General features: G+C 59.3%; 45 protein-coding genes (1 of these 45 only partly in view). 10 read left to right on the top strand and 35 right to left on the bottom strand.

Annotation, left to right across the window (positions count from 1 at the left end; genetic code table 11):
- Positions 1 to 405: 405 nt before the first annotated feature.
- The 19 genes from gatB to ACEG18_RS03810 all read right to left on the bottom strand — a co-directional run bounded on the left by gatB (position 406) and on the right by ACEG18_RS03810 (position 28,834).
- Complete coding sequence (gene gatB / locus ACEG18_RS03720) at positions 406 to 2,082, bottom strand: Asp-tRNA(Asn)/Glu-tRNA(Gln) amidotransferase subunit GatB (protein ID WP_117637992.1); 1,677 nt, start codon at positions 2,080 to 2,082, stop codon at positions 406 to 408.
- A complete protein-coding gene (gene gatA, locus ACEG18_RS03725; protein WP_372541286.1) occupies positions 2,082 to 3,596 on the bottom strand; it encodes an Asp-tRNA(Asn)/Glu-tRNA(Gln) amidotransferase subunit GatA in 1,515 nt (504 codons plus the stop codon). The genes gatB and gatA overlap by 1 nt, the downstream gene beginning before the upstream one ends.
- Positions 3,596 to 3,907 (bottom strand): Asp-tRNA(Asn)/Glu-tRNA(Gln) amidotransferase subunit GatC, encoded by a 312-nt coding sequence (gene gatC, locus ACEG18_RS03730; protein WP_055250987.1) that lies wholly within the window; start codon positions 3,905 to 3,907, stop codon positions 3,596 to 3,598. The genes gatA and gatC overlap by 1 nt, the downstream gene beginning before the upstream one ends.
- Before the next feature lie 366 nt (positions 3,908 to 4,273).
- Positions 4,274 to 5,191, bottom strand: a complete 918-nt coding sequence (locus ACEG18_RS03735) for a class C sortase (protein ID WP_372541287.1) — start codon at positions 5,189 to 5,191, stop codon at positions 4,274 to 4,276.
- Positions 5,192 to 5,758: 567 nt separating this feature from the next.
- Entirely contained in the window at positions 5,759 to 7,513 is a 1,755-nt protein-coding gene (locus ACEG18_RS03740; protein WP_372541288.1) for an isopeptide-forming domain-containing fimbrial protein, read from the bottom strand.
- Positions 7,514 to 7,627: 114 nt separating this feature from the next.
- Positions 7,628 to 9,298: a SpaA isopeptide-forming pilin-related protein gene (locus ACEG18_RS03745; protein WP_372541290.1), complete on the bottom strand. Its 1,671-nt coding sequence runs from the start codon at positions 9,296 to 9,298 to the stop codon at positions 7,628 to 7,630.
- The gene (locus ACEG18_RS03750) at positions 9,291 to 12,335 is read right to left on the bottom strand and encodes a Spy0128 family protein (protein WP_372541292.1); all 3,045 of its coding nucleotides are present in this window, start codon (positions 12,333 to 12,335) and stop codon (positions 9,291 to 9,293) included. Before ACEG18_RS03750 ends, ACEG18_RS03745 begins: the two co-directional genes overlap by 8 nt.
- Positions 12,336 to 12,438: 103 nt before the next feature.
- Positions 12,439 to 12,633 (bottom strand): hypothetical protein, encoded by a 195-nt coding sequence (locus tag ACEG18_RS03755; RefSeq protein WP_372541293.1) that lies wholly within the window; start codon positions 12,631 to 12,633, stop codon positions 12,439 to 12,441.
- Positions 12,634 to 13,137: 504 nt separating this feature from the next.
- A complete protein-coding gene (locus ACEG18_RS03760) occupies positions 13,138 to 13,959 on the bottom strand; it encodes an HAD family hydrolase (RefSeq protein WP_372541294.1) in 822 nt (273 codons plus the stop codon).
- Positions 13,960 to 14,183: 224 nt separating this feature from the next.
- The gene (locus tag ACEG18_RS03765; protein WP_372541295.1) at positions 14,184 to 15,464 is read right to left on the bottom strand and encodes an MFS transporter; all 1,281 of its coding nucleotides are present in this window, start codon (positions 15,462 to 15,464) and stop codon (positions 14,184 to 14,186) included.
- A 236-nt stretch (positions 15,465 to 15,700) separates the two neighbouring features.
- Entirely contained in the window at positions 15,701 to 17,149 is a 1,449-nt protein-coding gene (locus ACEG18_RS03770) for a glycoside hydrolase family 1 protein (protein ID WP_372541296.1), read from the bottom strand.
- Between the two features lie 647 nt (positions 17,150 to 17,796).
- A complete protein-coding gene (locus ACEG18_RS03775; RefSeq protein WP_372541297.1) occupies positions 17,797 to 19,236 on the bottom strand; it encodes a PTS transporter subunit EIIC in 1,440 nt (479 codons plus the stop codon).
- A gap of 118 nt (positions 19,237 to 19,354) precedes the next feature.
- A complete protein-coding gene (locus ACEG18_RS03780; protein WP_117773146.1) occupies positions 19,355 to 20,200 on the bottom strand; it encodes a PRD domain-containing protein in 846 nt (281 codons plus the stop codon).
- A 312-nt stretch (positions 20,201 to 20,512) separates the two neighbouring features.
- Entirely contained in the window at positions 20,513 to 21,097 is a 585-nt protein-coding gene (locus ACEG18_RS03785) for a histidine phosphatase family protein (protein ID WP_195404016.1), read from the bottom strand.
- A gap of 171 nt (positions 21,098 to 21,268) precedes the next feature.
- Positions 21,269 to 22,567, bottom strand: a complete 1,299-nt coding sequence (gene mobB / locus ACEG18_RS03790) for a molybdopterin-guanine dinucleotide biosynthesis protein B (protein ID WP_372541298.1) — start codon at positions 22,565 to 22,567, stop codon at positions 21,269 to 21,271.
- Positions 22,568 to 22,571: 4 nt separating this feature from the next.
- Entirely contained in the window at positions 22,572 to 23,627 is a 1,056-nt protein-coding gene (gene moaA, locus ACEG18_RS03795) for a GTP 3',8-cyclase MoaA (RefSeq protein ID WP_372541299.1), read from the bottom strand.
- Positions 23,628 to 23,859: 232 nt separating this feature from the next.
- Positions 23,860 to 24,897, bottom strand: coding sequence for a putative endonuclease domain-containing protein (locus ACEG18_RS03800; RefSeq protein ID WP_372541301.1), 1,038 nt, complete (start codon positions 24,895 to 24,897; stop codon positions 23,860 to 23,862).
- Positions 24,898 to 25,113: 216 nt separating this feature from the next.
- Positions 25,114 to 27,012, bottom strand: coding sequence for an ABC transporter ATP-binding protein (locus tag ACEG18_RS03805; RefSeq protein ID WP_372541303.1), 1,899 nt, complete (start codon positions 27,010 to 27,012; stop codon positions 25,114 to 25,116).
- The gene (locus tag ACEG18_RS03810) at positions 27,005 to 28,834 is read right to left on the bottom strand and encodes an ABC transporter ATP-binding protein (RefSeq protein ID WP_372541304.1); all 1,830 of its coding nucleotides are present in this window, start codon (positions 28,832 to 28,834) and stop codon (positions 27,005 to 27,007) included. The genes ACEG18_RS03805 and ACEG18_RS03810 overlap by 8 nt, the downstream gene beginning before the upstream one ends.
- 261 nt (positions 28,835 to 29,095) lie before the next feature.
- On the opposite strand from ACEG18_RS03810, the gene ACEG18_RS03815 reads away from it, so the two are divergent.
- Both ACEG18_RS03815 and ACEG18_RS03820 read left to right on the top strand, forming a co-directional pair.
- Positions 29,096 to 30,442, top strand: a complete 1,347-nt coding sequence (locus ACEG18_RS03815; RefSeq protein ID WP_372541305.1) for an MATE family efflux transporter — start codon at positions 29,096 to 29,098, stop codon at positions 30,440 to 30,442.
- A 64-nt stretch (positions 30,443 to 30,506) separates the two neighbouring features.
- Positions 30,507 to 31,346, top strand: coding sequence for a MerR family transcriptional regulator (locus ACEG18_RS03820; protein WP_372541597.1), 840 nt, complete (start codon positions 30,507 to 30,509; stop codon positions 31,344 to 31,346).
- 58 nt (positions 31,347 to 31,404) lie between these two features.
- On the opposite strand, the gene ligA is transcribed toward ACEG18_RS03820, so the two are convergent.
- A complete protein-coding gene (ligA, locus tag ACEG18_RS03825) occupies positions 31,405 to 33,633 on the bottom strand; it encodes an NAD-dependent DNA ligase LigA (RefSeq protein WP_372541307.1) in 2,229 nt (742 codons plus the stop codon).
- A gap of 429 nt (positions 33,634 to 34,062) precedes the next feature.
- Between ligA and ACEG18_RS03830 the strand changes: the two genes are divergently transcribed.
- From ACEG18_RS03830 to ACEG18_RS03845, 4 genes are read left to right on the top strand one after another with little or no spacing between them, the layout of a single operon-like run.
- Positions 34,063 to 34,464: a hypothetical protein gene (locus tag ACEG18_RS03830; RefSeq protein WP_372541309.1), complete on the top strand. Its 402-nt coding sequence runs from the start codon at positions 34,063 to 34,065 to the stop codon at positions 34,462 to 34,464.
- 54 nt (positions 34,465 to 34,518) lie between these two features.
- Positions 34,519 to 34,887: a hypothetical protein gene (locus ACEG18_RS03835; protein ID WP_161115505.1), complete on the top strand. Its 369-nt coding sequence runs from the start codon at positions 34,519 to 34,521 to the stop codon at positions 34,885 to 34,887.
- Positions 34,880 to 35,452: a hypothetical protein gene (locus ACEG18_RS03840; protein ID WP_372541311.1), complete on the top strand. Its 573-nt coding sequence runs from the start codon at positions 34,880 to 34,882 to the stop codon at positions 35,450 to 35,452. Before ACEG18_RS03835 ends, ACEG18_RS03840 begins: the two co-directional genes overlap by 8 nt.
- 12 nt (positions 35,453 to 35,464) lie before the next feature.
- On the top strand, positions 35,465 to 35,716 hold the full coding sequence (locus ACEG18_RS03845) for a helix-turn-helix domain-containing protein (RefSeq protein WP_161115503.1): 252 nt from the start codon (positions 35,465 to 35,467) through the stop codon (positions 35,714 to 35,716).
- Positions 35,717 to 35,823: 107 nt separating this feature from the next.
- On the opposite strand, the gene ACEG18_RS03850 is transcribed toward ACEG18_RS03845, so the two are convergent.
- From ACEG18_RS03850 to ACEG18_RS03890, 9 genes are all read right to left on the bottom strand, one after another.
- Positions 35,824 to 37,278 (bottom strand): S1C family serine protease, encoded by a 1,455-nt coding sequence (locus ACEG18_RS03850; RefSeq protein WP_372541313.1) that lies wholly within the window; start codon positions 37,276 to 37,278, stop codon positions 35,824 to 35,826.
- A gap of 172 nt (positions 37,279 to 37,450) precedes the next feature.
- A complete protein-coding gene (locus tag ACEG18_RS03855; RefSeq protein WP_217749795.1) occupies positions 37,451 to 38,035 on the bottom strand; it encodes a hypothetical protein in 585 nt (194 codons plus the stop codon).
- A gap of 3 nt (positions 38,036 to 38,038) precedes the next feature.
- Positions 38,039 to 38,410: a hypothetical protein gene (locus ACEG18_RS03860; protein ID WP_195192604.1), complete on the bottom strand. Its 372-nt coding sequence runs from the start codon at positions 38,408 to 38,410 to the stop codon at positions 38,039 to 38,041.
- Positions 38,400 to 39,527: a hypothetical protein gene (locus ACEG18_RS03865; protein ID WP_372541315.1), complete on the bottom strand. Its 1,128-nt coding sequence runs from the start codon at positions 39,525 to 39,527 to the stop codon at positions 38,400 to 38,402. Before ACEG18_RS03865 ends, ACEG18_RS03860 begins: the two co-directional genes overlap by 11 nt.
- A gap of 182 nt (positions 39,528 to 39,709) precedes the next feature.
- A complete protein-coding gene (locus ACEG18_RS03870) occupies positions 39,710 to 40,372 on the bottom strand; it encodes a response regulator transcription factor (RefSeq protein WP_006234733.1) in 663 nt (220 codons plus the stop codon).
- A 50-nt stretch (positions 40,373 to 40,422) separates the two neighbouring features.
- Positions 40,423 to 41,760 (bottom strand): glutamine synthetase family protein, encoded by a 1,338-nt coding sequence (locus ACEG18_RS03875; protein WP_372541316.1) that lies wholly within the window; start codon positions 41,758 to 41,760, stop codon positions 40,423 to 40,425.
- A 126-nt stretch (positions 41,761 to 41,886) separates the two neighbouring features.
- Positions 41,887 to 42,381, bottom strand: coding sequence for a type II toxin-antitoxin system RelB/DinJ family antitoxin (locus ACEG18_RS03880; protein WP_372541318.1), 495 nt, complete (start codon positions 42,379 to 42,381; stop codon positions 41,887 to 41,889).
- Between the two features lie 42 nt (positions 42,382 to 42,423).
- On the bottom strand, positions 42,424 to 43,446 hold the full coding sequence (locus tag ACEG18_RS03885; RefSeq protein WP_372541320.1) for a LacI family DNA-binding transcriptional regulator: 1,023 nt from the start codon (positions 43,444 to 43,446) through the stop codon (positions 42,424 to 42,426).
- A gap of 125 nt (positions 43,447 to 43,571) precedes the next feature.
- Entirely contained in the window at positions 43,572 to 44,264 is a 693-nt protein-coding gene (locus ACEG18_RS03890) for a GntR family transcriptional regulator (RefSeq protein WP_372541321.1), read from the bottom strand.
- Positions 44,265 to 44,830: 566 nt separating this feature from the next.
- Here ACEG18_RS03890 and ACEG18_RS03895 point away from each other — a divergent pair.
- Both ACEG18_RS03895 and ACEG18_RS03900 read left to right on the top strand, forming a co-directional pair.
- A complete protein-coding gene (locus tag ACEG18_RS03895; RefSeq protein ID WP_372541323.1) occupies positions 44,831 to 45,922 on the top strand; it encodes an ATP-binding protein in 1,092 nt (363 codons plus the stop codon).
- A 298-nt stretch (positions 45,923 to 46,220) separates the two neighbouring features.
- Positions 46,221 to 46,421, top strand: coding sequence for an FCD domain-containing protein (locus ACEG18_RS03900; protein ID WP_254179304.1), 201 nt, complete (start codon positions 46,221 to 46,223; stop codon positions 46,419 to 46,421).
- A 99-nt stretch (positions 46,422 to 46,520) separates the two neighbouring features.
- Here the strand turns inward: ACEG18_RS03900 and ACEG18_RS03905 are convergent, their stop codons facing one another.
- From ACEG18_RS03905 to kdpA, 4 genes are all read right to left on the bottom strand, one after another.
- Positions 46,521 to 48,470 carry an NAD(P)/FAD-dependent oxidoreductase gene (locus ACEG18_RS03905; protein ID WP_217107556.1) on the bottom strand — a complete coding sequence of 650 codons (1,950 nt, stop codon included), beginning with the start codon at positions 48,468 to 48,470 and terminating at the stop codon, positions 46,521 to 46,523.
- A gap of 247 nt (positions 48,471 to 48,717) precedes the next feature.
- Positions 48,718 to 49,308, bottom strand: coding sequence for a potassium-transporting ATPase subunit KdpC (kdpC, locus tag ACEG18_RS03910; protein WP_368135845.1), 591 nt, complete (start codon positions 49,306 to 49,308; stop codon positions 48,718 to 48,720).
- A 12-nt stretch (positions 49,309 to 49,320) separates the two neighbouring features.
- Complete coding sequence (kdpB, locus tag ACEG18_RS03915) at positions 49,321 to 51,381, bottom strand: potassium-transporting ATPase subunit KdpB (protein ID WP_372541325.1); 2,061 nt, start codon at positions 51,379 to 51,381, stop codon at positions 49,321 to 49,323.
- A gap of 16 nt (positions 51,382 to 51,397) precedes the next feature.
- Positions 51,398 to 53,221 (bottom strand): potassium-transporting ATPase subunit KdpA, encoded by a 1,824-nt coding sequence (kdpA, locus tag ACEG18_RS03920; RefSeq protein WP_372541327.1) that lies wholly within the window; start codon positions 53,219 to 53,221, stop codon positions 51,398 to 51,400.
- Positions 53,222 to 53,555: 334 nt separating this feature from the next.
- On the opposite strand from kdpA, the gene ACEG18_RS03925 reads away from it, so the two are divergent.
- A complete protein-coding gene (locus tag ACEG18_RS03925; RefSeq protein WP_372541329.1) occupies positions 53,556 to 56,291 on the top strand; it encodes an ATP-binding protein in 2,736 nt (911 codons plus the stop codon).
- Positions 56,284 to 56,988 (top strand): response regulator, encoded by a 705-nt coding sequence (locus tag ACEG18_RS03930; RefSeq protein ID WP_372541330.1) that lies wholly within the window; start codon positions 56,284 to 56,286, stop codon positions 56,986 to 56,988. The genes ACEG18_RS03925 and ACEG18_RS03930 overlap by 8 nt, the downstream gene beginning before the upstream one ends.
- Positions 56,989 to 57,280: 292 nt before the next feature.
- Here the strand turns inward: ACEG18_RS03930 and ACEG18_RS03935 are convergent, their stop codons facing one another.
- Both ACEG18_RS03935 and feoB read right to left on the bottom strand, forming a co-directional pair.
- On the bottom strand, positions 57,281 to 57,481 hold the full coding sequence (locus ACEG18_RS03935; RefSeq protein WP_035136858.1) for a hypothetical protein: 201 nt from the start codon (positions 57,479 to 57,481) through the stop codon (positions 57,281 to 57,283).
- Positions 57,482 to 57,656: 175 nt separating this feature from the next.
- Positions 57,657 to 57,671: the final stretch of a ferrous iron transporter B gene (gene feoB, locus ACEG18_RS03940; protein ID WP_372541331.1), read on the bottom strand. The gene runs 2,313 nt beyond the window's last position; the window shows 15 of its 2,328 coding nt (coding positions 2,314-2,328); its start codon lies off the right edge, out of view; the stop codon is at positions 57,657 to 57,659.

A 57,671-nucleotide genomic window follows, 5' to 3' on the forward strand; every position in this document is an offset into this window, starting at 1 on the left:
TTTTGGAAATCTTGAGGCACGATATGACCAAAGGACCGTCCCTGCGCCACATCCACAAAAAAATGAGGGCGCCAACAGCGCCCTCATTCACCAAATTCCATTCAGCCCACCTGACCCGAACGGCCGAGTCGTTGAAGAACCCGGGAGCCCCGGCAGGGCGGGTGCTTGCTCAAAATGAGTTCCCTTCAAAACAATGGGCGCGCCAACGGCGCGCCCATTCACTCTATTCCATTCAGCCCGCCTGACCCGAACGGCCGAGTCGTCACGGAACCGAGGGGCCGGGCGCAGGGCCTTGCCTCTCAATGAGTTCCGCACGAACAGGAGGCGCCAGTGGCGCCTCCGTCGTGAGTCAGGACTGTCCGAAATTGAGAGGCAAGGCCCTGCGCCCGGCCCCTCGGTTCCCGCCTACGAGAGCGACGTTCTCAGCAACTCGTTGAAGAGCTTCGGGTTGCCCTTGCCGCGGCTCGCCTTCATGCACTGACCCACCAAAAAGCCGATGACCTTCTGGTTGCCGTCACGATACTGTTGCGCCTGATCGGCACAGTTAGCCAGCACCTCGTCCACGATCGGCTGCAACGCGCCGGCATCGCTCACCTGACGCATACCGCGCTCGTCGACAATCTTATTGGGATCGTCACCGGTCTGGGCCATAGCCTCAAAGACCTCATGCGCCTGGTTGGAGCTGATGGCATCGGTCGCCAGCAGCTTGGCGAGAGCCGCCACCTGAGCCGGCGCAATGCCGGACTCGGCGAGCGACACACCCGCGCCCTTAAGGTAGGCGATCATCTCGTTCACCAGCAGGTTTGCGACCGTCTGGGCCTCCTTGCCAGCCATACCGGCAGCGGCCGCCTCAAAGAACTCGGCAAACTCGGGGTCGCCGGCAATCTGCTCGGCATCGGCCGTCTTAATGCCAAAGTCGGCCTCAAAACGGGCGCGCTTGGCATCGGGCAGCTCGGGGATCTCGCCACGGCAGCGGTCGATGAACTCGTCGTCCAGGTCGAACGGCGCCAGATCGGGATCGGGGAACAGACGATAGTCGTCGGCCGTCTCCTTTACACGCATGACCACGGTGCGCTTGCGGCTGGGCTCCCAATGGCGGGTCTCCTGGTAGATAATGCCGCCCTCCTCGAGCACCTCGGCCTGGCGGCAAATCTCGTAGGCAAGGCCGTCATGCAGGCTCTTAAACGAGTTGAGGTTCTTGAGCTCGGTCTTGGTGCCCAGCTTGGTCTCGCCGCGGCGGCGCAGCGAAACGTTGCCGTCGCAGCGCATGGAACCCTTCTCCATGGAGCAGTCCGAAATGCCCAGTGTCACAAAAATGCGACGGAGCTTCTCCATAAACAGGCGAGCCTCCTCGGGCGTGCGCAGGTCGGGCTCGGTGACGAGCTCAATCAGCGGCGTGCCGCAGCGGTTGTAGTCGACGAGCGACTCGGCCGCGGCGGTAATGCGGCCCTCGGCGCCACCCACGTGGACCATCTTGGCGGCATCCTCCTCCATGTGGATGCGCAGGATGCGAATGGGCACCGTGTAGGAACCGTCCTCGCGACGCTCGGGCATCTGCAGGTTGGACGCATCGTAGCTGGCCAGATGGCCGGCACGCTGGTTGCCCTCGCGCATGGTCGACGTCATGGACGTGGACAGGCCCTCGGCGTTGGCCGAGGCGCTCGCCAGGCTCTGGGCCTCGGCCTCGCCAAACGCGCAGTCGGGGCGCTCGGCGGCACCGCGGCCGGTCACGTCCAGGTCCAGATGGCCGTACATGGCAAAAGCGACCGGACCCTGCGTGGTCTGGAAGTTCTTGGCCATATCGGGATAGAAGTAGTGCTTGCGGTAGAACATCGAGTGGCGCTGGATCTCGCAGTTGGTGGCGAGACCGGCCTTGACGATGCTCTCGATGGCGCGCTTGTTGGGCACCGGCAGGGCGCCGGGCAGTCCCAGGCACACCGGGCACACGTTGGCGTTGGGCTCGTCATCGTGGCTGAGCTTGCAGTTGCAGAACATCTTGGTATCGAGTGCGGTGAGCTCGGTATGGATCTCCAGGCCGATCACGGCCTCCCAATCCTGCAGAACCTCGGAAAGCTCCTTCATTACAGCTCGCCTCCCTTCCCGGCAAAATCGGGCGCGACGGAAAGCGCGGGCGCACCCGTGGCAGCATCGGCAAAGCCGCGCTCCAAGGCGCGGGCAAACGTGAGCAGCTGACGGTCCTTAAAGGCAGGTCCCACCAGCTGGGCAGAAACGGGCAGCTTGGTGTCCTCGCCCAGGCCCAGCGGCACCGAGATACCGCCGTTGCCGCAAATGTTGAGCGAGATGGTGTACAGGTCGGAGAGGTACATCTGCGTGGGGTCGCTGATCTCGCCAAACTTAAAGGCCGTGCGCGGCGAGGCGGGCATGAGGATGGTGTCCACCTTGGCATACGCGGCGTCGTAGTCCTGCGTGATGAGCGTGCGGGCCTTTTGCGCAGCGTAGTAGTACTTGTCGTACACGCCCGAGCTCAGCAGGTAGGCGCCGAGCATCTGGCGGCGCTTGGCCTCGGCGCCAAAGCCGTGGGCGCGCGACAGCGAGCTCTGGTCGGACAGGTTGGCGCAGCCCTCCTCCTGGTAGCCGTAGCGAATGCCGTCGAAGCGAGCCAGGTTGGAGAACGCCTCGGCCGGGCCGATGACGTAGTAGGCGGCGATAGCGGCGTCCAGGTGCGGCAGGTCGACCTCGACCAGCTCGGCGCCCTGGTTCTGCAGCTCCTGGGCGGCGCGCTGAACAGCGGCCTTGACCTCGGGCGTCAGACCCTCGGCCTCCATAAACGCGGGGATGATACCCACGCGCTTGCCCTCGATGCTGTCGTTGAGATGCTCGGTAAAGTCGACGGCGCAATCCTGGCTGGTGCAGTCGTACGGATCGTGGCCCGCGCCGGTAAGCGCGTTCATGGCCAGCGCGACATCCTCGACCGTGCGGCCAAAGGGGCCCACCTGGTCGAGCGACGAGCCAAAAGCAACCACGCCGTAACGGCTCACGGCGCCATACGTGGGCTTAAAGCCCACCACGCCGCACAGCGACGCCGGCTGGCGAATGGAGCCGCCGGTGTCCGAGCCCAGCGAGAGCGCGACTTCGCCCGCGGCGACGGCGGCAGCAGAACCGCCCGAAGAGCCGCCGGGCACGCGCTCGGTATCCCAGGGGTTGTTGGTACGGTGGAACGCCGAGCTCTCGGTAGAGCTACCAAAGGCGAACTCGTCCATGTTGACCTTACCCATGGGCAGGCAGCCGGCGTCGAGCATGCGCTGGACGCAGGTGGCGGTGTAGACGCTCTGGTAGTCCCCGAGCATACGGGACGCACAGGTGGTGCGCGTGCCCACGAGGTTCATGTTGTCCTTGATGGCCAGCGGCACGCCCGCAAGCGGGGGCAGCGGCTTGCCTGCGGCACGGTCGGCATCCACGCGCGCAGCGGCCTCGAGCGCAAGCTCGGGCGCCACCTGCAGGAATGCCTGGACCCCGCCCTCGCGCGCCTCGATGGCGGCAAGGGAGGCCTGGGCCACCTCGGTAGCGGTAAAGTCGCCGGCGGCAACGCCCGCGGCGATCTGGGCGGCGGTAAGGGAATCGAAGCTCTGCGCCATTACTCGCTCTCCCCCTCTCCCAAAATGGACGGCACGCGGAAGTAGCGGTCGCGCGCGCTGCCGGCGTTTTCAAGCGCGACGTCGAGCGGCAGGTCGCGCTCGGGCTCGCGCAGGTCGTCGCCCATCACGTTGGACAGGCTTCCGATAGGATGGAACGTGGGCTCCACGTCGGGCAAGTCATATTGCAAGACGGGCTCGAGCATCTGGACGGCGTCGTTCATGTAGGACGTCATCTGGGTGAGCTCGTCATCGGTCAGTGCGATCTTTGCGTACTCGGCGATGCCGCGCACGTCTTTCTCGCTGAGTGCCATAGGCGCTCCCTTCCGCATAACAGTTAAACCGCTCTAGTATACAAGGCAACGCCGCTTGGAGCAGGTGCTTTACCCAAATGCAGCGAAAACGTAACGTGGGCGGCGGCTGGCAGGCAGCGGGCTGGCGGTTCTGCAGCGAAACCGCACCGTCCATAGCGAAAATCCTCTCGTCCACAACGAGAACCGTACTGCCCACAACGAAAACCGTCGCGCCCGCAGCGAAAACCGCGCCGCCCGCAACGAAGACCATCACAACATTCGACGCTTTTCGCCAAAATCGAGATTTTCATCGAATGTTGTGATGGTTCGGGAGTCCCGGCCACCACAAAGGTGCCTGTCCCCATTGTGGTGGTTCTGAAGAATGTCTTATGCCGAGGCCTTGGCCTTGCGGCGCTTGCGGACCGCGTGGATCACGATGTCCAGCAGCAACAGCACAATGGCTACGACCACGATGAGCACGGCAAACTCGCGCTTGCCCCAGTGGCGGCCGGCCAGCGACTTTTGCTTGTCGACGTCCTTCTTGTTGTACTTGGTGCGCACGCAATGCACCAGCAGGCGATGGTCGTTCACGCCGTAGGGCGTGCAGGTGACGAGCGTCACCTTGTCGGCGCCGGGCTCGATGGTCAGCGACTCCATCTCCTCGGGCAGCACCACCTCGGAGTCCACCATCTTGTAGGCGAGCGTCTTGTTCATGGTGTGCAGCAGCACCAGGTCGCCGGGCTCCAGCGAGTGGATGTCGTCGAACATGCTCAGGTTGCGCATGCCCGAGTGCGCGGTGAGCACGCAATGCGTCGAGGTGCCGCCCACCGGCAGGCTCGTGCCCTCCAGGTGGCCGACGCCCGCCATAAGGACTTCTTCGCTCGTGCCGTGGTAGATGGGCATGCTCACGTCGATGGAGGGGATCTCGACCCAGCTCATCATGGGGTCGCGGTCAAAGATGAGCTGCTGGGCGTAGGGCTCAATCTGGTCGGCCGGAAGCTCGGTGGCCTCGCCCGCCAGCTGCTCGTTAAAGGAGCGCGCCTGGAGCAGGATGCGCTCGCGCCCCTCGGCAGACAGCGCGTCCACGGTGCTGGACACCGTGCTGATCTGGTTGAACACGCCCGAGGCCTCGAGCCGGTCCAGGATCCACGGCCAGGTCATAAGGCCCACGCCAATAAGGATGATGACGATGGTGATGAGCCGGTCGGCCCAGCGCGGCAGTCGCTTGCGGCGGCGCTTAGGTTTTGGTTGAGGTTTGGGCTGAGGGCTTGAGCCACCGTTGGCCGCGGCGTTATTGCTCTTCATATGTTTGGCGCCCTGCACCATCGCCGGTCACTCCTCTACAACTCAAGTTGTCTAAACAAATAATAGCCGAATTGCGAGCTTTCGCGCCGGACAACGCAGCTAGACAGCATTGTGCGGCGCGAGCATAGGCCAGCATTTGCGTTTTCAAAATGTCCCGAATCGGCTGGGCGATTCGGGATACAATGTCAATAGAAAACGACGCACCCCGCGTAAGTGTACGAGAGCGCGGGCGGCCTAGTTTTCAGCTTTTGTTAAATGCCCGGGATCCGACCCCCGGGCATTCTTATTTGCGCTTGTTGCGGCGCAAATGCCTTCTACCGTCCGCACCGCGCGTGCGCCTACGGACCTTAAACCGAACCTCATACGAGTCAAGAAACGCGATGACGAACGTGCCCGCATCGGACGATGGAGGCTGGCTGCGTTATCCCAAAAAAAACGGGGCAGACTCCAGCGCGGAGTCTGCCCCGAAAAGAGAATGGCAAAGCAAGAACGCCGATGGACGAGAAAAGTGTCCGCAAGTCTCATGGCCATCACATCCCACCTGCCAAAGGGATGGGTGAGCGAGCGTTACTCCTGCTCGGACTCCTCAGCCTGCTTACGGCTGCGGATGAGGTGCGCCACGCCGATGCACAGCACCGCGCCACCAGCGATCCAAGTGAACGTCACGCCGTTAAGGCCGGTCAGCGGGAGGCCGGAGCCCTTCTTGTTCTTGATGGTGACAGGAATGGTCGCGTCATTTGTAGTACTGGGAGTAACCATTTCGGTATTGCTGGGCGTTACATCGAGTCCCGTCAGATTGCCATCCTTGTCGTATGTCGGATCCACCGTAATGGTAAACGGAGCAAGGGTGTTGTAACCAGCAGGAGTATTGCATTCGGTAATCTCATACGTTCCTGCAACAAGACCAGGGATATAAATCTTGCCAGTGCCCTTGCTGGTCGTGAATTTTCCGGCCTTTTCCTCTTTGTCGGTAATGCCGCCAGTTTGGGTCAGCCACTTTTTAGTCTCAAGCGGAGTATTTCCCTCTTTGGTCATTTTAACTTGGAAGGTAGCTTCAAGTTTTTGGCCCTCGTTATCCTTTTCGACCTTGGTCACATCCAGGCGGAAGACATGGTCAGTAACTCGCTTCGACGTGGAGGTGCCAGTACTGTCAACCATGGGGTTATTAGAATAGACAAGCTTAACCTCATTGGTGTTACCGGCGGCAGTATATTCAGCCTTCTCAGTCAGCGTTGCTTTGTATTCCACAACGACCTCGGAATTCTCATTGAGTTTAACACCCTTGGCCTCCGCAGCAGCCTTGAGGTTAACGAAGGAAATCGTCAGATCATGGCCCGTAGATTTCCCGGAATCGTCCCAGGTTTCCGTAAGACTTGCCGTATAGCCATTTGCGGACTGAGAATCATCTACAAGAGGGATGGTAATATCGCCAATAGTAACTTTAACGGTACTCAAGTCGGCGTCCAGTCCAACAGAGAGATGGTCCTGGAACTTATACTTGTACTCATCATACGAGGCAATATTGCTCGCAACAGTACCGGTCAACTTATAGTCGATTACCTGGCCAATCCAGGCGTCGCCCACGTTCTTCCAGCTGCCTTTCCCGGCAGTAGCATCGAGAACCTGTTTATTGACCGTAGGGATACTGGTCTTCTCGGTAACCTCTACATCGCCGGCGCCCACGACGGCATAAATCGGCGAAGTGGCAGTATTCTTGCTGTCGGTCTTCGACTCATCCGAAGGCAAAGTGCCCGCGTCAGTCAGAAACAGGTAATAACCGGATTTATCGAAAGAAACCTTGGTGTCCGCCGCAAACGAACCATCCGTAATGCCCGTCGGATTGGTCGGATTGGTCGGAGTGACTTCCTTCGCAACCAGTCCAGCAAGCGTATTGAGCAAATCGGTGTCTTTGAGAACCGTCGTGTTTGTGGTCCCGGTAATGTTGGCAGTCAGCCAATTGGCAACATCCTGCGGGCTGGCATCGGTTTTCAGATTGTCTGCTTCATTTTTATTATAGTCGTTGATGGCCTTAATAATGGCTTTTTGCGTCGTCTCCCCAACGCCAGTTGCCCACTTAACATTCGAAACGACCTTGTCAGTCTTGCCAGTCTTGCCGCTCTCATCCACGACATCGGCCTCGAAAATCTGGTAGGCCTTGTACTTCACGTTGCCATTATCGTTCTTCTTTTTGATCGTGATGCTATTGGTCGTAGCAGTCGTACCCTCAGCAAACGCCATCGTCACCGGGGCCATGACGCCGCCGAAGCTCAGCGCTGCTGTGAGGCCGGCGGTTACTGCCAGGCGCGCGATGTTCTTGCTCATGCTCATCTTCTTTTCCTCTGCTTTCTGCTCGAATTCCATTTGATCTAAATCTGTCTGTCTGTGTCTTAGCATTTACTTCGCTACGTCTCGCCCCGCTCTCTGTGGGGCTGCCAGCTACTCTTTATGGCTGCCACCTCCCCGCTTGACCAGGAGCGCGACCACGATGAGCGCGGCTCCGGCGACCGCTGCGGCGGCCGCGGCGTACATTGCCATATCGCCAGTCGAGGGCATAAAGCCTCCGGTGGTAATGATAGGGGGTGTGCCGGTGGGCGTGTTGATGAGCGACGCCTCCAGGCTGCCCGTCGACCCGTCCGCGCTGTCGGCGCGCAGGGGCGACTCAGCCGTGATGGTGAGTTTGGGCTTGGCGGCGGCCACCTGGTCGACGTCCAGACCCTCGGCCTTGACCGTCACGGAGCGCGCGCCCTCAAAGGTTTTGTAGCCCTTGGGCGCCTTGAGCTCGCGGACCTCCAGCTTGCCCGAGTCCACGCCCGAGACGGTCACGCGGCCGTCCTCGCCCGTGGCGACGGTGGCCTTGCCCTCCGCATCCCACGTGCCGTCGGCCGCTAGCGTGCGGCCGCGGTCGTCGGCGATGCTCAGGACCGCCCCGGCAAGCGGCTTGTCGCCGTCGCTGCCGCGCTTGGTGAGCGCGAGATCCCAGGTGTAGGCGCACGCGTCATCGCTCGGCGTGCGGGTGAAGCCGGCGTCGCCGGACTGATCGGCAAAGGGAGAGCGGGGGTAGCGCAGGTAGACCTCGTTGGGGTTGCCCTTCGCGATGCCGTGGTTGCACGCGCTGTTGAGCGGCGCGTTGTACACGGCGACCACGCGGGCGCCCGCGGTGAAGGCGTCGGCCCCGCCGAGCGCGGCGATCAGGTCGCCGGTGCGCACGGTGAAGGTCTTGCCGTCGGCCGCTACCCTGGTGGCGCACTGGGCCGTGATGTCGGTCCAGCCCTTCGCGGGTTTGGTGCCGGCGCGGCCGTCCTTGCCGGTCGGGACGGCGTCGAAGCCGCCGTCCGCGCCCGCCGCCACGTACACGCGCACGCTCGCGGCCACCTTGGAGGGGTCGAGCCCCGCGCTCATGGTGTCGACGAACCGCACCGTATAGGTGTCGTAGGCGGCAAGGCCCGCCGGGACCGTGGCGGAGAGGCGCCAGTACAGGTCGTCGGCGACCGTGGCGTCGGCGGCCTTCTGCCAGGCGGCGGTGCTGTCCTCCAGCACGTGCTTGGCGACCTTGGGGGTCGCGGCCTTGGGCTTGACGGTGACGGCGCTGCCGCCCACCAGGGCCATGATCGGCGCGGTGCCGGCCTCGTTCTGGGAGATGGCGTCGTCGTCGGCGACGATGAGCCAGTAGCCGCAGGGCAGCTCGGCCGTCGTGCCTGCGTTAAGGGCCACAGACACGGCGCCAGAGCTCTGGAGGGAACGAGCAAGCTGTGCGCTCAGCGCGCTCGTAAGGTGGGAATCGGAGTTGAGCCACTCGGCAGCTTCCTGCGCGGTGGTCTGGGAATTGGGCATGCCGGCGCTGTGCAGCACAGGCAGCGCGGCGTCGCGCGCGTCGTCGCTTGCCCAGGCGAGATCGGTGGCGATCTTGGCGTCGCTGTCGCCGTCGACGACGTTGGCGCTAAAGATCTGAGAGGCGTCGTAGCTGCTCGCCACGGTGCCGCTCACCGTGATGGAACCGGTCGAGGTCGGCGCGGCCTGCGCGGATGCGGGGAACACAACCGCGCAGGTGCCAATCAAGAGGGCAAGCAGCGCAAACAAGATCGGGAAGGAGCAAACTTTCTTATTCACGACGCTCGCCTCCCTTCGCATTCGCCTTGCGACGAATGTGCATCCAGGCCGCAGCAGCGCAAAGCACCGCCGCGCCGGCAAGGTACGTCAGAGTGACGCCCGACATACCAGAAAGGGGCAAAGAGGTGGAGTAGGTGTTGGTAAAGGTGGGGTTAGAGGTGTCGGTGAGGTTCTGTTCTTTGGCATCGGGGTCTGGTTTCCACTCGCCATCGGAGCCAACGGTTCCCTTCATGTAGGTCACCGCACAGTCGATCCTTCCTTTGGTGTTATCCGTTGCCACAACCTTGAACCTATAGACCGACTGATCAAACTTGTAATGCGGATAGGTCGAGCTTTCGCCCTCCTCGCGCACGTAGTACGTGAAGGTCTTAGATCCATTTTCAAGGTCCTTGAGCTCATAGTCCTTTGTCGCGAATTTGACCGGCGCAGTCTCGTTGTCGTTTTCGTCGGTTGTAGCTTTCGACGGATCGACTATTACCGTTTCCGGATTGGTGAAGCTCTCGTCGTTCGCAAGGTCAAACTTAAACTTCTTCATCTCGCCGCCATCGACCTTCTTGGTCACCTGAGGCGTCCAAGAGCCCTCGGCTGTGTATGCATTAGTAAAGGTCTTATCGTTCGTGAGATTAACGGACACATTACTGCCATCGTGCGGGTTGACCTCCATCGAGCCCCCGTTGGTGAGATTAGTGACCTTTACTTTATCAACCGAGTAGTAGGTGTAAGTAATGTCCAGCACCTCCTGTGTCTGGTCCACCTTTGTTTCAAACTCAATCTTGTAGATAGTCTTGTCGTAAGTCACACCAGAAACGGGCTTGTCACCGGGATCCTCAACTAGGTAGTAGACAACCGGGCCATCGGAGTAGACCCTGCCCAAATCAAAGGCAAAGCTACCGTCAGCGTTGTTCGTGACCCCATCGCCAATTTTTGAGCAGCCATTGAGCTGCAGTTTGAGTTTGCCGTCCTTGTCCTCGTCAAAGCTCGGGACTGTAAGTGAAATCTCACCATTATCTTTAGTAATCTTGTTCTGCTTGAGCAGCTGGAACTTGAACTCTTCTTTCTTAAGCTTGCGACCCGTCAGTGCCTTAGTGCCGTTGAGCTTCATCTTGGGGTACACGTTCACCTGCGTGGTGGAGCCAGCGATTACGTAGCCGTTGGTCATGATGCCGCCACCGTGAATGTTGGATCTGTTGCCCGTGATGAAGAGGGACGCAGCCGCGGTAGCAGCATCCATATCTTCCTTAATCGGGTCAGATTTAAGGCCAATCATGTACTTAGCTTGGGCGCCCTCGTACTTGCCGATAGACGTTGGTGTTTTGTCGATCGTGCCCGACCAGTTAGCAGCTCCGCCACCAAGCATTTGTCCAGTTACGGCAGCGATATACGGCAGCGATTCAGGGTTAGCACCATCGCGAATAAGAAAAAGATCCTGGTGACCGGCTATTTTAAAGTCTTCAGTTATTTCGCCGCCCTTATCATTATCCTTATTGAAATCCCAGTCCTCGCTCTTCCCGTTAGAGCCACCCGATCGGTTATAACTACCGTCAGGTTTACCGTCAGAATTACTGAAAATCGCGATGCCATTGGTATCGGTAATGGCAGTCTTACCAGTCGGGCAAGCGGCAAACCCGCCGCCAAAGCCATTGGCATGATTCTTGGTAATCAGCGCGTTATATATCTCGAGCCTTGCCGGCTGAACGTTGTTGTCGCTGCTGCCCTGGACGAATACGCCACCGCCGCCCCAGTCGTTGGTTGCATTGGTTGTGTTGTTGGTAATATATGCCTTCGCGCCAAGAGGAACGTTGAACTCGCCAGTGGTAGGCGCAGCGATACGGATACCGCCACCCTCCGAGTTTTGCGCCACATTGCTGGCGATGGTTCCACCAGAAAACGTAAACCCGGAAAGAGGTTTATTCCAAGCGCCAGCATAAACGCCGCCGCCAGCCTCGGCAGAGTAGTTGCCCGTGATGTAGCCGCCGCTAATAACCAGACCGCCTTTTTTCTGTCCTTCAGTGGAGCTAAAGGCAGCAATGCCGCCACCACCGTGACAACCGAAACCGAGATGCCCCCAGTCATTCTCAGTGTCCTGGTAGAACTGATATTTGTTATTGGTGATGTGACCATTCGTAATGGTCACCATAGAGTCCACAGCACAAATTCCCGCGCCATAACCTCTTTGATAACTATTTGTACCGTTGCCGGAGATAATACCGCCAACCATGTTTACCGTAGAATTCATGGCATAAACGCCGCCGCCACTGGGGGCATAGTTACCAGCGATTACGCCGCCAGAGATCACCAGGGTTGAGCCATCGACATGAATTCCAGCACCAGCACCATCTCTGCCCATAGAAGCACCACAAACGTATCCGCCACTCATGGTGACGTTAGAGCCGTTCTCGGCATAAATCAGGTGGCGAACATTTGCGTCCTGAGCCGTGGTCAGTACGCCGCTCTGAAGGTTAAACGTACCACCCGCATAGACGTCGATGAGCTTCATTGTGGAGCCAGTAGTGGTGCCCACGATGGCGCCATTGATGTCAACCTCGTGCCTGAAAAGGGTCTCGGTAGTAGCAGTGTCACTCGAAGTCGACTCAGTCACGTAGTATGTGAGCTTACTGGGCGTTGTGCCGTCGTAATCGAGCTTAGCAAGGTTGCCGTTTTTGTCGCCACCCTGCTCGAACTTGTTATCAGCCGCCTGCTGCAGATCCTCAATCGTGAGCGTCGCGCCCGCAGGCACATTGAACATGGACATGTTGTTGCGACCTGGTTCGGTGCCATTATGCTTAATCTTGTGACCATTTAAATCTAAGGTCACCTCACCTGCGCCCAACGTAATGTCACTTGCATACTCGACATCGGCATTCAGGCGAAACTTGCCGGTTTTTTTATCTTTTTGAAGGTAATCGTAGAGGTCCTGCGCTGTATTAATCTGCGTATATCCGTCCGCGTCTTCCACAGCTAGAGCAATATCGCCCTCATCATTAGCACTGTCATCCGCAGGCTGTACAGCATCCTCAACCCCTGCGTCATCGGACAACAGGCTCGCCGCACCAGCGTCGCCAGAGACTTCGTCATTCTTGACGTCGTTGTTATCCTGCCTTTCGGTATCCCCGTTGTTGGTGTTGTCTACATCAGTAGACTCACTTGAGGAACCCCCCCCCCATCACAGTTTCCTCGGTAGGAGCTGCCTGACCATCGTTGGCAATGGCCTGCGAGATCGGAGGCATGACGAGCGACAGTACCAGGCTCAAAACGGAGGCTCCGCACAAAACGCCTGCCAGCACACGGCGCGTCGTTTTATTACTCTGCTTAGATTTGTCCGAATTCGCTTTCATCGATGTCTCCTCCCCAAGAGACCGCGATCTTGCTCTTTCACCATCAAACGTATCTGCGCAATCTGTAATTGCGCTCGTTTAGTAATGCAATTATAACGATTGTTTAAACATCTGAGCAACAAAACCGACATTTTTGTAGCGAGTTCTCAATTCTCTTGACATTTGCTCAGATTTACCTTCGTTTATTCGCTATCTATTTTTTGTTTCTGCTGGTAATTTAGTTGCGTATTATTTTTTAATGGCATTAGATTTATTTGCACAACATTTTGCTCAAGAGCAAACATCCTGTGAACGGTCGAAAATCGACCGTGAGCGGTAGGTCATTAACCGGAAGGAATATCCTACCAAACTGATGAGAATATCTTTAACCCATCGGTAGTTAGAAGCGTGATGTTCAGACAACTATATTTGAATTTTCGCGCAGATTTTAGGCATCATTTCGCCCAAATCGCCTGAGGCCGCCACAAAGGTGCCTATTCCCTTTGTGGTGGCTCTCCCCCGGCGCTACAGCAGATGTTCCTCGATAAAGATCGCGATGCCGTCTTTGTCGTTGCTGGCGGTTACAAAATCGGCGGCGGCACGGGTGGCGTCGCTGCCGTTTGCCATGGCCACGCCCACGCCGGCGTCGGCCACCATGCAGGTGTCGTTATCGGCATCGCCAAACACGCAGATGTTCTGGAGCTCCATGTCGTTGAGCTCCGCCACACGCACAAGGCCGCGCGTCTTGGACACGCGCGGATCCATAAACTCGTAGAGCCGCTGCGTGGTTTGCAGAGCCGCCGCCTTAACAGTGTTATCGGCAAACGTCGACGCCCGCTCAATCACCCGCGGCATCACCTCGGGCGCCATGGTAAACATCACCTTGGGCTGCGGCTCGCGCAAAAACTCGGCAAAATCGACCACCTTGTAAGGTACGCCGTCGACGCGCGACAGGTGCTCGACGTACGCGTTGCTCTCGGGCACGTAGAACACGCCGTCTCGGGGGCAGACGGGCGTTGCCGGAAGGTCCGCCATGTGCTTGCAGATGCGCGCGATGGTCTCGCCCGGCAGCGGATAGCTCAGCTCGTTGATGTCGTGCGCGCGGTCGATGACCTCGGCGCCGCCGCAGCCCACGAGCACGTCCACCAGGCCTTCGATGCCCCAGAGCTCGTACATGGCCTCGGTCGCGTGGGCGTCGCGCCCGGTGCACAGGCCAAAGAGCACGCCGCGCTCGCGCAGGGCGCGAATCGCCGCCACGGTGCGCGGGGACACCGTGTGCCGGCTCGTGAGCAGCGTGCCGTCGATATCACAGAACACGGCTTTGATGTGGCTGAAGGTGGTGTCCATGGGGGCCTTTCTGGGTCGTGCGGCGGTGTGGAGTGTATTCGTGAACGGCGTACATGGTATACCAAGGCACAGGCGCGGCCCGTCAAAGCAAAAACCGCCACAAAGGCGCCTGGCCCCTTTGTGGTGGCCGGACTCGCAGAATGGCCTAGCCCGGAGCGCAAGCCATCACAACATTCGACGTTTTTCGGCAAAATCGCGATTTTCATCGAATGTTGTGATGGTTTTTACTGCTTTGCGGCACGATCCAAATGCCGGCGTCCAAACAGCAGCAACGCCGCAGGGACCGCCGTCACGACCATGCCCGCCCCTACGAGTGTCCGTTGTACGCCAAATGTTGCCGCCAGCCACGGGGCAATCGCCAGCGGCGCCACGCCGGCGAACATATTGCCAAAGCCCATGACCGAGTTCACGCGACCGAGCTGCTCGAGCGGGGCCGTCGTTTGCACGATCGTGTTGTGGAGCGGGTTGACGACGCCCCAAGCTATGCCCAGGGCGATCTGGCCGACGAGGGCCACGCCCACGTACGGCGTCCCCACATAGAGCAGACTTCCTAGGCCCACGGACATGAGCGCCACGAGCAGCGTCTTAAGGTTGACCAGGTGCGGCGGCAAGCGGAGCGCGACCACGGCGCCCAGCACCGCGCCCACACCGCTGGCCGACGAGAGCCAGCCCATCCACTCAACGCCGACATGCAGGACATCGCGATAGAAAAACGACTCGAGCGGATCGAAGGCTCCATAGCCAAAGTTCGAGAGAAAAATGATGCAGAAAAGTAGCGCGAGGACGCTGTTGGTGAAGACTGTCTTGATGCTGGCTGCGAAGGTGGCGCGGGCGGACGTGCTGGGGCTGGAGCTTTGTCCCGCACGCTCCCCTTCCTCTGCCGAATCGGCATCCGCATCCCCGGCGACATGGCTGGTTTGCGGCCTAAAGCCCCAGCCAGCGATGAGTGCCAGCACGGTAAAGAGCATCATGAGCACGAACACCGCGCGCGACGACGCAGCCGCCGCGACAAAGCCACCCAACGTGGGCCCGACGATGATACTCACGTTTGAGAACATGGCAATGGCGGAGTTGATGTCTTTGAGCTCGACAGGATTGTCGGTGAGGTAGGCCGGATAGGACGTGGCAATGGGCTGGGCGAATCCCATCGTAAAGCCCAGAAACACCGCGCCGAGCAGGACGATGCCGGTCGCGCTGCCAAAGGCGATGATTGCCGTGCCAGTTGCGAGCGTGCCGACGATGCTCAGCAAGAAATGGCGGCGCGGACCCCAGGCGTCAAGCGCCGCGCCACCCGCAAAGGATCCCAGGATCACAAATACATTCATAAACAGGACGGCCAGCGATGTCGCGACGACCGAAGCGCCGTCCGCATAGGTGAGCGTTCCGATGACGCCGATAAAGTAGCTGGTCTGAAAACCGGTGTAGATGAGAAAGCGCATCGCCACCAGGCGCTTAGCCTGCGCGGACAGCGAAGGTTGAGATTTTGAGAGAAGAGATGCGAGCATGGAGACTCCTTGTTTCATACGAATACGGGCGGTGGGCATTCGCCACCGTCTGTCAAATCAATCTATCCGCATGAAACATTAAGGACGCATCGAGCCCCTTCTCTCCGTTTTTCGCCCGTCATGAACTACTCGGTAGATTGTAAGGCATGTCCCAACCATCTACCAAAGCAAAAACCACCACAAAGGTGCCTGGCCCCTTTGTGGTGGTTGCGACGTTTACGCTGGTTGAGACTTGGCTAGGCCAAATCGGCGCCGTTGGTGGCGATGACCTTCTTGTACCAGAAGAAGCTGTCCTTGCGGCTGCGGGCGAGCGTGCCGTTGCCGTCGTTGTCCTTGTCGACGTAGATGAAGCCGTAGCGCTTCTTCATCTCGCCGGTCGAGGCACTCACCAAATCGATGCAGCCCCACATGGTGTAGCCCATCAGGTCCACGCCGTCCTCGATGGCAATCTCCATCTGCTTGATATGCTCGCGCAGGTAATCGATGCGGTAGCCGTCGTGAATCGCACCGTCCGCCTCGACCTCGTCCACCGCGCCCAGGCCGTTCTCGACGATCATCAGCGGCACCTGGTAGCGGTCGTAGACCTCCTCCAGGTAGTAACGCAGACCCTCGGGGTCGATCGCCCAACCCCAATCGCTCTTCTTGAGGTACTCGTTGCCGGCGCCACCAAAGATGTTGCCCTGCTCCAGCAGCACCGGGCCGGCCGTGGCCGTGGCGCTCATGTAGTAGCTAAAGCTGTAGAAGTCGACCTTGCCGGCGCCCAGCGTGGCGGCGTCCTCGGGCGAGACCTCCACGTGCACGCCCTCGCGGCGCCACACGCTGGGCGCCCACGAGGGATACGCACCGCGCACCTGCACGTCGCCGCAGTAGAAGTTCATCTCGCGCTGCTGCTTTTGCGCCGCCAGGACGTCAGCCGGATTACACGTGTGCGGATAGCAGGCATTGCCGGCAATCATGCAGCCGATCTTGTTCTGGGGATCGATCTGATGGCCCATGGTGACGCACTTGGCGCTCGCCAAGAACTGATGGTGCAGGGCGTCGAAGCGCGCCTGCGGATCGTCCCAATCGCAGTTGCCAAAGGCCATGGGCGTGTCAGTTGCCTCGGGCACCATGCCGCCACCCATCACGCCGCCAAAGCCGCCCATGAGCAGGCAATTGATTTCGTTAAAGGTGAGCCAGTAGCGCACCAGGCCCTTGTACTCGGTCATGACGGTGCGGGCGTAGTTGAGGTAGAAATCGATGAGCTTGGGGTTCTTCCAGCCGCCGTAGTTTTTGGACAGGCCATAGGGCAGCTCGTAGTGGCTGAGGGTGACCATGGGCTCGATGCCCTGCTCCTGGCAGGCCTGGAACACGCGGCGGTAGAACTCGATGCCGGCCTGGTTGGGCTCGGCCTCGTCGCCGCTGGGGAAGATGCGGCTCCAGTTGATGGACATGCGGTAGCACTTAAAGCCCATCTCGCCAAAGAGCTTGATGTCGTCGAGGTAGTGATGGTACATATCCACGGCCTCGTGGCTGGGATAGTGGTACTGGGGCAGAATGCCGTCGGTAATGTGGCGCGGCTCGGAGACCGTGCCGCCGGTCATGATGTCGGGAACGCCGAGGCCCTTGCCGTCCTCGTTGTATCCGCCTTCGCACTGATTGGCGGCAGTGGCGCCGCCCCACAGAAATCCATCGGGAAAAGCCATGTTGGCTCCTTTCGTACGTGTTGGGATGTTGCGTGGATGCCGAAGCGGCGTCCACAAGGTAATTTGCGCCCCGATCGGGGTTCGCGTTGAGTCGGCCGCCACGAAACCGGCCCATCTACTACGTTTAGTCGTGAACCCCCGACCACGCCGCAATTGTCAAAAATAAAACCGCAGGTAGACGGCTTGACAGTTTTCGGAAAACCGCCGTGTGTTTAGCCCCTGCCACCTAAACGTAGTAGATAGGCCGGTTTCGTGGCGAGGCGTGTTGCGGGACGCGCGCGGACCGGCCGATCGAAACTATGCCGGCTTAAGATATGCGGACGGAGCTGACGGAGACGACGTTTGCCCAGATAAAACCGACCAAAATAAACCTGTCCCTTATTGGCAGGTTCAAAACCATGCCGGTTTACGGGGCAGAACCAGTGCCCCTTGAGCATGCCAGAAACGGCAAGGACAAAACCGCAGGTAGGAGGCTTGTCAGTTTACGGAAAACGGGGTATGGTCAGCACTCACCGTTTCAGCCCCGTAATCCGGCATGGTTTTGATTTTGGGCAGTCGCTCGGACGAGCGCATGGCATCTAGCCCCTTTGAAAAAAGCCGGCGGGGCGCTCCCCCGCCGGCTTGGTACCGAGTCTTTGTCGTTTGGGTTACTTGGCAGCCTCGGGCTTGTAGGTGACAAACTCGATCGCGAAGCCCACGGCAGCACCCACGAAAGAGGCAACGATAGCCCAGATCATGTGGTTGATGCCGTTAACACCGGAGGGGTCGATGAAGGACAGCCAGTTGAAGACGCCCAGACCACCGGACATGTACACCACGGCGCCGGAGAGACCAATGATGAGGCCGCCCACAGCAGAACCGATGCTGGCGTTGATGAAGGCTTTCTTATCGGGCAGGGCGACACCGTAGATAGCGGGCTCGGTGACACCAAAGAAGAAGGCGGAGATCATGGCCGGCAGCGCGATGCCGCGGAACTTCTCGTCCTTGTTCTTGAGATACATGGCAAAGAGCACGGCGCCCAGCGAGAAGGAGTGGGCGATAACGGAGCCCAGGATGTAGTCATGGCCCAGAGTGGACAGGTTGACCAGCGCGATAGGCACAAGCGACCAGTGGAAGCCAAAGATGACCAGGCACATCCAGAAGGCACCGACGAGGGTGCAGCCCAGGAGGGAGCCGATCATGGGCAGGCCAAACAGCAGTGCGAAGAACTCACCGAGCAGGTTGGTGATGAGCGTGGCGATGGGGCCAATGACCAGGTAGCCAAGGGTGACGGTAACGGTGACGACGATCAGCGGGGTGAAGAACATCTTCATAGAAGCGGGCATCCACTTCTTAACCCAGTGCTCGAGGGTGGAGCCAAACCAGACCATGAGAAGGATGGGGATAACGGAGCTGGTGTAACCCGAGGCAGGCATGATGAGCGGCAGGCCCAGGAACGTGGTGTACCAAGAGAAGGTGCCGGCAAAGCCGAGCTCGACGGAGCCGACAACCTCGCCCGAGGTCAGGGCAACCATGGTGGGATACACCAGGGCAAAGGCGATGGCCATGCCGTTGAACTCGCTCATCTTGAACTTCTTGGCCGCGGTGTAGCCAAGCACCACGGGCAGGAAGTAGAACATGCCGTCGGCGACGGTGTAGAGCAGCGTGTAGGCGCCGTCGTTGGCAAAGCTCGGGACCAGGAAGGTAGCGAGCGCCAGCAGGCCCTTCATGATACCGGCAGCGGCGAAGGTGCCGAGCATAGGGGCGAAGATGCCCGAGATGAGGTCGATGATCACATCGGTAACGCCCTTGGGAGCGGCATCGTCGTCATCGGCGTCGACGGCGCCGCCGTCGCTAAAACCGCCGGCCTTGAGAACGGCGTCGTAGACGTCCTCGACAATGTTGCCCACAACAACCTGGTACTGGCCGTTGGCGTGCATGACCTTGATGACGTTGGGCAGCTCGGAGATTGCCTCGTCATTGGCCTTCGACTCGTCCTTGAGCTTAAAACGAACGCGGGTAATGCAGTGTGCGACGCATTTGACGTTGGACTTGCCGCCAACCAGCTCTACGATCTGGGAAGCAAGATCGTCGTATTTACCTGCCATGATCTGTCCTCTCTTTTCCAAATTTCGACAAAAATATCCCCTACCGCGAGCCGGTACCTTGCCCGCAGCTAGAAACCAAAAAGAATTGTTGCGATTGCCGCCAGGCTGGCGGCCTTACTCACTCGGTCTGCGAAGCCGATCGCAGACGGTTGATATGCATCATCAGATACAAAAGCTCCTCGTCCGAGCAGCTCTGCTTAAACTCTTTCTCGAACACGCGGTTGATGGCATATGCGCACTGGTAGGCCTCGGGAAAATCGCGGGCGGCCTGCATGAACAGCGAGGAATTCTCGGTCTGCGTGCACTTACCCTTGCAGAGGCGGCGGACCAAAAAGCGCAGGTGCGCAAGAAAGCGAATGTAGCAATACGACGCCGTGTCGAGCGAGCAGCCAAGCTGCTTTTCCACGGAATGGGTCACCTCGTCGAGCACGCGGGTGCTCTTCATGATGAAGTCCATGTCCTTGGCGCGGCCCATGCCGTCGACCTCGGCGTTAACGATGTGGAGCGCGATGCTCGTGGCCTCGTTCTGACCCAGCTTGGCGCCGGTGTGCTTTTGCACGATGGCGAGCGCGGCCTGGCCGATCTCGAGCTCGCGCGGGTAGATGAAGGCCACCTCGTGCTCGAGCGGGTTGGGAGCGCTGAGCTGGTCGTCGTCGCGCTGAACGGCAAACTGCAGGTGATCTGCCAGGATAAAGGGCAGGCCACCGGATAGCTTGCAGCCAAGCTGCTGCGACGCGAAGCAGGCAATGTCGCTCGCGGCGAGCAGGACGTCGTCGGGAAGCGTACCGACCATATCCTGCAGGCTCTCGGGAACGTTATAGAATTTGCGCTGGATGAGAGACTCATCGGCAAGCTCGTAGGGCATCTCGTGGAAACCGATGCCCTTGCCAAAGACAACAACCTCTCGGCCGTCATCGCTGGCGGCAAGAGCAACGTTATTGTTGATCTTCTTTAAAATGAGCATGAAAAAACTCCTCGGACATCGGCGTTAGATGACGGGGCGATATTCCTCGTCTTCTATTATGCGCAAGTGATGCCTCCCGAGGAGTAACAAACTTGTGAGCACGTGGGCGATTGTAGGATGAAACTTGCATGCAGCGTAAGCCCACCGGCACGAAAGTCCGCCGAACGGTAGGAAATCGCCCGCGAACGGTACCTGCCAAAAAGGGACAGGTTTATTTTGGCAGGTTTTATCTGGGCAAATGCCGAGGGCAAGGCCAAAACCACCACAAAGGTGCCTGGCCCCTTTGTGGTGGTTTCGACTGATGCCCCGATGTTACTCGCGCGGAGTGCCGTAGGGGTTGTACAAATCTGCGAGAGCAAATGTGCTGGTGGCGGGATTAAAGTCAAGCTCGAGCACGCAGCAGTTGCCGATGCGGTTCTTCATCTTGAGCGGCTCCACGCCCACGCCGCGCATGACCTGAGCCGCCGCGGCGCCATGGCTCACACACAACACGCTCTCATGCCCAGGGCGCTGCATGAGCTCGGTGATGGTCGCCATCATGCGTTCGCGAAACTCGTCTTCGCCCTCGCCGTCATACTGCTTGTAAAAATCGCCGTACGGCAGGCGCGGATTCAAATCCTCGCTCGCGCCCTCAAACTTACCAAAGTTCCACTCCTTAAGGCCCTTGACGCGCTCGTAAGGCTGACCGGGAAACGCAAGCTCAAGCGTGTCGCACGCACGCTCGGATGTAGAGCTGTACGCATGGTCAAACGTAAGGCCACGCCCTCGCAGGGTCGCACCGACAGTTTTAGCCTGCTCGATTCCCAGCTCGGTAAGCGGCGAGTCACACCAGCCCTGCTTGCGACGAAGCAGGTTAAAGAGCGTTTGACCGTGACGCATAAAGTACAGTTTTGGCATGAGACCTCCGTAATCGCAATCGTTTGTCAGCGATTATTGCACCTTGAGCCAACTTTAAGTCAAAGCCTTTTTTGCAAAAACCACCACAAAGGTGCCTGGCCCCTTTGTGGTGGAAATGACGTTTGCCCAGATAAAACCTGCCAAAATAAACCTGTCCCTTTTTGGCAGGTTTTAGGCCAGATGATCTTGGATCAGATCGCAGATGGCTCGGGCGTCGTTGATGTTGATGGCTCGGGTCGCAAAGCCGGCGTCGAAGGCCTGACGCGCCAGGGCTTCGTTGCAGGCAAGGGCCAGCGTGTGACCGTCGACCAGGTCGAGTGAGCTCTTGCCACGCAGACGGTCGACACCGGAGCGCGCGACCACGATGTTGTCGAAGCCCTCGGTCTTGTAGCCCTCAATGATCACCACGTCGACATCGTTGTAGCGCGACAGCAGCTCGCGCGCGGGCATCTCGTCCTCCTCGCGCGTGTCGGCGTACTCCGCCCAGCGCGTGGCGCAGATGAGGCCCACGTGCTTGGATCCGGCCTGGTGATGGCGCCAGGTGTCCTTAGCGGGCACGTCGATATCGAAGCCGTGGTGTCCGTGATGCTTGAGCGAACCCACGCGCAGGCCACGGCGGGTGAGCTCGGCGATGACCTTCTCGACGAGCGTGGTCTTGCCCGAGTTTTGGTAGCCGATAAACGCGATCGCAGGGACGGCCGGTGTCGGAGCTGCGGGTGCGACGGCGACGGGTGCGCTCGCGGGCGCGGCACCGTCAGCGGCCACGGCCTCAACAGCAGCGGCCTGACGCTCTGCGCGGTCCCATATGCCCGAGCGGCCGCCCTCCTTGTGCAGCAGGCGCACGTCGACGATCTCCATGCCGCGATCGACGGCCTTGCACATGTCATAGATCGTAAGGCACGCGGCACTCGCGCCGGTCAACGCCTCCATCTCGATACCCGTCTTGCCCGTTACGCCGGCCGTAACCAGCACGTGAAAGCCAACCTGCCCGTCTGCGCGCGCCGGCGCCCAGCCCTCGGGCACGTCCTCGGCCGGCGTCCCCGCCGCAGCGATGGGCGCAATGTCGCACTTGCTCTTGGTAATGAGCAACGGATGGCACATGGGGATGATGTCGCTCGTGCGTTTGATGGCCATGATGCCCGCCACGCGCGCGCAGGCAAGCACGTCGCCCTTCTTGGCACGGTCCTGCAGCACCATAGCCTGCGTCTCGGGATGCATGAGGATGGTGCCCTCGGCGATGGCGATGCGATGGGTCTCGGCCTTGTCGGACACGTCGACCATGCGTACCTCGCCCTTGGCGTCCACGTGTGTCAGCTCGTCGCGGCGGGCGTCACGGGCGGGCTCGGCGACAGCGCTGGCAGTCGGCTGCGCGCCTGCAACGGCATCGCTGGCCGCAGCCGTGACTTTATGGGCAGACATCGCGGCCCTGCGAGCGGCCTTGGTGGCATCGGCGTACCTGCTCTTGGCCATATGATCATCCTCCGATTTGGGACATAAATCGTTGCGTGCCCTCAATTATCGCGTGTTCCTGCGGTTTGTGGGCCACGGCATCGCGCCAAATCGAAAGTACCTGCATATCATCACCATGGCGCAGCGCCTCACGCACCGAATACTCGGCATCGCTGAACAGGCACGGACGCACGTTGCCGTCTGCCGTCAGGCGCAGACGGTTGCAATTCGCACAAAAATGGTTGGACATGGCGCTAATGAAGCCGACCGTTCCCGCCGCGCCCGGAAAGTGCCAATAGCGCGCAGGACCCGCGCCGGCAGGAGCGTCGTTGATGTCGAGCGGCTCGAGCTCGCCCAGTCCCGCCGCGGCGGCCCCGGCATTGATGCGCGCCCGCAGCTCGTCGCTCGGCACGGTGTCGCTCGCATCCCACAGCTCGGGATTGAGCGCAGGCGCATGCGGGTCCACAGCGCAATGCGAGCTCGTGCGCTCGTCGCCAATGGGCATGTATTCGATAAAGCGCAGGTGGATGGGGCGGTCGACGGTCAGCCGCGCGAGAGCCGCCACATCCTGGTTGAGCCGGCGCACCACAACGCAGTTGACCTTAACGGGCTCAAAGCCCCAAGCCAGCGCCGCGTCGATGCCGGCCATGGTCTGCTCGAGTCGACCCAGGCGCGTTATCTTTCCAAACAGCGTAGGGTCGAGCGTGTCGAGCGAGATGTTGACGCGGTTAAGCCCCGCGTCTTTGAGCTGCGGCGCCAACTTGGGCAGCAGGGCGCCATTGGTGGTAAGCGAGATGTCCTCGATCTGCGGAATCGCGCGGATATCACGAATGAGCGGAATGATACGGCGGCTGACCAGCGGCTCGCCACCCGTCAGGCGCACGCTGCGAATGCCCTCCCCCGCTACCAGACGCACAAAGCGGGCGATTTCCTCGGCGCTGAGCAGCTCGTCGTGTGCACGGGGCGCCACGCCGTCGGCCGGCATGCAGTAAATGCAGCGGAAATTGCACTTGTCAGTAACGGCAATGCGCAGGTAGTTGATGTCGCGGCCAAAGCCGTCATGTTGCACGTGCCCGTCCACGCAGCCCTCCCCTCACGCGGCGTTTTATTCTTCGGAAAACATAATACCCCACGAGAGAATCATGCCGACACCCGTACGACAGGACAGGTCGCTTCGAGCAAGACCGGCTTCCCAAGCCCATCCTCAACGCAAACCATCGCAACATTCGATGCTTTTCCCGTTTTTGGCAAAAACGTCGAATGTTGTGATGGTCTGCCTGCCCACGGCACCCCGCAGAAGGGCCGTAACGCCCCTAAAGGCCGCCGTCCCAGTGCCGAATCACGAATTCTCGCAGGTCGTTTTGACGTTTCTGGAACGCTTCGCTTCGGTCGCACTTAAGGCCCATAGCGAGCGCGATGGCGTTCATCGCCCGGTGCAATTGCAGCTGATGGGCAAACTGAGTCCCGGTGAGGACGATCATCCTAAAGCCCAGCGCGCTCAGCACGGTCATACGCTCCGCATCCGACGCGCTGCGCTGCTTATCAAGATGATCCGAGCCGTTGTATTCAATCCCCGTACCGCTCGCAGGCGCATATACGTCGATCTCGAAATACCCGGCCTTTGCGAGATACTTGAACTCGTTGGGAACATCGACCCTATGGTTGAGCTCAATCTTGGCGTATCCCAGCCCTCCCTGGGAACGTTTTGCTACGACCATGATTGCGGTGGCCGTCTCCATGGGCGACCGCGCGCCATCGTGCACGCGCTTGAGCACGGCGGCCGCGCGTATGGCCCCCTGACGAGATCGGTTCTCATTGCAATAGGCAACCAAGTCGGCAACGGTATACCTCTGCCCCATCTCGATATAATCGCCTGTCGACGGATGATTCAAATGGTATCGGGCGCAGATTTCGTAGCCATATTCCAGCTGCTCGGGCTCGCTCATCCACGAACCCGCTTGGACAAAGCACATGGCCTCATCAACCACCAGAATGCCCTCTGCCACCTCGATAAGATGGCCTGGAGGTACCGGCGCCCCAAACACGTGGCACTTAAATCCAGCCGGCGTCGAGCGCTCAAAATCGAAGTTGACGAGCGTGTCGATATGATCGAGCTCTTCTCGTGGAATACCAAGCGAAACCAGATAGTCGGTAACGATCCAAACTGCTGTTGAAGCCCTCAGACCCTTGGCATCGAGTCCCAATTTGGGCAGGCTCGTGGTCGGCTTCGCCTCGTTAGCAAGCGAGTCCTCATCGTATAGGCTGCTTGCTCGCGAGAGCGGCTCGGACGGGCGCGCCACGTTGTGGTACAGCCAGGCAGTCTTATGGGACAGGACGATCGGCAGGTCCATGAGCCCTCCAATGGAGTCGGATAACCAACCTTATTCCCCTGCCCACGGGTCCGCACACCTTCGCGCGCAAGAAAGCGATTCCACCCGATCGAGTGGTAGAAAAACCATCACAACATTCGATGCTTTTTCCGATTTTGGCAAAAAACGTCGAATGTTGTGATGGTTTGAGGTGAGGTAAGGGGGCACGAAGGGGTCGAAGCATCGTGCCCGAACGGGTTAATCCAACTCTTTTAAGCCATGCGCCAGCTGCCAGTACTCGCCGTGCTGAGCGAGCAGCTCTTCGTGCGTGCCACGCTCGATGATGCGGCCGTGTTCGAGGACCATGATGGCGTCGGCGTCGCGGACGGTGGACAGGCGGTGCGCGATCATAAACGTGGTGCGTCCGCGCATGATGCGGTCCATACCGCGCTCGATGAGCTTTTCGGTGCGCGTGTCGATGGAGCTCGTGGCCTCGTCCAGGATGAGCACCGGTGGATCGGCCACGGCCACGCGCGCGATGGCGAGCAGCTGGCGCTGGCCCTGCGACAGGTTGGCGCCGTCGGCCGTGACCGGTGTGTCGTAGCCTTGCGGCAGGCGGCGAATAAACGAATCCGCGCAAGCGGCCTCGGCAGCGGCGCGCACTTCCTCGTCGGTCGCGTCGAGCTTGCCAAAGCGGATGTTTTGCGCAATGGTGCCGCTAAACAGGTGCGTGTCCTGCAGCACAATGCCGAGCGACCCGCGCAGGCTGGCCTTGGCAATGTGCTTGACGTCGATGCCGTCGTACGTGATCTCGCCGTCATCGACCTCGTAGAAGCGGTTGATGAGGTTGGTGATGGTCGTCTTTCCGGCGCCCGTCGAGCCCACAAACGCGATCTTTTGCCCCGGCTTGGCAAACAGGTTGAGGTCCGTGAGCACACGGGTGCCCGGCACGTAGGAAAAGTCCACGGCATGGAAGCGCACGTCGCCGGCAAGCGGGACCAAGCCGCACGTGAGCTCGGTACCGTCGGCAGACACCGCGCGGCCCGACTCATCAACGGCAGCCACATCATGCAGGTGCCCGTACGCGCCCACGCCCTGGCCCTCGGGAATCTTCCATGCCCACGCGGCGTCGCCTGTCTGCACCAGCTCCACGCAACCCTCGTCCACCTCGGGCTTAAGGTCCATGGCGGCAAACAGGCGCTCAGCGCCGGCCAACGCATTGAGTAAGAAATTACCCAGCTGCGTAAACTGGTTGATGGGCATGGCCGCCTGGCGTACAAAGACCAGGTAACTTGCAAGCGCGCCCACGTCGGCGAGCCCCTTGATGCAGAGCATGCCGCCCGCCACGGCGACGATGGCGTAGTTGGCATAGCCGATCACCACGGTCATGGGCACCATCGAGTTGGCGTAGGCCTGCGCGGCACCACCGGTGCGGCGCAGTTCTTGGTTGCGCACGTCAAAACCAGCCACGTTGGCCTGCTCGTGATTAAAGACCTTGATGACCTTTTGGCCCGAGACCATCTCCTCGACGTATCCGTCCAAATCGCCCAGCGACGCCTGCTGAGCGGCAAAAAAGCGCTTGGAACGCATGCCCGAGTAACGCGCGTACAGCACAATGGCCACATCGCACACGAGCGTGATAATCGTGAGCTGCCAGTTGAGGATGATGAGCATGGCCGTGGTGCCGACCATCTGGATGCTCGCCTGAATCACGTTGGCAAAGCTGTTGTTGAGCGCCTCGGAGACAGTGTCGACGTCGTTGGTAAAGAAGCTCATGATGTCGCCCGAGCGCGTGCTGTCAAAATAACTCAGCGGCAGCGTCTGGATGTGCGCGAACAGGTCGCGGCGAATATCGGACACCACGCGTTGGGCCGCGCGCACCATAATCTGCGAGTAGCCCAGAGCCGAGAGCACGCCCGCGGCGTAGATAGCAGCAGTAAAGATAACCTGCCTGGCGAGCAATTCCTCACCGCCCGTTGCCAAACCGTTAACGATAGGGCGCACCATGTAGGTGCCGGCGAGGCTCGCGATGGCGGCGACGGAGGCGAGCACACCCACTGCGAGCAGCGAGAACTTGGCGTGGCCCATGTAGGAGAGCAAGCGGCGGAGCGTCTGCGTCAGATTGGCGGGGCGGGCCTGAGCGGATGTCTTAGGCATGGCGCTCACCCCCTTCCAAGGGCGATCCGCTGGGAACGCAGGAAAACGGATTATTCGCGCAGCCATCGTCGCAGCCGTCGCCGGTGTCCGCGTTCCCCGCGAACTCCATCTGCGAGGCGTAAATCTCCTGGTAGATGCTATCGCCCGCCAGCAGTTCCTCGTGCGTGCCCACGCCGTGGACACGACCGTCGTCCAACACAATAATGCGGTCGGCATCCATGACGCTCGCAATGCGCTGTGCGATGACAATCACCGTCGTATTGGGAATCTGAGCAATATGCTCACGAATCTTGGCGTCGGTCGCCATATCGACCGCGCTGGTGGAATCATCAAAAATGAGCACGCGCGGATGCTTGAGCAGCGTACGCGCGATGCACAGACGCTGTTTTTGTCCGCCCGAGACACCGGCACCGCCCTGGCCCAGATAGCCGTCGAGTCCGCCGATGCGATCCAGGAACTCGTCCACACATGCCGCTCGACAGGCGCGCAGCAGCTCCTCGTCGGTGGCATCGGGCGCGCCCCACTGCAGGTTCTCGCGCACGGTACCCGTAAACAGCACGTTCTTTTGCAGCACGATACCCACGGCGTCGCGCAGGGCAACCAGGTCGTAATCGCGCACATCGCGCCCGCCCACGAGTACGGCGCCTTCGGTGGCGTCGTACAGGCGCGCGATCAGCTGCACAAGCGAACTCTTGCCCGAGCCCGTGCCGCCGAGCACGCCCACCGTGGAGCCTGCCTCAATGCAAAGGTCAATATGCTCGAGCACATCCTCGGCAGCATCCGCGCGGTACTTAAACGACACGTCGCGAAACTCGATGCTTCCGTCGGCCACCCCGTGCACGGCAGCGGCAGCGTCGGGCGCTTGGATAAGCGAACGCTCGTCGAGCACCCGCGAGATGCGCTCCACGCTGGCAAGTGCGCGGGTGAGCAGCAAAAACACGTTGGAGATCATCATGAGCGAGTTCATGATGAGCAGCACGTAGCTCATAAAACCCGTGAGCGAGCCCACGCCGAGCTCGCCGGCAAGAATCATGCGACCGCCGATCCACAGAATGGAAAGCGCCGCCACGTACATCGACAGCTGAAACACCGGCAGGTTGAGCACGGCGTTGCCAAAGGTCTTCGTCGCCGTGTGCGCGAGCTCGGTATTGACGGCATCGAACTTGGCCTCCTCGTGCTCGGCGCGCACGTACGCCTTGACGGCGCGCACGGCGGTGAGGTCCTCCTGCACCACACCGTTGAGATGGTCCATCGAGGTCTGCAGCTGGCGGTAGAGCGGACTGACGCGACAGGTGATAACGCCCAGTACGATCGCCAGCACCGGCAGAATAATCGCGAATACCGTAGCAAGCGGACGCGACAGCACCAACGCATAGACCAAGCCGACGATAAGCGTCACGGGCCCGCGCACCATGGGGCGGAAGCCGTTGCCTACGGCGTTTTGAATCACGGTGATGTCGGTGGTCATGCGGGTGACGAGCGAGCTGGCGTCGTAGTTGTCCAGATTGCCAAAGGCGAGCGTCTGGATCTTGCGATACTCGGCCTCGCGCAAGTTAGCGCCCAGCCCCGAGGCGACGCGAGCAGACGTGCGCGCATAGCCCAAGCCAAGTACCAGCGAACATGCGGCGCATACCAACATATACGTGCCCTGCAACAGCATGTAGTTGATATCGCCCGCGGGCACGCCCACATCGATGATATTTGCCATGATGACCGGGATAAACAGCTCGAGCGCCGTCTCGGCCGTCACAAAGAGCATGCCGAGTATGGCATCGCGGCGGTATGCCCCCAGATAGGAAAACAGAATCTTGAGATTGCGCACGCAGGTTCATCCCCCATCAAACGTTGTTCGCAAACCCACGTATTATGGCGCGCCGTGCAGCGGTGTCAAGTGCTCCGAAATCGATTTCTGTAAGGTTGGCGCAGGCTTTATGCTCGCAGGGCGCACGTCCGTATTCAATTAGAAATAAACGCGAGCGTGACTTTTTCGCCCTACGACCAACACAAACCTTGACTCTACAATCGTTGTAGGGTTTTCACTACACTGGTACGTAAACAATCTAAGCCAGAAAGTGCCCCGCCCATGGAACACGACCTCACACGCGGCAACGTCCTTAAGACCATCGCGGTCTTTGCCCTGCCCTATATGCTCTCGTACTTTTTGCAGATGCTCTACGGCATGGCCGACCTGTACATGATGGGGCAGTTTAGCGGCGCTGCCGGCATCACCGCCGTGGGCAATGGCGCGCAGACGCTCTACATTATTACCGTGACGCTCGTGGGCCTGGCCATGGGAACGACGGTCATCGTCGGCCACGCCGTGGGCTCGCGCCGCTTCGATCGCGCCGAGACCGCCATCGGCAACACCATCACGCTCTTTATGGGCGTCTCGGTGGTGCTGGCCGCTGTCCTGCTCGTGCTTTGCCCGCAGATCGTGGCGCTCATTGGCACTCCCGCCGAAGCCGTCGAAGGCACTGCCGCCTACCTGCGTATCTGCTTTATCGGCATTCCCTTTATCGCCGCGTACAACATTCTTTCGGCCATCTTTCGCGGGCTGGGCGATTCGCGCTCGCCCATGTACGTGATCGGCGTGGCGTGCATCATTAATATCGCGCTTGATTTTCTGTTTATCGGCCACATGGGGCTCGGCCCCGTGGGCGCGGCGCTCGGCACGGTGACCGCGCAGACAGCCAGCGTTGCCCTCGCACTCGTGTGGCTCAAGAGCCGTCGCACAAACATCCACGTTAAGCGCAGCGACCTGCGCCCCCAGCCCGAAGTGCTCAGCAGCATTCTTAAGATCGGCGTGCCCGTGGCCGTGCAGGACGGCTGCATCCAGGTGGCGTTTATGTTTATCACCGTCATCGCCAACCACCGTGGACTCGTCGACGCCGCCGCCGTGGGCCTGGTCGAGAAGATGATCAGCTTTTTGTTCATTGTGCCGAGCTCCATGGGCGCCACCGTCAGCGCGCTCACGGCGCAAAACGCCGGCGCGGGCAAGGGCGACCGCGCGCGTCAGGTGCTCAAGGATGCCATGACCATCTCGGTAGTATACGGCTGCCTTATCACGGTGCTGATGTGGCTGGTGGCACCGGCGTTTATCGGCTTTTTTGCCAAGGACGCCGCGGTGGTCGCGGCCGGTACCGGCTATATGCGCAGCTATATTTTCGACGCGATTTTTGCCGGCATCCACATTTGCTTTAGTGGCTTTTTCTCCGCGTATGGCAAGAGCTACATCGGCTTTGCGCACAACGTGCTGGCCGTGGCTCTCATTCGCGTGCCCGGTGCGTGGCTGCTGTCGAACGCCTATTCCGACACGCTGTTCCCCATGGGCATCGCTTCGCCGTGCGGATCGATTTTGTCGGCGGTCATTTGCGTTGTCGCGTTTACCGTACTCAACCGGCGCGGGGCTTTTGACAAACTGGTAGCGTAGCGAGGCGACGCATGCCTAGCACCTCTCCCCTGTTTTTACCGAAAGGAGCGGTCCTGTGACCGACATGCCAAGCGAACACACCGAGGGCCTGCTCCGCATTGGCGAGGTGGCGCGCCTGTTTAACCTAAGCGTGGGGACGCTACGTCATTACGAGCAGATGGGCTTGCTGGACCCGGCACACATCGATCCGGCGAGTGGGTACCGCTACTACGGATCGCGGCAGCTCTCCACCCTCAACACCATTAGCCACCTGCGCGTTCTCGACTTGCCGCTGGCGCAGATTCGCGAGTTTGTCACTACGCGCGATATGAATTTGATGCAACGGCAACTGACCAAGCAACAGGAGTTAATTGAGCACAAGCGGCGTGAGCTGGAACGCATGTCGCGCAAGATTGACCAGCGGCTTGCCTTGCTTCATGGCGCTTTAAATGTCGATCTCGACACCATTAGCGAAATCGAGGAACCCGAACTTCGCTGCGCCGTGCTGCACGAGCGCGTCAATCCCACCGACGCCTATTCGCTGGGATGGCATATCCGCCAGCTTCAGCAGGGACAGCACGAAACCTTTGCCTATCTGGGCAATCTGGGTGTGGGCATCGCGCCCGAACGCCTGGCCGCCGGCGACTTTGATGGCTACGACGAGGTCTTTCTGCTGCTCGATGACACCGATGATTACCTGGGCGATGTTGAGACGCGACCTGCCGCGCGCTGCCTGACCATAAGCTTCCACGGTACACACGGACAAGCAGCCCCGCGCTACGAGCGGCTGCTCAGCTATATGCGCGAACACAACCTGACGCCCGCCGGCCCCTCGCGCGAGATCGCCCTCATCGACGACATCATCAGCGACGACCCGGCAACCTACGTAACGCAGATCACGGTGCCGGTTGCCCCGTCCAAATAAGAACCGCCCGGAAGGCATCATGCTTCCCGGGCGGTTCTTCAATTAGGCTATCAATGCGCTAAGCCTGGGGCACCTGGCCGGTCGCAAGGATCTGCTCGAGTGCGTCCTCATCCAGCACGGGTACGCCCAGCTGCTCGGCTTTGGTGAGCTTGGAGCCCGCTTTGGGGCCGGCGACTAGATAGCTCGTCTTCTTCGAAACACTGCCCGAGACCTTGGCACCAAGCACCTTGAGCGCCGCGCCTGCCTCGTCGCGGGTGCGGTTGACGAGCGTGCCGGTGAGCACGAAGGTCAGACCCGCGAGTGGCTGTGCGTCGGCAAGCTCGCCTGCCACGCCAGCGTCGGCTGCGGCTTGCGCATGCGCAGCGCCCAAGTCGACCTCGAGCGACAGGCCCGCCTGGCGCAGGCGCTCCAGCACGGCAAGGTTCTCGGACACGGCCAGGAACTGCTTGACGCTCGCTGCAATCTTGGGACCGATGCCCTCACACTCGGCAATATCCTCTTCGCTCGCCAAGATGAGCTTGTCAATCGACAGGAATCGCTCGGCGATGACCTCGCCCACGCTCTTGCCCACGTGGCGGATGCCCAGGGCAAACAGTACGCGACCGAGCGGCTGACTCTTGGACTTGTTGAGCTCGGCGATGATTTTCTCGGCCGTCTTGAGGCCCACCGGGATGGGGTCGCCCTTCTTGACGCCCTTTTTGCTGTTGGAGCTGGCATAAGTGCGCCCCGTGTCCAAGCCTGCGATGTCGTCGACCGTGAGCTGGTAGAAGTCCGCGACATCGTGGATCAGGCCGGCGGCGATCATCTTGTCGACGATCTCATCGCCTAGGCCGTCGACGTCCATGCAACCGCGGCTCACCCAGTGCAGCAGGCGCTCCTTGAGCTGCGCGGGGCAGTCGATGGAGACGCAGCGGTAGGCAACCTCGCCATCCTCGTGGACCACGGGGCTGCCGCACACGGGGCAGACCTCGGGCATGTGCCAGTCGACCGAATCGGCCGGGCGCTTGTCGAGCACCGGGCCCACGACCTCGGGGATTACGTCGCCTGCCTTGTGCACGATGATAGTGTCGCCCTCGCGCACGTTTTTGCGACGGATCTCGTCGATGTTGTGCAGCGTGGCGCGCGCGATGGTGGAGCCGGCAACCGTCACCGGGTCGAACTCGGCGACCGGCGTGAGCACGCCGGTGCGGCCCACCTGGATGCGAATTTCGCGTAGAACGGTCTGCTTTTCCTCGGGCGGGAACTTAAAGGCAATGGCCCAGCGCGGTGCGCGGGCGGTAAAGCCCAGGTCAAGCTGCTGCTGGAAGCTGTCGACCTTTACGACCGCGCCATCGATGTCGTAGTCCAGGTCACCGCGGTGCTCGAGCGCCTGGGCGCAGAACTCGTGGACCTCGGCCGGCGTGGCGCAGCGTGCCACGTTGGGGTTGACGCTAAAGCCGGCGCTGCGCAGCCAATCGAGAAACTCGCGCTGGCTGTGGACGTGCAGCGGGTCGGTATCGGCGATGGCGTAGATAAAGGTGGCCAGGTCGCGGCGCGCCGTGACCTTGGGGTCTTTTTGGCGCAGGGATCCTGCAGCGGCGTTGCGCGGGTTGGCAAAGGGATCGCGTCCCTCGGCATCGGCCTCTTCATTCAGACGAACAAAGCTGCCCTTGGGCATATAGACCTCGCCGCGCACCTCAATGGTGCGCTCGCGGTCGGCACCCATGTGGGCGAGCGCCGGCTCGGACAGGTGCATGGGCACGTCCTTGATGGTACGGACGTTGAGCGACACGTCCTCGCCCGTGGTGCCATCGCCACGCGTGGCCGCGCGCACAAAGGTGCCGTTTTGGTAGGTAAGCGCCACGCCCAGGCCGTCAATCTTAAGCTCGCAGGTATAGGTGACGCTACCGGCACCGAGCGCATCCTCAGTGCGCTGAAGCCACGCGTCGAGTTCGTCCAGATCCATGGCATCGTCCATGGAATACATGCGCGCCATGTGCGTGACCGGCGTAAACTGCTCGCTCACGTAGCCGCCCACGCGTTGGGTGTAGCTGTCGGGTGTCACCAGGTCGGGGTGGGTTGCCTCGATTTCCTGCAGCTCAACAAGCATTTTGTCAAAGGCAGCGTCCGTGATCTCAGGCGCATCGAGCATGTAGTAGCGATAGGCGTGGTAATCGAGCTCGTGACGCAACTCGGCCGCGCGCGCTGCCGCCTGGGCATGGGCGTCGGTCGGTGCGGCGGCATCCGCGCTCGCGGGCGTTTCGATATCGATGTCCACGCCGTCACCAAACAGGCTCGATTGCTCCATAGCGGCACTCCTTCGCTCGATTTCAAACGAATACTAGAGTACCACCGGTCGCAATGGGGCCGAATAGCGGTCTCAAACCGCACCGAATCGGCAGCCGCCAGACTGGGGTGGACAGTTAGTTCAGATACGTATAAATCATAGAGCTGGATCAGGCACGAACACCCCTTTTTCAACTAATTTGGGCTCCTCGAGACCATGTAAACGTCCCGCTCTCCCTCCCAAACACCCATTCGAGCCCCATCCCAATCAAATAATTGCTCAAAACGCATCCCAAGCTTCCCCAGATTTATACGTATCTGAACTAACTGTCCAGGCTCACCCAGAATCGAGCAACTTCATACGCTCCTTTATGTAACTCAATTCATTGCAGTTAATATTTTATATTGTGTTTGCAATATATTTTGGTATTATCAACATGAGGTGAATGAAATGAAGAATCAGTCCAAACGCTTCCTAGCCATCCTCGTCCCCCTTGTCCTTATAGCAGCCGCTTTGCTCGGCTTTTTCTGGAAGGACATCCCCTTTTCGAAGGAACTTTCCTTGCGGGGTGAAGTCGTTGCTGTTTATCACCCTTCCGCCAGCGGGGCGAATGAAGGTCGCTTCGTGATCGCAAGCGAGCAATTCCAGTCCGCACCACTGCACCTCAACTTCAAAGTCGATTCGACCATCCCCATCAAGGATCAGGATGGTAAGAAGGCAGAAGTCGGAGCCATCAAAGAAGGCGTCTACGTTGACGTAACCTGCACCGTCAACACCAGCAGCGATTCCGATCCAACAAAGCTGCCCGCCCTCATAACGCCAACAGCCATCATGATTACGCAAAAAGAATAGCTCGATGTCAGAAAGGAGTTTAAAAAATAATCACCAGATAGTTAGGAGCCAATGATGAAAAAGGTTGCTTATTTACTCGCCGTCTGCCTTGTTGGGTTATCGTGCATGACCGCGCAGCCCGCCTTCGCAGCAGAAACCCATTCCTCTATCATTTCACCAGTTGCCGAAAGTCGTTCAATCTACACCGCCGAAACCACCCTCGCCTATTCGAACGGCGTCAGGCTCCATGTTACTTACACCGTTAACGATACCTATGGAACGATAACAGGCATCAAATCCATAAAGAACTGGACCTCCAATTCTCGAGTTAGCAACATCAGCTGGACTCATAGATACGGACTCAGCAACGGAAGCGTCGTCGTAACTGTTACTTACTATTACAACGGCAGTTGGCATTCTGAAGCAAGAACCATCTATGCTTAGGATTTTTTGGCTGCGGCATTGCCGCAGCTTTTTTGGGTTAATTATGGAAAGCTCAGATAAACGATGCCGTTTTAGCAGTGTGATGTTGCTCGCCACTTTGTCTGTCGCAGCAATCATGGCGGCCTTCTCAGCATTCAGCGTTGCCAACGAGGCGCGGGAGGTTCTCTTTGCACCCACTCCCTTCTATATTAACGGTGAGTCCATTCCGAGCGCCGTCCTTACCGCGCTCGCCATCCGCGACGTTCTGGCCCTGGCGCTTTCAATCGCATGCCTGATTGTTTACTTGAACTTCTGCCTTGACGTCGTCAGCACTCAGTCGATATTCACGCGAAAACAATGCCGGCGTTTTCTGGTTGTTGGGCTTCTGCTGCTCATTTCTTCAATTGTCTCGATTACCTTCGATAACCTATGTGCCGTCCAGCTCCCCAACGACGTCAGTATTACCGCAATTGGTATCTTTGGTTTTAACGCTTGGACACTGGTTCTCGCTTTGTTTGCGCTATCTCTTTCGGCTATCTTTGAGTACGGGCGACTCTTGCAGTCGGACGTTGACGCCATTATTTAGAAGGAGGGCAGCATGCCAATCGTCATGAGACTCGATCGCGTCATGGCGGATCGCAAAATGTCCTCTCAAGAACTTGCCGACATTATCGGCATCTCGCCCGTTAACGTTTCGCGCATTAAAACGGGGCGGCTCAAGGGCATTCGCTTTTCGACGTTGACCGCGATGTGCGAGGCACTTCACTGCAAACCTGGCGACATCATCGACTGGATGTCGGACGAAGAGTACATCGAGGCATTTGGAAGCCTTCCCAGCGACGAAGACTAACCAAAATGATCCGTTTTCCTCCGTCCCCAACGGATCAATAAGAAAAGAGGGGCTGTCCCACGTTGATGGGACAGCCCCTCTGGCTTCGATATGTGCGATACGGCTCGTTAGTAACCCTGACCGTAACCCTGGCCCTGCTGGCCCAGCAGCTCCTCCAGGTACTGGCGCAGCTGCTCGTCGGTGATGCCGCCGTTGCCGGTGTCGGTCGCGCTGTCGTCCTGTTGCTGGTTCTGCAGCTCCTCGTCGGAGCCCAGCTCAACCGTGACCTTTTTCTCGTCCTTGCCGCGCATGAGCGTAATCTCGACCTTCTCGCCCACCTCGTGGCTGCGCAGCGCGATGATCAGGCCATCGGCACTCGTGATCTCGTCGTCGCCCAGCTTGGTAATGACATCGCCCTCCTGAATACCAGCCTTGGCAGCAGGACCATCCTCAACGACGCTCGCCACGTACGCGCCGCTATCGGTGCTCAGCTTGTTGGTACGGGCATTGAGCGCGTTGACGCTCGAAAGCGTAGCGCCCAGGTACGGGTGCACCGGCGTCTTACCGTCGATGATCTGGTCGGCGATGTTCTTGGCATAGTTGACCGGAATGGCAAAGCCCACGCCCGAGCTGGAGCCCGAATAGCTCTCGATAAGCGAGTTGATGCCCACGAGCTCGCCGTTGTCATTGACGAGCGCGCCGCCGGAGTTGCCCGGGTTGATGGCGGCATCGGTCTGGATCATGTTGGCGTAGATGGTGTTGCCACTGGTAGAACTCATGGCCGTGGAACGATAGAGCGCCGACACGATACCCGTGGAGACAGACTGCTCGTTGCCGAACGGCGAGCCGATCGCCATGACCCACTCGCCCACGTTGAGCTTGGAGGAATCACCAATCTCGATCGGCGTGAGCTTGGAGGCGTCAGCATCCTTGAGCTTGATGACGGCCAGGTCGCTCGAGGCGTCGTTGCCCACGAACTCGGCCTCGTACGTAGTGCCGTCGTCCATGGTAACCACGTACTGGTCGTAACCATCGACCACATGGTTGTTGGTGAGGATATGGCCCTCGGTATCGAGCACAACGCCCGAACCGACACTGCCCGAGCCATCCGACTCGTCGGCAGACTGCGAAAGCGAGCCATTCTGGCTGCCGCTCGAAGTGGCGGTAATGGAAACCACGGAGGGCAACGCCTTGGCAGAGACGGCCTCAGCCAGCGTTGTGTCCTCAGAGTCGATGGTAATCTTTTGCGTCGACGAACCCGAAGCACCCGCCGTCACGGCATTCTTCCCGCCGCCAATGTTGAGCGTGCCACTCATAATGAGCGCGATGACCAGCAGGGCGCCGCAGGCGCAGCCGGCAAGCGCTGTAATAAAGATCGGCAGCTTTTTGGTCTTGGTTTTGACCACTGTGCGCTTGTTTACAACCTGCTGGCCACCCAGCGGCTTGCCGGTCTGTGTGTCGTAAGCCTGCACGTAGGGAATGTTGCTGCCGGCAGGCGTCGACTCCACCTGCACGCGCGGCTGCTGCTGAGTCTCGCCGGCATTGCCAACATCCTGGGGACGCTGGGAATCGTTCTCGCTCATAGCTGCGATCCTTTCGTCAGATAACCAAAGGCCCGCCAAACATGTGGCGGGCCATCATTGTTCATGTTGAGTTGTACCCCAAGCTGGGCAGTCCCGAGCACTAGATGCCAAGATTTCAGCTTTGCTTAAGTAATGACATGCTTATAAGCCAATTCGTTTTATGCCGTCATGTCTATTCAATATAACAGTCGATAGCAAAATTATATGTTGAATCGTTAATAAAGTCCGTAATCGTCGCACCCATGCCTGACCCGCACGTCCACTTATCCTTCTCCGCGTCGTATGGCGTTGGCCCCCACCCCGTTTCATATGATGCTTCGCTTTCTGTGAAGTAGTTCATCACATATTTATCTTTCTGCATGAGCGCATACCAAGCGTTTGCGTACATCACGAGTGGATCGATTTGGACTATCGAGTACTTTCCGGAACGAATCTCAATTTCTGTTTTATCGTTATAATAAGCGACTGTGAGCTCAATCTTGGCAAGCAGCGGCAACGTTTCATCTGATTCCCTCTGGATTGTTATGACATCACCGGCCATAGCGTCGGCAGACACAGTTTTGCTCTCTGGCGTGAAAATAGTCTCTCTGCTTCTTGTTCGCGTTTTTTCATTGCCATTTTCATCTCTGACCACCGTGTCGACCACGAGCGTCAATCGCTTCTGAGCGTCCGGCAACTCCACGGCTTCTGCCATCCCGGCTCGCATCAAAATAGGAGCCCCCGCCATCAGACCTAAGAACTGCTTTCTATCAATCATTCTTCATTCCCCTTGTCTACTTGATTTGACTTTCTCAGCTGAATGGGGATACAGAACAGTCCCGTCAAGTTCCTTATCTTCCACAAAAACTAGAATCCATTTATCACCTGCTTTCAACCCTGAGACATATCCGGAACTTGACTTACGGCGCATATCGATTCTCTTACGGCAACCACTTGGCATAAGCGCCTCAAATTGCCCGTTATGAACATCCGACAGCGTCTGTACTTCAACTGAAATATGTTCGTCATCTTTTCCACCAACGACCGAGGGGCTCGGTTGATAGGCCGCGACAACCAATATCCCAAGAAATGCGCAAAGAAGCCCCAGCGTTTTACGTATGCGCTTTCTATCATCTTCGCCGTCACTCTCCACAATACGTCCCTTCATGCGATATATAAATCGTTGTGTCATATGGAAGAAAACACAGCTGATTGAACCAACCGTCCCAGACAACAAGCATATATTTCTTATCATTTGAATATGTATTATGCATAGCCACATATCCCGCAACAGCCATCGCATGAGCGTCATGGCTTGATCTGAGAGTCCCAGAAAAAATACTGAGATTTCCAGAATCTGCAGTTGCCCTGAAAGAATCCCAAGATGGATACCAAGCAAATGATGTCTCAAGCCTTTTCCCGCGCCTAGCACAGAACTCCTTAATAGCCGGGGCAGCATTTGGAGATGGAGTCCTTCCTTGGGTAAAGTAAAGGCCCGTAGCTTGATCGAATGACTTATTTGGATCGCCGGATGTTCCCGATAACTGCCAAAGCTCATGATATAAGTCTGGCAATTTGAGCCGGTTTAGCGTTACATAATGGCTGCTTACCGCAAACATTGCAGACACATCGCAAGCATAGGTCCCCGTTTCTTTAATAACCTCTGATTGTGTAGGCGTTATCATTCCTGAAATTGTTTTACTTGCGTCAATGACATATCCTTGCTTATACAGGTCTTTGGGCGATACGAAAACATCCTCGAACCTGCCTGGAGATCCGCTGCGGCTATTTCCCACAGAAAACACCGCTGTTGACCGGCATCCCTTCTCATCTAAAACAACGTTATTATCCAGATCTGCAATACCAAAAGACAGCTCGTCAAATTTCAAAGCAACGATGTCATCTTGGGATGCGAGAAGAGCTATTTCATCGCTTGTATTCTCAATGGGCATAGGGGCGTTCGGAGCCAAGCAGTATTCGCTGATCCACCAAGATCGCTCTGAATCAAATACGACGTAGCCATAGTTAACGTCATCCCGCTTCGCGCGAACGATATACCCGATTGATTCCCCATCGGAATTCACCATTTTTACTGGGTCACAAGCGGTCACCGGCTCATCCGATACGTCATCAAAGAAAGCTTGCGCTTGCTCCACAGCTATTTGCGGTGTGACACGAACCAAGTCGTCGTCTCCAAAAACCAACCTTGGAGACATCAGGGCGGCAAGCAATACTATGAATCCGACAATCACCTTTCTCGAATAACGCATTTCTTCCTCCATCCGTGCAGTAGGGAGATACGGTAACTAAATGATATTCGTGAGATAGTGTTATACGTTTGATATTGTTTTTACTGACCCACTTTAAATCGGTGAAAGGTCTTCTTATCGCCCTAAACGAGAAAAGGGTACTGGAGAAATCTCCGGTACCCTCACATTCCTCTATTTACTTGCTAGTCCTTAAACAGATAGCCCACGCCGCGGACCGTGGTGATGTGTGCCGCGATCTGCGGGCCCACCTTGGAGCGGATGCGTCGGATGTGCACGTCGACGGTGCGCGTGCCGCCGCAGTACTCAAAGCCCCACACGCGGTGCAGCAACACCTCGCGGCTGTAGGCACGGTTGGGGTGCGTCGCCAAAAAGCTCAGCAGCGAGTACTCCATCAGCGTCAGGTCGATGGGCTCGTTATCGAGTGTCACCTGGTAGGTAGCCAGGTTAATCTCGAGGTTATCGATATTGAGCACATCGTCGGCGGTGACGGTCTCCTCCTCGCCCATCAGGCGCTGCGCACGAGCCTTAAGCTCGTTGGGCGTCGCCGTGGGGCATACAAAGTCGGCATGCGCGTGATTCGGCAGACGCAGGGTGCCGAGCGCCTCGTCGTCGACGATCACCAACATGGGGACGCCGCCACGATCATCAAGCCACTTGGCAATCTGATCGATACGGTCGCTGCGAATGCCATCGGAATCGAGGATCAGCAGGTCAAAGTCGTGCGCCGCAGTCGGTGAATCGGGAGTTGCCAGGCTCACCTCGACACCCAGGGTGGTCGTCAAGCTGCGGGCAAACTCGTGGAAGCGCGTCGTGCGCGCCATGAACAGGGCACTCTTTTCGGACATATCGGCCTCCAAAGAAATGAGCTCAATCGTACTGAAACAAGCCAGCGCGATTAGGAGTTCGCCAGGTAGTGCTTAATCTCCCACTCGGTGATCGTGGACTCAAACTTATGCCACTCGTCGCGCTTCTTTTTGAGGAAGAAGCCGTGGATGTGCTCGCCGAGGGCATCCTTCATAAACTGCGAGTCCTCAAAGACGTCGAGTGCCTCTTTGAGCGAGCGCGGCAGCGGCGTGTAGCCGGCCTCGAGCATCTGGCGGTCGGTGAGCTTGAGCGTCTCGGCCGTGGCCTCGGGCGGGAGCTCCAGCTTGCGCTCGATGCCGTCCAGACCAGCCGCCAGCGTGACGGCGTTGACCAGATACGGGTTGGCCATGGGGTCGGGGCTACGAAGCTCGATGCGCGTGGACAGCTGCTTGCCGGGCTTGTAGACCGGGATTCGGATCATGCTCGCGCGGTTGCGCAGGCCCCACGTGGCGTACTGCGGCACGGAGTCGCCGCCCGTGGTGATGCGCTTATACGAGTTGACCGTGGGGTTGGTGATGGCGCTGATCTCGCGCGCGTGCGCCAGGATGCCGGCCATATAGTGCTTGGCGATATCGGAGAGGTGGTACTTCTCGTCGTCCTCGCCCCAAAAGACGTTGTTGCCGTCGTGGTTGAACAGCGACTGATGCAAAAACATGGCGCTGCCGTCCTCGCCCGCCAACGGCTTGGGCATAAAGGAGGCGTGGCAACCGCTCTCGTAGGCCTGTTGCTTAATGATGAGTTTGGCCGTGGTGATGGCGTCGGACATGCTCAGGGCCTCGGCGTGGCGCAGGCTCATGCCGTGCTGCGAGCGACCGGCGGCGTGGAAGGTGTACTCCACGGGCACGGACATCTTCTCGAGTGTGAGGACCGTGTTGCGGCGCAGGTCGCGGGCGGCGTCGCTCACCGAAAGATCGAAGTAGCCCACGTTGTCGAGCGGCTCGGGCGTGTGCTCGTCGGGGAAGTAGTAGTACTCCAGCTCGGCACCCACGTTGAGCAGGTAGCCGGCCTTCTCGGCCTTGTAGAACATGCGGCGCAGGGCATCGCGAGGATCGCCGGCAAACGGCTTGCGATCGGGAGTGCACACGTCGCAGAACACGCGGGCGACGCCGTTGTGGCTCGGACGCCACGGCAGGATCTGGAAGGTCGAAGCATCGGGAAACGCCAGCATGTCGGCTTCCTCGGGCGTGGCAAAGCCCTCGATGGCCGAGCCGTCAAAGCCAATGCCCTCCTCAAAAGCGACCTCGAGGTCCTCGGGGCTAATGGCAAAGTTCTTGAGGCGGCCGAGAATGTCGACAAACCACAGACGCACAAAGCGGATGTCACGCTGCTCTACGGAGCGGAGTACGTAATCGATGTTCTGCTGGTTCATGTCGCTCCCCTTTCTTTCGGGCGGGTTTCGACTGGTCTATATCGCAGATACTATCGCAGAAAAATGTTTCCGCAGGGTTAAAGCGTATCAAGCGCTCAAAAAACGTGGGCGCGGAGGCCATCTGACTTACGCGCGATCATAAATGATCACTCCTTCGCGCTCGATTACCGCGGCAAGTTCGCCATCAAGATCGTCACTCGAAACGAGGTCAACCTGCCTCCCGGTTTCTTTGCGCACCGCCTCACCAAACGCCGACAACGCGAAAAGACCAAAGCCCTGCTCGCGATCAACTTCGAGATGTAAGTCGATATCGCTATCGGCACGCGCTTCGCCACGGGCATACGAACCAAAAAGAATCACGGTTTTGATGGCGGGAATCGATCTGGCTGCCTCGCGGACGGCGGACTCAATCTGGGCAATATCCAAAATGCCCGCCGCGGCGCTTTCGCTCGCAGAGCTTTTACCAAGTGAAGGAACAAACGGCAGCGAACGCTCGCGCAGCATCTGTCTCATAAACATATTGACCGCAACAGACGAAGTCATGCCAAGCTCTTCGCACAGTTCGGCAAATGAGTCTTTAATTGACGAGTCCACTCGCACACTCAGCACAGACGCAGCCATGGATACCTCCTGTATGACATTGTCTATATATTATCATACAGACTAGCGCGAGGTCGAAGCGCGGTGTTCGATGTGACCGGGGATCTCGATGCGTTTGGGCGCCAGCTTTGCGGCCTCGCCCACCGTGGTGGTGACGACGTCGATGCGCTCGGACAGGCGCTCGACCACGCGCTCGGCAATGGTGAGGGTATCCTGCGCGGCCGTTGTCACACCGCCAAAGAGCACATGGTTCCAGGGATAGTCGTCAAACGTTGCGATCTTGAGACCCGCTGGCAACGAGGGTCCCAACTGTGCCAGTGCCTCGGTTAGGCGCAGGAAGACCAGGCCGTTGGCAGCGATAAGGCCGAGTCTTTTGCCCGCATAGCCGCGGATAGTCTCGTCCAAACGGCCAGCGCCCGTGGCACCGCCATCGACCAGGGTGACGACCTCGCCCGCAAGACCGCGTTGCGAAAGCTCGTCGGCAAAGGCCTCGGCGCGCTCTCGACGCACGGGACTGTCGTCGCTTGCCTCGGTGAGCAGGCACAGGCGCTCGCTGCCCGCAGCGGCCAAGGCGTCCACCAAGCCGGCGACCAACTCACGGTTGTTAGATGTCACCAGATCGACACCGCCGGCGGCAACATCGCGGTCAAGCAGCACAACGGGCAGGCGCCCCGCGGCCGCGGCGATCGCCTTGTCGTTGCCGCCACAAGTGTTGACGACCAGACCGTCCACGCCGGCATCGATAAGCCTGGTGAGCGACTCGGCCTCCTTGGCGGGATCGTTGCCGCTAATGGCCGTCATAAGCGAGCAGCCGCGCGCGGCGGCGCTGGCGGAAAGCCCTTCGAGCATGGCGCTCGAGAACGGGTTGGCGATGTCGGCCAGGATCACGCCGATGAGGTTGGTGCGCGAGCTGCGCAGATTGCGCGCGGCGGCACGCGGGCGATAGCCGGTGCGCTCGATGACCTCGGCAATACGGGCACGGGTCTCCTCGGTCATTTGCCCGGGACGGTTGTTGAGATAGCGCGAGACCGTGGCCGGGCTCACGCCCGCCTCGGCGGCAATGTCCTTGATTCTCATCTGCGCCATAGCGCACCCCGTTTCCCAATTGTCGGCGGTCTGAGCCATTTTAGGCATTTTTTTAAAAAACTCGGTTGCAAAACGCTGTAGGTGAGCAGCATCGTTTTTGCGTCTCGAGCAGATGCGATGATGGGCTAGATGGCCGAGTCTTTGGACAGCTCAAAATAATCGGGATGCAAGGCAATAACCGGGCCCTGCTCCTCGGGCATCAGATGCAAGTGTGTCTCGGCCAGATAGCTCGCCGCATCGGTATCGCCCCTCTTAATGGCCTCGAGAATTCGGCGATGCTGCCGACGAATCGGCTCCCAATCCAGATCCTGCGACACCATACGCAGCCAGTTATACCGCTCAAAATGCGTATTGATGCTCTTCATCCAATCCCACAGCATGTGGCGACCGGCAATCACAAAACACGTCTCATGGAACAGGTTGTCCAGATCGAAAAAGCGACGCGTTTCGCTATGGTCGAGCGACTCGGACTCGGCGAGAATCTGCTCCAGCCGATGCTTTTGCTCGGGCGAGGCGGCCGAACAGCATTTAATAAGCACGCTTCTCTCGAGTTTCTCGCGCAAGAAACAGGCATTCTCGGCACGCTCCATGCTGATTTTCGAGACATAGGTGCCGCTTTTGGGACGCGTTTCCACCAGCTCCTGCTCACGCAGGCGCACAAAGGACTCGCGAATGGGCGTGCGCCCGATTCCCGTCTCCTTTTCCAGACCAATCGCCGAAAGGCGCGTGCCGGGCCTGAGCTCGGCATAGATGATCTTGGACCGCAGTGCGTTGTATGCCTGATCTTGCAGGCTCTGATAATGCTGGTGTTGTTCCATAAAGCCCTCGGATGAAGCCCACGGTTTGTCGAATATCACCCGTAATACTATCGCATCCCCCGCCCCCTCATAAGTTGCGGTGGAATAGTTCCTGCTCAAAGCCTTCAGCAGCAAAAACAGGAACTATTCCACCGCAACTTCCAACAGTCTTTTTGGGACGGGGCTTTTTGGCCACCCCGGGCCGCAGGTCGGCCCCTTGCCACAAAAGCGGCCCATCTACTACGTTAACGCGGAGAGCCCAGACCATGCTGAAAAGTGCGAAAACAAAACCGCTGGTAGAGAGCTTGTCGATTTTCGAAAAAGCCGACTATGGTTGACCCCTGCGGCTTAAACGTAGTAGATAGGCCCTTTTCGTGGCGCAGCACTACTGCACCCCAAATTGGCACCCCGAGCCCTCGTGAGTTGCCAACAAGCTGTTCGCCCAGCGCTTTATCCGCGCGGCATTTGGAAAATAGCACCACCGCAAAACCCGCGAGTAGCGCTTACTTTGCTATATCTCACTATACTTTGCTATATCTTGCTATACTTTGCTATATCTTGCTATATCTTGAGCAAAGGTGGCTCACATGCAAACAAACCCTTTTAAGCCCACAGCAGGTAAAACACCTCCCACGATTATCGGCCGCGAAGATGTACTCGAAGAATTCAGTGAAGGCCTCGCCAACGGGCCTGGTGCCCCGGGGCGCCTAATGCGCATAGCCGGCGTCCGTGGAACGGGCAAGACGGTCCTCCTTGACGAGTGCTCACGTTTGGCGCAAAGCCGTGGCTGGACGGTCATAAAAGAGGTCGCAACCGAGGGACTTTGTCAGCGCATTCTCGAACAGCTGCAGCCCAAATTCCAGGCCAAGCACGCCAGATTTGAGCCCACCGTAGCTGGCATATCCATCGGCAGCATAGATATTGAGCGAATCGGCCCATCGCTACGCGACACCATGAGACAGACAATATCCAAGAATGGAAATGGCCTGCTCATCACTCTCGACGAAGTTCAAGACGCAGAGCTCGATGAGGTCCGAACGCTCTCCATTGCGATTCAGCAGGTTATCGGCGAAGACCTTGATATCGCCTTTGTTTTTGCTGGGCTGCCTTCGATGATTGAAAGCATCATCAACGGAAAGACACTTACGTTTTTGCGCCGTGCCCTCCCCTTTGATCTGAAGGCCGTGGCAGTAACCGAAGTGTCGTACTCCCTCGAGGAAACCATTGAAGCGTCTGGCATGGAGTTGCAGCCAGGTATTGCCGGCCAACTTGCCGAGGCAACGCAAGGCTATCCTTTCATGATCCAACTCGTTGGATACTACGCATGGCAGTTGGCAAGACGCGCACATACAGCGATTATTGGAGAAGAAGAAGCCGAGCGTGGCATTGCAACGGCACGCGAACGCTTCTGCGCCATGGTGATTGAGCCCGCGCTGCAGCGCATTCCGCCCACGTGCATCGCTTATCTGCTGAGCATGGCGTCTTTGGGGCAGACGAGCTCGACCAGCATGGTTGCCGATGCCCTAAACAAAACGCCTCAACAGGTGAGCTCCGTCCGCAGCCGCCTGTTAAGAGAATCGATTATCGAGGCTCCTTCGTACGGCAAGGTCTCATTTGCCATCCCCTACATGCGCGACTACCTCTGCGAACACAAAGCCGAACTGGAAGTTGAACTGTAGAAACGGCAACTTCCCTGCAAGACGAAAACCGTTTTCGTACGGATTTAAAGCAGACGTAAACGGTTTTCGTCTGTTTTACGTTCGGAAATAAGACGCAAATTGCACTTTCGTATGGTTTTACGCCAAACGCAACACGCTTTCGTCCGGCTATGCGTCCCCAATCCAGACGAAAAAGGCCCCGAGCTCGTGTGAGCTCGGGGTTCTTTGTGCCGCACATCTATGAGAGGGAATCGATGCGCACGGGCGCTACTCCATGTAGCCGCCCTGGGATGGCGGAAACCTCGTCGTTCCCCGCCTGATGGGCGTGCTCAAGGCATCCGTCCCCCTCTTTATCGACGTGACCGACAAAAAGCTCGTCGAGGAGACTATCCGCACGCACCGCGATGTGGCCGACGCCATCGCCTCGCGCAATCCCACCGCCGCGCATGACGCGATGTATCTGCACCTGGTGTATAACCGCAACATGATTGCGGAGGGAGCAGAAGCAAAAGGCATTTAGGGCCCGACAATAATCTTTCTTTGGCAAAACGCAAGCGGCGGCCGCCCAACACACAGGGCAGCCGCCGCTTTTTGCAATCGATTGGCGCAAAGGGGTTGATTAGAGCTCGCAGGCAACCTTGTAGCCATCGCCGATGGCGTCGCGGATGTTGCCGCACTTGTTGGCGTCACCCAGCACGTGGGTGGTAACGCCGGCAGCGGCAAGGTCGTCGGCAAGCTTGGTGTTGGGACGATAGCCCATGGCAAGCACCAGTGTATCGGCACCGGTGATGGTGTGGACCTCGCCGTCCTTTTCGTAGCTGATGGTGTCCTCGGTAATCTCGGTCACCTTGGCCTCGGTCAGCACGTGAACGCCCTTGGAAAGCATGCGCGTGATGAGCACCGCGCGGCCGGCACCGCCCTCGTTGGCGGCGAGCGTCTTGGTCATCTCGATGACGGTGACATCGCGGTTGGCCGGCGACAGATCATTGACCAGCGGGGCCAAGTAGTCGGCCGTCTCGCAGCCAACGGTGCCGCCGCCCACGATGACGATCTTCTTGCCCGGAAAAGCCTTGCCGCCCAGCAGGTCGTCGGCCGTCATAACCTGCTTAAAGCCCTGCATGAAGGCCGGAGCGATGGGCTCGGCGCCATAAGCCAGGACAACCTCGTAGCCCGCGTAGTCACGCTGAATGTCCTCGGCAGTAAGCTCGGTGCCAAATACGCACTTCACGCCGGCCTCGGCCAGGCGACGATACTGATACTTGATCACGCGGGTGAGTTCCTGCTTTGCCGGCGGAACGGCTGCGATACGCATCTCGCCGCCCGGCTCGTCCTGCTTATCCACGAGCACCACGTTGTGACCGCGCTTGGCGGCAATGAACGCCGCCTCCATGCCCGCGGGACCGGCGCCCACAACCAGTACGTTCTTGGCCTCAGCGGCAGGCTCGTAGCCGGCCTCGTCGCGCTCCACGTCCGGGTTGACAGTGCAGGAGATGCGCTTGCCAAACATAATGCCGTTCAGGCAGCGCAGGCAGCCGATGCAGGGGCGGATGTCATCGGCGTTGCCGGCGGCTGCCTTGTTGCAGAACTCGGCATCGCACAGATTGGCGCGGCCCATCATGCAGATGTCGGCAGCACCGTCCTCAATCAGCTCCTCGGCAATCCAGGCCTCGTTGATGCGGCCGACGGTGGCGACGGGAATGTTCACGTGCTTCTTAATCTCACGCGAGCAGGCGGCGTGCGAGGCCTGCTGCGTGCCGGCGGCGGGAATGGCGGAGCCGCGCTTGATGGTGGTGCCGCCCGACACATGAATCATGTCGACGCCGGCCTTCTCCAGGCGACGTGAGACGTAGATCATGTCGTTGAGGGTCAGGCCGCCATCGGTGTACTCGTCGCCCGAGATACGGACGTCGATGATAAAGTCCTTGCCGCAGCGCTCGCGAATCTCGGCGATGACCTCGAGCAAAAAGCGCATGCGGGCGTCGAGCGAGCCGCCGTACTCGTCGGTGCGCTTGTTGTAGAGCGGAGTCAAAAAGCCGCCGAGCATACCGTGGGCGTGCGCCGCATGGACCTCGACGCCATCGACGCCAGCCTTCTGCATACGCACGGCAGCGTCGCCAAACTGATGTGTGAGCTCGTGGATCTCATCGACCGTGATGGGGCGCGGCGCCTCGCGGGCATAGGACGGGCCCACAAAGGACGGAGCGATCAGGCGCGGCGTGCCCGGAATGTTAAAGGCCATGTAGGCGGGGTGGAAGAGCTGCGGCATGATCTTGCAGCCATACTCATGGACGGCTGCGGCGAGCTTTTCCCAGCCGGGGATAAACGTGTCGTCGTAGCAGCACATGTCACCCGGTAGATAGGTATAGGTGGGCTCGACCGTCACGACCTCGGTGATGATGAGGCCCACGCCGCCCTTGGCACGGGCACGGTAATGATCGACCAAGTCGTCGGTCACATAGCCATGATCGGCCAGGTTCGTGGATACCGGCGGCATAAAGACGCGGTTCTTGACCTCGGTCGTACCGACCTTGATCGGGCTAAAGAGCATCGGGTAGGCGGAAGACTCCATACAGGGTTCCTTTCGTTTGAGCCGCTCGGCGGCAGTTGCTAACGTACTTATCGTATCAGCAACTGCCGTATCCGCACTCGCTCGCACTCCTCACCTTCAATCCCGACCCTCACAAAAAGTTGCGGTGGAATACGGAGTAGATGAGACTTTTGACAGCCAAAACAGTCCGTATTTCACCGCAACTGATGGGCGGGGTGGAATTGAGGGCTCAGATAGTCAGTCATGCCCTCATCCGCCACTCCCTCACCTACAGCGCGCCGTCCAACATAAGGTTCACCTTGAGCACGTTGACCGTGGGCTCGCCGAACACGCCGAGGAAACGGCCCTTGGTGCACGCGGCGATGATGTCGCGCACCTCGTCCTCACTTTTGCCCGTGGCCTTGGCAAGGCGCGGAACCTGGTACTCGGCGGCATCCGGAGAGATCTCCGGGTCGAGGCCGGACCCCGAACACGTCACCAGGTCGACGGGCACAGCGTCCATATCGGCATCGGGGTTGGCGGCGCGGATCTTCTTCACGCGCGCATCTATCAGCTGCCGATACTCCTCGCTCGCCGGGGACAGGTTGGACGGGGCACCATACGCCATGAGCTCGCCGTCTTCGCCTTCGACAATTGACACGTTCTGGATACGACCCCACATGTGGGCTTCGTCATCGAAGTTCTGGCCGATGAGCTCGGAACCCACAACCTTGCCGTCGACCGTAATGAGCGATCCGTTCGCCTGGTACGGAAACGCAAGCTGCGCTACGCCGGTCACCACGAGCGTGTATCCCAGGCCGCAGACGATGGTAAACAGCGCGAACACGCCAAGTGCGCGCGATGCGATACCTTTGAACATACAAACCTCCGTCTACATCATGCCAATGCCGAACAAGGCCAGCAGCATGTCGATAATTTTGATGAATACGAACGGCGCCACGATACCGCCCAGACCCCACACCAGCAGGTTGTGGGTCAGCAGCTGGCCGGACGAAAGCTCGCGGTACTTCACGCCTTTCAGGGCGGCAGGAATCAGCGCGACGATGACGAGCGCGTTGTAGATAATGGCGGACAGCACGGCAGACAACGGGCTGGTGAGCCCCAGGATGTTGAGGGCGTCCAACCCGGGGTAGATCGGCGAGAATAGCGCCGGGATGATGGCGAAATACTTGGCGACGTCGTTGGCGACCGAGAAGGTCGTGAGCGAGCCGCGAGTCATGAGCAGTTGCTTGCCGATACGCACGACCTCGATGAGCTTGGTGGGGCTGGAGTCGAGGTCGACCATGTTGCCGGCCTCCTTGGCGGCCTGGGTGCCCGTGTTCATGGCCACGGCGACGTCGGCCTGGGCCAGAGCGGGCGCGTCGTTGGTGCCGTCGCCGGTCATGGCGACCAGGTGGCCCTCACGCTGGAACTCGCGGATCTTCTCGAGCTTGCCCTCGGGGGTGGCCTCGGCCAGGAAGTCGTCAACGCCGGCCTCGGCGGCGATTGCCGCGGCGGTGAGCGGGTTGTCGCCCGTCACCATGATGGTCTTGATGCCCATCTTGCGCAGGTCGGCGAACTTCTCCTTAACGCCGGACTTGATGATGTCCTTGAGGTACACAACGCCCAGCACGCGGCAGTTCTTTGCCACGACCAACGGGGTGCCGCCCACCTTCGCAATGCGTTCAACGGCCTCGTCGCACTCCTGGGAGAACACGCCGCCGGCTGCCTCCACATAGGCGCGCACGGAATCGACAGCGCCCTTGCGGATCTCATTGCCCTCGTAGTTCACGCCGGACATACGCGTTGCCGCGGTGAAGGGGATGAACTCCATACCCTTATCCTCGAGCGTGCGGCCGCGCAGACCGAACTGCTCCTTGGCGAGCACGACGATGGAGCGGCCCTCGGGGGTCTCATCCGCCAGAGAGGACAGCTGCGCGGCATCGGCGAGTTCTGCCGGATCGACACCGTCGACCGGAATGAACTCAGCGGCCTGGCGGTTGCCCAAGGTGATGGTACCGGTCTTATCGAGCATGAGAATGTCGACGTCGCCGGCGGCCTCGATGGCGCGGCCGGACATGGCCAGCACGTTGGCCTCGTTCAGTCGGCTCATGCCGGCGATGCCAATGGCGGACAGCAGCGCACCAATGGTGGTGGGCGCCAGACAGACAAGCAAGGCAACGAGCGTGGTCACAGCGGTGGGGTTCGCCATACCGTTGAGCCCTGCAGAGAAATTCGAGTAGCAGTACAGTGCGAGCGTCACGAGGATGAAGATGACGGACAGAGCAACCAGAAAGATCTCGAGCGCGACCTCGTTGGGGGTCTTCTTGCGGGCGGCGCCCTCGACCATGGCGATCATCTTATCCAGGAAGCTCTGACCAGGATCGCTGGTGATTTTCACCACAATCCAATCGGAAAGCACGGTGGTGCCGCCAGTGACGGCAGAACGGTCGCCGCCAGCCTCGCGAACCACGGGTGCAGACTCGCCGGTGATGGCCGACTCATCAACCGAGGCGGCACCCTCGATGACATCGCCGTCTCCCGGAATCTGCTCGCCGGCGCGCACGACCACCAGATCCCCGCGTGAGAGCTCGGTACCGGGAACGACCGTGAAACGGTCCTTATCCTCGACGGACTCGATGCGATGGGCCTCGACGTCCTTTTTCGCCGCGCGCAGGGAGTCTGCCTGCGCCTTCCCGCGGCCCTCGGCAAGTGCCTCGGCAAAATTTGAAAAGAGGTCGGTCAGCCAGAGAATGACGGCAATGGCGATCACATAGTACGTGGGGACGCCGGCGTCCTGTACCCCAAAAATAGAGGCGATGGCCAGAATGGAGGTCATAGCGGCCGACAGCCACACCAGGAACATGACCGGGTTTTGGACCTGGACACGGGGGTCAAGCTTGGCAAATGAATCGCGCACCGCGCGGCTCATCATGTCTTTTTGCATAGTCATAAATCTGCGTCCTCCTTTACGCAATCATCTGGAAGAACTCGGCAACGGGGCCAAGCGCCAGGGCCGGGAAGAAGCTCAGGGCACCGATCAGTAGAACGATGAACACGAGCAGGAATACGAACATGCCGTTGGTGGTGGACAGGGTACCGGCGCTCTCGGCGACCTTACCCTTCTTGGCCAGCGAGCCGGCGATAGCCAGCGTACCGATGATGGGCATGAAGCGGGCGAACAGCATCTCGAGGCCGAGCATGACGTTGATCCAGGGAATGTTGCAGTTCATACCTGCAAACGCCGAGCCGTTGTTGCCGCCGCATGAGGTGAAGGCATACAGCACCTCGGAGAAGCCGTGCGCGCCACCATTGTTGAGCTGGTCGGCAAGACCGGGCACCATGCAGGCGATGGCCGAGCACACCAGAATGGCAAACGGAGTGGCGAGACACAGAACCACCGCCCAGCGCATCTCGGTCGGCTCGATCTTTTTGCCCAGGAACTCGGGCGTGCGGCCGACCATAAGGCCGGCGATAAACACCGTGAGGATGGCGAAGCCGATCATGCCGTACAGGCCGCAGCCCACGCCGCCGAAGACGACCTCGCCCAGAGCCATCTGGAGCATCTGGACAAAACCGCCCAGCGGGGTGTAGGAGTCGTGCATGGAGTTAACCGAGCCGTTGGAAGCGGCGGTGGTGTAAGCCGACCACGTGGAGGAGGTGGCGATACCGAAACGGCTCTCCTTGCCCTCCATGTTGCCGCCGGCCTGGCCGTCGGTCATCTCGATATTGACCGCTCCGCCATCGGCCAGCTGCGGGGTGCCCGCATGCTCGTTGACGGCGATGATGCCGGTGAAGATCACCAGCAGGATGAACATGGCGGCAAAGATGGCCTTGCCCTGCTTGGTGTTCTTGACGCCGATACCGAAGGTGAAGCAACAGGCGGCCGGGATCAGCAGCAGGCTGGTCATCTCGATGATGTTGGTGAAGGCACTGGGGTTCTCATACGGATGGGCGGAGTTCACGCCGAAGAAGCCGCCGCCGTTGGTGCCGGACTGCTTGATGGCAACCTGAGGAGCCGCGGGACCCTGGGGCAGGAACTGCTCGGTGACCACGCGCGCGTCCTCGACAACCTTGCCGTCGACCTTGACCGTGTCGCCCTCGATCTGGGCGCCGTCGATGACGCTCCAGCCGCCGTCTGCATTAGGCTGGACGGCGACGGGCTCTACGAGCTCAGCCTTCTGAGCCGGCTGGAAGTTGGAGATGACGCCACCGGCAGCCAGGCAGATGCCGAACACGAGGTTCAGCGGGATGAGCACATACAGGACGGTGCGGGTGAGGTCGACCCAGAAGGAACCCAGGCTCTGCTCCTTGACCTGACGGAAGCCGCGGATCAGCGCGAACATGACCGCGATACCGGTGCCAGCGGAAACGAAGTTCTGCACGGTGAGACCCATGAACTGCACAAGGTAGGACAGGGTGGTCTCACCGGAATAGGATTGCCAGTTGGTGTTGGTTATGAAGGAAGCGGCCGTATTGAACGAAAGGTCCCATGGCACACCCGGCAGGTGCTGGGGATTGCCTGGCAAGAAGGACTGAAGCGCCTGGAGTGCCACAAGAGCCACGAGGCCGATCCCCGAAAAGACCAGCACGCTCGCCAGATAGCGCCTACACCCCATCTGCTCTGCCGCGTCGATGCGAAGCAGACGATAGACGCCACGCTCCACAGGAGCAATCACAGGCGACAGGAACGTATGCTCACCATCCATGATATGGGCCATGAACCGACCGAGCGGAACGGCCAGGACGACGAGCACGGCAAAGTACAAGATGTACTGAATCGCAGCGTCCATAGTTTACGAATCACTCCTCATCAGAATGTAGATGTAATAGATAAGGAGTCCAATGCAGACGACTCCGATGATGGGAATGAGGATGTCCATTTTCCGCCCCTTTCACGCGCGGTCCGATGTCTCGGACGCCTGCTCTCGCAAGCGTCTGGGGACAGTAAACGCTTCTAGGGATTAAAGAGGCGTGAGGGCCGGGGCTCACGTCCTTAAGATGCCGTAAAGATGCAGGTAGAAAGCACTATTGCAGCTGCAGTGCGCCTATACTCGACCTCGCGAGCATACAGTGGTGTCTTCACCGCGTATGCACGCATGGACAACGCTTCAGAAAGGCTACGCTATGCAGCGCGACGCATCGGACACTCGCGTCAATCCAGACCTCATCCTCAAGGCAATTGAGAAAGACGAGGTCGCCGATGACACTCGAACCAGCCGGGGACACCTCAAGATTTTCTTTGGCTACGCTGCTGGCACAGGCAAAACCTATGCGATGCTTCAAGCCGCCCACGCCGCCAAGCGGCGAGGTGTCGACGTCGTCGCGGGATACATCGAGCCGCACGAACGTCCGGCAACTGCCCATCTTGCACAAGGGCTTGAGAACGTGCCCTGTAAGCTCATCAAGCACAACGGCATTGCGCTCAGCGAGTTCGATCTAGATGCGGCTATCGAACGCACCCCTCAGCTCATCCTTGTCGACGAGCTCGCCCATACGAATGCGCCGGGGTCTCGCCACGACAAACGCTATCAAGACGTCGAGGAACTTCTACATGCGGGCATCGACGTCTATACGACCGTGAACGTTCAGCATATCGAGAGCCTAAACGACATGGTTGCATCCATCACCGGCGTTATCGTGAGCGAACGAATCCCCGACCGTATCTTCGATGATGCCGACCAGGTCGAGCTCGTCGACATAGAGCCCGAAGACCTACTTGAGCGCCTTCGCGCCGGCCTCGTCTACCGTCCCGCACAAGCCGACCGAGCGCAACAGCATTTTTTTACCGTCGAGAACCTCACCGCACTCCGAGAAATCGCGCTGCGCCGCTGCGCCGATCGCACCGGCTACCTCACAGACGCCGCACGCGTGCTGGGAAACCGTGACTACTACACCAGGGAGCGCATCTTAGTCTGTGTCTCCCCGGCGCCGACCAATCCCCGCATCGTCCGTGCCGCCGCACGCATGGCGAAAGCGTTTCGCAGCGAGCTCGTCGCCCTGTTCGTAGAGAGCCCGCGCGCGCAGGCCATGAGCGATAATGAGCGCGCCAAGCTTGCAGCCAATATCGCCCTAGCCGAACAGCTCGGAGCACATATGGAAACCGTCTATGGCGACGACATCGCGTTTCAGATCTCCGAATTCGCACGCCTGTCGGGTATTTCGAAGATCGTCATGGGGCGCACGGGCGAGCGTAGCAGCGTCCGTCAGGCCCTCTTCGGCCGCAAATCTCTCGTAGAACAGCTCATAACATTCGCCCCGAACCTCGACATTTACATCATTCCAGACCAGTCGACTCCGCCCTCCCGGCCCGAAGGACGCCGCCGTGCGCTCGCCCTGCAGCCGCCCAGCAGCCGTGACGTGCTTCGCACACTGGCCCTCTCTCTTGTCGCCACGGCTGTTGGCACGGCTTTCCGCCATCTGGGATTTGCCGATTCCAGCATCATATCCCTCTATATCTTCACGGCCCTGCTGACCGCCGTCACCACGACGGGGCGTATCTGCACGATCGTATCGAGCGTGCTCTCTGTAGTGCTTTACAACTTCTGCTTCGTCACGCCTCTGTTTTCGCTCGCCAGCTACGACCGAAGCTATCTGGTCACGTTCGGCATCATGTTCGCTACCGCCATGGTCGCCGGCGAGTTAACTGCGCGTATCGCCGACAACGCTCGCACCTCCGCCGAGAACGCATTCAAAACGCGCGTACTCCTCGAAACGAACCAGCTCTTGCAGCAAGCCCATAGCGCGGAGGAGTGCGCCCGCGTCGCCATGAACCAACTCATCAAACTGCTAAAACTCGACGTGGTCTTCTACACCGCCGAACACGGCACGCTCGGCAAGGCGCTCTATGAGTCCGCTGGCGCCGAAAACCGATCCGCGTCGCTGTTCACCGACTACGAGCGCGCCGTTGCAACCTGGACCTACACCAACAACAAGCGCGCGGGCGCAAGCACGCGGACCCTGCCTGAGGCGCGCTGTCTCTACCTCGCGGTTCGCACCGGCGACAAGGTATTCGGTGTCATCGGCATCGCCCTGGAGGGGCGCGAGATCGAAGCCTTCGAGCATTCGATCGTCCTATCTATCGTAGGTGAATGCGCCTTGGCGCTCGAAAGCGACCGGGCGGCGCAAGAGCGCGAAGAGGCTGCGGTCTTGGCGAAAAACGAGCAGCTGCGCGCCAACCTTTTGCGCTCCATCGGCCACGACTTGAGGACACCCCTCACGGCTATATCCGGATCTGCGGCAATCCTTCGGAAGAGCGACGAGAAGCTCAGCCTCGAACAACGCTGCGATCTTGCCGATGCCATCTACGACGACTCCCTCTGGCTTATCGATACCGTGGAAAACCTCCTCGCCATCACACGCGTCGAGGACGGCACCATTCACCTCAACTTCACATCCGAGCTCATCGACGAGGTCATCGAGGCCGCCCTCAGCCATGTCGCCCAAGCATCGCATGGACGTGCCGTCACCATCGAGCACACTGACGACATCCTGCTGGTACGCATCGACGTCCATCTCATCATGCAGGTGCTTACGAATCTCATCATGAACGCCTTCAAATACACACCCGAGGACTCGACTGTCACCATCAGCGCACGTCGCGAGGGTGCGTTCGTCGTGGTGGACGTCGCAGACGATGGGCCGGGTGTGGCAGACTGCGACAAGCCTCATATCTTTGAGCGCTTCTTTACCTCAAGCAATACGCGGCCCGTGGATTCGCGTCGAAGCATCGGCCTTGGGCTGTCGCTCTGCCGCTCCATCGTGGAGGCGCATGGCGGCGCCATCGAAGTTCGCGACAACCACCCCCATGGGGCCGTCTTCCGTTTTACCCTGCCCGCCGAGGAGATCGAGATTCATGAATAATGCCGTTAAGCCACGCATCCTCCTGGTCGAAGATGACCTGACCGTTCAAAACCTCGTTTCGACCGCGCTTGACCTCCACGGCTACGTCGTGAGCAAGGTTTGCAACGGCCAGGCCGCCATCATGGATGCGGTGTCGCACGGCCCCAGCCTCATCATGCTCGACCTAGGCCTTCCCGACATTGACGGTATCGAGGTCATCACGAAGATCCGAAGCTGGTCGGCAGTCCCCATTATCGTCATTTCGGCGCGCTCCGAAGATTCCGACAAGATTGCAGCACTTGACGCAGGGGCAGACGACTACCTCACCAAGCCCTTTTCTGTGGATGAGTTGCTCGCGCGCGTCCGTGCGAATTTGAGGCGCTCATCGATGGCGTCGAGCGAGTCGACAGAAGCGAGCACGTTCGACAACGGTCCGCTGCATATCGACTACGCCGCGGGATACGCGACAAAAGACGGACGCGAGCTCTCGCTCACCCCAACCGAGTACAAATTGCTCGTCCTTCTGGCGAAAAACGTCGACAAGGTGCTCACCCACACCTTCATCACCCGCGAGATATGGGGCACGAGCTGGGACAGCGATCTGGCGAGTCTGCGCGTGTTCATGCGCACCCTGCGCAAGAAGATCGAAGCAGACCCCTCTCACCCCAAGATGATTCAGACGCACATGGGTGTCGGGTACCGCATGCAGCGTCTCTAGCCCACCCCACAAAAAAAAGTTGCGGTGGAATACGGAGTAGGTAAGGCCTTTGACAGCCAAAACAGTCCGTATTTCACCGCAACTGATGGGCGGAATGGAGTTGGAGGCCCAGGTAGTTGGTCATGCCTTCGACGGCGAGCTTGGCGCCCGCTACGGCATGGACCACGGTGAGCGGGCCGTTGACCACATAGTTAGCGATACCCCAAAATTACTCTTCAACTCGCCGCGCTCGCGTCCAAATGTACAAAGCGCCCCGCGGGCAGATGCTCGCAGGGCGCCTGGATGTCGGGCCTTACTTGATACCGCGACCCAAGTCTTCGGCAATTTTGTCCACGCCCTTAAGCGCAGCGCAAGTCTTTTTGTTGGAGCAATGCCCCGTGCAAACGCCACCCTGAGCGCAATCGGCGCAGGTGCCCTTGCGGTAGATGCGCACGCATACCGCGACAAACGCAATACCGATAACAGCCAGTACAACAATATCGATAGGTGCCATAGCAAGCCTCCTCTAGTTAACCACAACTTACTTTACCCCATTCTCCACCTGCCAAAAAGGGACAGGTTTATTTTGGTCGGTTTTATCTGCGGAAACGTCACATCTCCCCCACCAAAAAGCCCGAGTGTCGCTGGGACACCCGGGCTCGTGGAAAGGGGTTAATCCTTATTCGGACTTAAGCGGAAACTGC

It is taken from the genome of Collinsella aerofaciens (assembly GCF_041537385.1).
Taxonomy (GTDB): Bacteria; Actinomycetota; Coriobacteriia; order Coriobacteriales; family Coriobacteriaceae; genus Collinsella; species Collinsella aerofaciens_BV.

What these genes read in the sequence shown, in the direction of transcription:
- gatB (WP_117637992.1), bottom strand. Translation starts at nt 2,082, where the DNA reads ATGAAGGAGCTTTCCGAGGTTCTGCAGGATTGGGAGGCCGTGATCGGC.
- gatA (WP_372541286.1), bottom strand. Translation starts at nt 3,596, where the DNA reads ATGGCGCAGAGCTTCGATTCCCTTACCGCCGCCCAGATCGCCGCGGGC.
- gatC (WP_055250987.1), bottom strand. Translation starts at nt 3,907, where the DNA reads ATGGCACTCAGCGAGAAAGACGTGCGCGGCATCGCCGAGTACGCAAAG.
- ACEG18_RS03735 (WP_372541287.1), bottom strand. Translation starts at nt 5,191, where the DNA reads ATGAAGAGCAATAACGCCGCGGCCAACGGTGGCTCAAGCCCTCAGCCC.
- ACEG18_RS03740 (WP_372541288.1), bottom strand. Translation starts at nt 7,513, where the DNA reads ATGAGCAAGAACATCGCGCGCCTGGCAGTAACCGCCGGCCTCACAGCA.
- ACEG18_RS03755 (WP_372541293.1), bottom strand. Translation starts at nt 12,633, where the DNA reads ATGAAAGCGAATTCGGACAAATCTAAGCAGAGTAATAAAACGACGCGC.
- ACEG18_RS03760 (WP_372541294.1), bottom strand. Translation starts at nt 13,959, where the DNA reads ATGGACACCACCTTCAGCCACATCAAAGCCGTGTTCTGTGATATCGAC.
- ACEG18_RS03765 (WP_372541295.1), bottom strand. Translation starts at nt 15,464, where the DNA reads ATGCTCGCATCTCTTCTCTCAAAATCTCAACCTTCGCTGTCCGCGCAG.
- ACEG18_RS03770 (WP_372541296.1), bottom strand. Translation starts at nt 17,149, where the DNA reads ATGGCTTTTCCCGATGGATTTCTGTGGGGCGGCGCCACTGCCGCCAAT.
- ACEG18_RS03775 (WP_372541297.1), bottom strand. Translation starts at nt 19,236, where the DNA reads ATGGCAGGTAAATACGACGATCTTGCTTCCCAGATCGTAGAGCTGGTT.
- ACEG18_RS03780 (WP_117773146.1), bottom strand. Translation starts at nt 20,200, where the DNA reads ATGCTCATTTTAAAGAAGATCAACAATAACGTTGCTCTTGCCGCCAGC.
- ACEG18_RS03785 (WP_195404016.1), bottom strand. Translation starts at nt 21,097, where the DNA reads ATGCCAAAACTGTACTTTATGCGTCACGGTCAAACGCTCTTTAACCTG.
- mobB (WP_372541298.1), bottom strand. Translation starts at nt 22,567, where the DNA reads ATGGCCAAGAGCAGGTACGCCGATGCCACCAAGGCCGCTCGCAGGGCC.
- ACEG18_RS03800 (WP_372541301.1), bottom strand. Translation starts at nt 24,897, where the DNA reads ATGGACCTGCCGATCGTCCTGTCCCATAAGACTGCCTGGCTGTACCAC.
- ACEG18_RS03805 (WP_372541303.1), bottom strand. Translation starts at nt 27,012, where the DNA reads ATGCCTAAGACATCCGCTCAGGCCCGCCCCGCCAATCTGACGCAGACG.
- ACEG18_RS03815 (WP_372541305.1), top strand. Translation starts at nt 29,096, where the DNA reads ATGGAACACGACCTCACACGCGGCAACGTCCTTAAGACCATCGCGGTC.
- ACEG18_RS03820 (WP_372541597.1), top strand. Translation starts at nt 30,507, where the DNA reads ATGCCAAGCGAACACACCGAGGGCCTGCTCCGCATTGGCGAGGTGGCG.
- ligA (WP_372541307.1), bottom strand. Translation starts at nt 33,633, where the DNA reads ATGGAGCAATCGAGCCTGTTTGGTGACGGCGTGGACATCGATATCGAA.
- ACEG18_RS03830 (WP_372541309.1), top strand. Translation starts at nt 34,063, where the DNA reads ATGAAGAATCAGTCCAAACGCTTCCTAGCCATCCTCGTCCCCCTTGTC.
- ACEG18_RS03835 (WP_161115505.1), top strand. Translation starts at nt 34,519, where the DNA reads ATGAAAAAGGTTGCTTATTTACTCGCCGTCTGCCTTGTTGGGTTATCG.
- ACEG18_RS03840 (WP_372541311.1), top strand. Translation starts at nt 34,880, where the DNA reads ATGCTTAGGATTTTTTGGCTGCGGCATTGCCGCAGCTTTTTTGGGTTA.
- ACEG18_RS03845 (WP_161115503.1), top strand. Translation starts at nt 35,465, where the DNA reads ATGCCAATCGTCATGAGACTCGATCGCGTCATGGCGGATCGCAAAATG.
- ACEG18_RS03850 (WP_372541313.1), bottom strand. Translation starts at nt 37,278, where the DNA reads ATGAGCGAGAACGATTCCCAGCGTCCCCAGGATGTTGGCAATGCCGGC.
- ACEG18_RS03855 (WP_217749795.1), bottom strand. Translation starts at nt 38,035, where the DNA reads ATGATTGATAGAAAGCAGTTCTTAGGTCTGATGGCGGGGGCTCCTATT.
- ACEG18_RS03865 (WP_372541315.1), bottom strand. Translation starts at nt 39,527, where the DNA reads ATGCGTTATTCGAGAAAGGTGATTGTCGGATTCATAGTATTGCTTGCC.
- ACEG18_RS03870 (WP_006234733.1), bottom strand. Translation starts at nt 40,372, where the DNA reads ATGTCCGAAAAGAGTGCCCTGTTCATGGCGCGCACGACGCGCTTCCAC.
- ACEG18_RS03875 (WP_372541316.1), bottom strand. Translation starts at nt 41,760, where the DNA reads ATGAACCAGCAGAACATCGATTACGTACTCCGCTCCGTAGAGCAGCGT.
- ACEG18_RS03880 (WP_372541318.1), bottom strand. Translation starts at nt 42,381, where the DNA reads ATGGCTGCGTCTGTGCTGAGTGTGCGAGTGGACTCGTCAATTAAAGAC.
- ACEG18_RS03885 (WP_372541320.1), bottom strand. Translation starts at nt 43,446, where the DNA reads ATGGCGCAGATGAGAATCAAGGACATTGCCGCCGAGGCGGGCGTGAGC.
- ACEG18_RS03890 (WP_372541321.1), bottom strand. Translation starts at nt 44,264, where the DNA reads ATGGAACAACACCAGCATTATCAGAGCCTGCAAGATCAGGCATACAAC.
- ACEG18_RS03895 (WP_372541323.1), top strand. Translation starts at nt 44,831, where the DNA reads ATGCAAACAAACCCTTTTAAGCCCACAGCAGGTAAAACACCTCCCACG.
- ACEG18_RS03900 (WP_254179304.1), top strand. Translation starts at nt 46,221, where the DNA reads ATGGGCGTGCTCAAGGCATCCGTCCCCCTCTTTATCGACGTGACCGAC.
- ACEG18_RS03905 (WP_217107556.1), bottom strand. Translation starts at nt 48,470, where the DNA reads ATGGAGTCTTCCGCCTACCCGATGCTCTTTAGCCCGATCAAGGTCGGT.
- kdpC (WP_368135845.1), bottom strand. Translation starts at nt 49,308, where the DNA reads ATGTTCAAAGGTATCGCATCGCGCGCACTTGGCGTGTTCGCGCTGTTT.
- kdpB (WP_372541325.1), bottom strand. Translation starts at nt 51,381, where the DNA reads ATGACTATGCAAAAAGACATGATGAGCCGCGCGGTGCGCGATTCATTT.
- kdpA (WP_372541327.1), bottom strand. Translation starts at nt 53,221, where the DNA reads ATGGACGCTGCGATTCAGTACATCTTGTACTTTGCCGTGCTCGTCGTC.
- ACEG18_RS03925 (WP_372541329.1), top strand. Translation starts at nt 53,556, where the DNA reads ATGCAGCGCGACGCATCGGACACTCGCGTCAATCCAGACCTCATCCTC.
- ACEG18_RS03930 (WP_372541330.1), top strand. Translation starts at nt 56,284, where the DNA reads ATGAATAATGCCGTTAAGCCACGCATCCTCCTGGTCGAAGATGACCTG.
- ACEG18_RS03935 (WP_035136858.1), bottom strand. Translation starts at nt 57,481, where the DNA reads ATGGCACCTATCGATATTGTTGTACTGGCTGTTATCGGTATTGCGTTT.